Consider the following 57671-nt stretch of genomic DNA (forward strand, 5'->3'; position numbering starts at 1 on the left):
AGCCCGCGCGGCACGACGCGACGCGGGAGCAGTTCTACTTCGTCCTGCCGGACCGGTTCGCCAACGGCGACCCCGCCAACGACCGTGGCGGGCTTACGGGTTCACGTCTCGCCACCGGCTACGACCCCACCGACAAGGGCTTCTACCAGGGCGGCGACCTCAAGGGCCTCACCCAACGCCTCGACTACATCAAGGGGTTGGGGACCACGGCGATCTGGCTGGCGCCGATCTTCAAGAACCAGCCCGTGCAGGGCACCGGCGCCAACGCATCAGCCGGCTACCACGGTTACTGGATCACCGACTTCACCCAGGTCGACCCGCACTTCGGGACCAACAAGGACCTCGAAACCCTCATCGCCAAGGCGCACGCCAAGGGCATGAAGGTCTTCTTCGACGTCATCACCAACCACACCGCCGACGTCGTCGACTACGACCCCCAGTCCTACGACTACCTCTCCAAGGGCGCCTTCCCGTACCTGACGAAGGACGGCCGCCCCTTCGACGACGCCCAATACGCCGACGGCAGACGGAAGTTCCCGCCGGTCGACGCGGACTCCTTCCCGCGCACCCCCAAGGCCGCCTCGAAGGCCGGGAGCACCGCCAAGGTCCCCTCCTGGCTCAACGACCCGACGATGTACCACAATCGCGGCGACTCCACCTACGCCGGAGAGTCCACCACCTACGGCGACTTCTCCGGCCTCGACGACCTGTGGACCGAGCGCCCCGAGGTCGTCACCGGCATGGAGAAGATCTACGAGCGCTGGGTCAGGGACTTCGACATCGACGGCTTCCGGATCGACACCGTGAAGCACGTGAACATGGAGTTCTGGACCCAGTGGGCGACCGCCCTCGACGCCTACGCGGCCAGGCACGGCCGGGACGACTTCTTCATGTTCGGCGAGGTCTACTCGGCGGACACCGACGTCACGTCCCCGTACGTCACCCAGGGCCGCCTGGACGCGACGCTCGACTTCCCCTTCCAGGACGCGGCCCGCCGCTACGCCTCCCAGGGCGGCAGCGCGCAAGCCCTTGCACAGGTTTTCGGCGCCGACTACAAGTACACGACCGACAGGGCGAACGCCTACGAGCAGGTCACCTTCCTCGGCAACCACGACATGGGCCGCATCGGCACCTTCATCGAGCAGGACAACCCGAAGGCCACCGACGCCGAACTCCTCGCCAAGGACAGGTTCGCCAACGAGCTGATGTTCCTCAGCCGGGGCAACCCGGTGGTCTACTACGGCGACGAGCAGGGCTTCACCGGCGCGGGCGGCGACAAGGACGCCCGCCAGCCGATGTTCGCCTCCCGCACCCCGGACTACCTCGACGACGACCAGATCGGCACGACCCGCACCCACGCGAGCGACGCCTACGACGCACAGGCCCCCCTCTACCGCCAGATCGCCGACCTCTCCCGCCTCCGCAGGGCGAACCCGGCCCTCACGGACGGCGTCCAGACGGAGCGGTACGCGGCGCGGGGCAGCGGCGTCTACGCCTTCACGCGCGGCGACAAGAACACCGAGTACGTCGTCGCCTTCAACAACGCGACGCAACCGCAGGCGGCGACTTTCGCGACGTCGTCCTCAGGTATGAGCTACCGGGGCATCTACGGGACCACGAGTACGGTCCGCTCCGACACCGCAGCCCGCGTCACCCTCACGGTCCCCCCGGGTAAAGCGGTAGTACTCAAGGGTGACCTGGCCAAGCCGACGACCACCCCGAAGATCACCCTGACCGCACCCCCGGCGGGAGCCACCGGCACCGTCGAGCTCACGGCCGACGTCACCGGCGGCCGGCTCAACCGCGTGATCTTCGCCGCCCAGACCGGCAACGCCCCCTGGCAGACCCTGGGTTCGGCCGACCACGCCCCCTACAAGGTGACCCAGACGATCACGGCGAAGCCCGGAACCCCCGTCCGCTACAAGGCGGTCGTGGTCGACTCGGCAGGCCGCAGAGCCTCGGCGACCGCGTCCACGACCACCGGCACCCCGCCCGTCGTGCAGCCCCCCACCGCGTCCTCCCGCGACTACGCGATCGTCCACTACAACCGCCCCGACGGCGACTACGCGAACTGGGGCCTGTACGCCTGGGGCGACCTGGCCGACGGCGAGGCCACGACCTGGCCCGCGAGCCACCCCTTCACCGGCCGCGACGCCTACGGGGCCTTCGCCTACGTCAAGGTGAAGCCCGGCGCCTCCACGGTCTCCTTCCTGGTCATCGACAAGGACGGCACCAAGGACGTCGCCACCGACCGCACGATCGACGTCACGAAGACCGGCGAGGTCTGGATCGCCCAGGGCAAGCCCGAGATCCGCACGGACCGCCCCGACTACCCCGCCCAGGACAAGTCGAAGGCGATCCTCCACTACCACCGCACCGACAACGCCTACGACGGCTGGGGCCTGCACGTCTGGACGGGCGCCGCGACCCCCACCGACTGGTCGGCCCCGCTGAAGCCGACGAGGATCGACACGTACGGCGCGGTCTACGAGGTACCCCTCAACGCGGGCGCCACCAGCCTGAGTTACATCCTCCACAAGGGAGACGACAAGGACCTCCCCACCGACCAGTCCCTCGACCTCACCGCCAACGGACACGAGGTGTGGCTCTTGAACGGACAGGAGAAGTACCTCCTCCCGCAGCCGGCGGGCAGCGCCGCCGCCCTCGACCTGACCACCTCCAAGGCGATCTGGATCGACCGGAACACCCTCGCCTGGAACGGCAGCGAGGCCGCCGCCTCCACCCAGCTCCTGTACTCCCACGACGGCTCGATCAAGGCCGACAACGGAACCCTGACCAGCGACGACGAACGCTGGCTCCGCCTCACGAAGACCACCCTCACCGACGCCCAGAAGGCCAAGTACCCCCACCTCAAGGACTACACGGCGTGGACGATCGACCCCCGCGACCGTGACCGCGTCCGCGACGCGCTCAAAGGCCAGCTGGTCGCCTCCCAGCGCGCCGCCAACGGTGCCGTCCTGGCCGCGACCGGCGTCCAGATCGCGGGCGCCCTCGACGACCTGTACGACGCCACCAAGGCCAAGCTCGGCCCGACGTTCACCAACAACCGCCCCACGCTTGCCGTTTGGGCCCCCACAGCCCAGTCCGTCGCCCTCGACCTCGACGGCAGGACGGTCCCGATGAAGCGCGACGACACCACCGGCGTCTGGTCCGTCACCGGCACGAAAGCCTGGAAGAACAAGCCCTACCGCTACATCGTCAAGGTCTGGGCCCCCACCGTCCGCCAGATCGTCACCAACCACGTCACCGACCCCTACTCCCTCGCCCTCACCGCCAACTCGGAACGCAGCCTGATCGCCGACCTCGACGACAAGTCCCTGACCCCGCCCGGCTGGACCACGTACACCAAGCCCGAGGCCGCCCCCATCAACGACGCCGAGATCCAGGAACTCCACATCCGGGACTTCTCGATCGCCGACCGCACTTCACAACACCCCGGCCAGTACCTGGCGTTCACCGACAGGAACAGCGACGGCTCGAAGCACCTGCGCGAGCTGGCGAGGTCCGGCGCCAACTACGTCCACCTGCTCCCCGCGTTCGACATCGCCACCATCCCCGAGAAGCGCGCCGACCAGGCCACCACGGACTGCGACCTCGCCGCCCTGCCCGCCGACTCCGCGAAGCAGCAGGAGTGCGTGGCGAAGATCGCCGCGAAGGACGGCTACAACTGGGGCTACGACCCGTACCACTACACGGTCCCCGAGGGCTCGTACGCCTCGAACCCGGACGGCACAACCCGTACGACGGAGTTCCGCCGGATGGTGAAGGCGCTCAACGACGACGGGCTGCGCGTCGTGATGGACGTCGTCTACAACCACACGGCGGCGGCCGGCCAGGCCGACACCAGCGTGCTCGACCAGGTCGTACCCGGGTACTACCAGAGGCTGATGGCCGACGGCAGCGTCGCGAACTCCACCTGCTGCGCGGGCACGGCGACCGAGAACGCCATGATGGGCAAGCTGGTCGTCGACTCGGTCGTCACCTGGGCCAGGGAGTACAAGGTCGACGGCTTCCGCTTCGACCTGATGGGCCACCACCCCAAGGCCAACATCCTCGCCGTACGCAAGGCGCTCGACGCCCTCACCCTCCACAAGGACGGGGTGGACGGCAGGAAGATCATCCTCTACGGCGAGGGCTGGAACTTCGGCGAGGTCGCCGACGACGCCCGTTTCGTGCAGGCCACGCAGAAGAACATGGCCGGCACCGGCATCGCCACCTTCTCCGACCGCGCCCGTGACGCCGTACGCGGCGGCGGCCCCTTCGACGCCGACCCCGGCGTCCAGGGCTTCGCCTCCGGCCTCTACACCGACCCCAACTCCTCGACCGCCAACGGCACACGGGCCGAGCAGAAGGCCCGCCTCCTGCACTACCAGGACCTCATCAAGGTCGGCCTGACCGGCAACCTCGCCGGCTACCGCTTCACCGACACAGGCGGCCACCAGGTCACCGGCGCCCAGGTCGACTACAACGGACAGCCCGCCGGGTACGCGGCGAACCCCGGCGACGCCCTCGCCTACGCCGACGCCCACGACAACGAGTCCCTCTTCGACGCCCTCGCCTTCAAACTCCCCCACGACACCACCCCCGACGACCGCGCCCGCATGCAGGTCCTCGCGATGGCCACGGCCCTCCTCTCCCAGGGCCCCGCCCTCTCCCAGGCCGGCAGCGACCTCCTGCGCTCCAAGTCCCTCGACCGCAACTCCTACGACAGCGGCGACTGGTTCAACGCGATCCACTGGAACTGCGCCGACGGCAACGGCTTCGGCCGGGGCCTGCCACCCGCCGCCGACAACACCGACAAGTGGCCCTACGCCAGGCCCCTGTTGACCGGCATCAAGGTCAACTGCCCCCAGATCCGCGCCGCCTCGGCCGCGTACCGCGATCTGCTGAGGATCCGTACGACCGACCCGGCGTTCTCGCTCCGTACGACGGCCCAGGTGCAGTCCGCCCTGTCGTTCCCCCTGTCGGGCACCACCGAGACCCCCGGCGTGATCACCATGCGCCTCGGTGACCTGGTCGTCGTCCTCAACGCGACGCCCACAGCGCAGGACCAGCAGGTCCGTGAACTGGCCGGTACCGGCTACCGGTTGCACCCTGTTCAGCGCGCGGGGGCGGACCCTACCGTGAAGAGGGCGCGCTACGAGCGGAATTCGGGCACGTTCGCCGTTCCGGGGCGCACGGTGGCGATTTTCTCCCGAACGGCTTGACGGCACACTACGTTGTCGAGGGCAAGCGATCGGTAAATGCGGCTTCGCCTCGCGCATGCGCAAGGAGAGGAGACGGCCGTCGACACTCAGCAGAGCACCGAGAACGGCGCCGGCGCGACCGTGCTGGTCGTCGACGACGTGGCGGCCAGCCGCTACGCCATGGGCGCCGTCCTGCGCCGTGCCGGCCACCGGGTCGTCGACGCGGCCAGCGGCCACGACGCCTTGCGCGAGGTCTCCGTACGGCTGCGCGCCGGGACGCCGTTCGACGTCGCGCTCGTGGACGTCGGGCTGCCGGACATGAGCGGCTTCGAGCTGTGCCGGCGGCTCAAGGCCACGCCGGGGAGCGCCGGGCTGCCGGTCGTGCACTTCTCGGCGGCGGCCGTCGCGCCGAGCGACCGCTGCCGGGGGCTCGACGTGGGCGGCGAGGCGTATCTCACCGTCCCCGCCGACCCGAGGGAGATCCAGGCCGTCGTCCGCGCGGCCCTGCGCGGGGCGCGCACGCGCGGCGAGGCCGAGGAGACCGCGCGGCGGCTCACGATCCTCGCCGAGTCCATCGTCACCATCCAAGGCGCCCGCGACGCACAGGAGTTGGCGGACGCGGCGGCCGACAGCGCGGCCCGGCTGACCGGCGCACCGGCCGTCGTCTTTGTTGTCGGCGGTGTCGGCACTCGCGGCGAGGTGTACCGGGGGCTGCCGCGTGGCCGGGCCCCGGCCACGCGGCCCGACGCGGACGCCGACGAGACCGTCGTCCGGCTCGTCACCCGGCTCGCCGAGGGGCGCGGCGGCACCCGGAGCGTGGTCGTGCCCGGCGCGCTGTGGCCGGTCGGCTACTTCCGGCCGGGGGTGCGCGACGACGCCCGGCTGATCCTCTCGCCCGCGCCCGAGGGCCGTACGCCGGTGTGCGTGGCGACCCCCGCGCCCCCGGTGCACGCCTCCGACGCGGACCCCTCCGACACGGACGCCGACGGACTGCTCACCCGGCTCGCCCAGGCCACCGCGCTGGCCGCCGAGCCGCTGCTGATGTACCAGGTCGAGCGGCATGTCGCGCTCACCCTCCAGCACAGCTTCCTGCCCCGCCCCGCCTCCCTGCCCAAGCTCCCCGGTGTCGACGTCGAGGTCCGCTACGTCCCCGCCTCCCTGGAGGCCGAGATCGGCGGCGACTTCTACGCCGCGCTGCCCACCGGCTCCGGCGTGCTCACCGCCGTCGGCGACGTCGTCGGCCACTCCCTGCACGCGGCGACCGTGATGGTCGAGATCCGGCACGCCCTGCGCGCGTACTGCGTCGAGGACGACGACCCCGGAACCCTCGCCACGCGCCTGGACCGTATGCTCCAGCACTACCACCCCGACTTCACGGCGACCGTCTGCCTGGCCCTGGTCGACCCCGACACCGGCCGGGTCCGCGTCGCGAACGCCGGACACCTCCCGCCGCTGGTGGTCACCGGGGACACCGCCGAGTACATCGACGCGGCGGGCCCCCTGCTCGGCCTCGGCCTCCCGAGGTCCGCCCCGACCGAGTTCCAACTCATGCGCGGACAGCGCCTGTTGATGGTCACCGACGGACTCATCGAGACCCGCGGCACCGACCTCGCGACGTCCCTCACCCACCTGCGGACGGCCGCCGCCGGTGCCCCCGACGGCCTCGGCACCCTCTGCGACCTGCTCCTCGGCTGCCTCGCCGACGGCCGCGAGGACGACATCGCGATGCTGGCCCTGCGCCTGAGGTGAACGCCGCGCGGCCGAGGTGAGCGCTCGATCCCGAGGTTAAGGTGACCGCGAAGCCCATAAGCCCGAGCCCGCAAGCCCGAGCCCATGAGCCCGAGCCCGCAAGCCCGAGCCGCCCACCGAGGAGCCCCCGCGTGCCCCAGATCACCGTCGACCACTCCGCCGAGCTCACCCAGGCTTTCGACCACGCCGCCTTCGCCCGCGCCCTGCACACCGCGGTCGTCGAGATCGCCGCCGCCAAGCCCGAGGCGTGCAAGACCCAGTTCCGCGCCGCCGGGCACACGGCGTTCGGCTACGAGGAGGAGGGCCACGCCGTCGTGCACGTCACCCTCGGCCTCCTGGCCGGCCGCACCACCGAGGTCAAGGCCGAACTGACCGCCGCCGTCCTGGAGTTGCTCAAGGAACACCTCCCCGCCGACGGCTGGCACACGGTGCACGCCTCCGCCGAGGTCCGCGAACTGGACCCCTCGTACACGAAGGCCCAGTGGTAAGAGCCCCGACTCCCTTACGACGCCAGCTCGATGAGCCGCATCGCCAGCAGCCCGAACGGCCCGTCCGCCGGTTCGCCGGTCAGCAGTGGGCGCAGCAGCGCCTTCAGCTCGTCGTCGAACGCGGCGGTCACCGCCGTCAACGCGGCGAAGTCCTGGACGAGTTGGAGCTGGAGCTCCTCGCGCGGGATGCGCCGGCCGTCCAGCCAGATCAGGGCCGTGGACTCGGCGAGGGAGATCCAGGAGCGGACGAGGAGTTCCAGCCGGGGCGGCGGGTCGGTGATCTCCAGGTGGGAGAGGATCTGCTCGTACGCCTCCTGGCGCACGGAGTTGATGAGCGCGTTGGTCGTCGAGGAGCCCACCGCCGGGCCGCCGCGCAGGAGGGCCGCGAACCCGGGGCCGTGGTCGTCGACGAAGTCGAAGTACCGCCGCATGACCCTCAGCAGCCGGGTGCCGAGCGGCCCTTCGCGCGGCTCCACGAACCGGCTCGCCAGATCCTCCGACGCCCGCTTCAACGCGGCCTCGTACAGGCTGATCTTGCCGGGGAAGTAGTGGTAGACGAGCGGCCGGGAGATCCCGGCGGCTGCCGCTATCTCGTCGATCGACACCTCGTCGGGGGAGCGCTGGGCGAACAGTTCGAGCGCGACCCCGATGAGCTGCTGCCGCCGCTCCTCCACACCCATTCTCCGACGCACCCCGGTTGTCATGCCGACAACTTTACCGAGCGGTACCCGACTTCAACCGCCTGCCCGGGCAAGGGCGTTCACAGGTCGAGCACGAGCCGTCCGCCGCGCGTGCGGGAGACGCAGATCAGCATGGAGCCGTCGCGCTCCCGATCGGTGAGGAGTTCGTCCCGGTGGTCCACCTCGCCCTCCAGCACCCGCTGCCGGCACGTTCCGCAGAAACCCTGCTCGCAGGAGTAGAGCGTGTCCGGCAGCTCCGCGCGTACGGCGGCCAGCACCGAGGAGTCGGCGGCGACCGTCAACACCCGCTCACTGCGCCGGAGTTCGACCTCGAAAGGCACGTCGGACGCCAGGGCCCCGGCCGCCCCGAACCGCTCCAGCCGCACCCCGGGCACCCGTTCCCCGACCGCCGCCGCCAACCCCTCGGGCCCGCAGCAGTACACGGCCGTCCCCTCGGCCAACTCCCCCAACTCCCCGAGGAACGCGTCGAGTCCACCCCGCCCCTCGACCACCCTCACCCGGTCCCCGAACTCCTCGACCTCCTCCAGGAACGGCATCGACGCCCGCGACCGCCCGCAGTACAGCAGCAGCCACGGCGTACCCTCCGGCAGCGCCCGCAGCATCGGCAGGATCGGCGTGATCCCGATCCCGCCCGCGACGAACACGTACGCGGGCGCCCCGGCGACGAGGGGGAACCGGTTGCGCGGCCCGCGCACCTCGACCTCCGCCCCGGCCCGCAGCTCCTCGTGCACCTCCCGCGACCCGCCCCGCCCGCCCTCGACGAGCCGCACGGCGACGGTGTACGACGAGGTGTCCCCGGGGTCCCCGCACAGCGAGTACTGCCGCACGAGCCCCGAGGGCAGCACGAGGTCGAGATGCGCGCCGGGCTCCCACCGGGGCAACTCCTCGCCCTCCAGCCTGAGTCGCACCACCCCCTCGGCAACCGCCTCGCGCGCCGCGACCCGCAGCCGCATCCCCCGCGTCCGGGGCCGCCCCGACACCGGCTCCTCCAGCGCCGGCATCGGCCACAGCGGCGACGCCTGGATCCGCCGCCGCATCGACCGCTTCACCAGCAGGGCGACCCCCGCGACCGCGACGACCGCGAGCGGCCGGGGCGCCATCAGGACGCCCTCTTCTCGGCGGCGAGCGCGGCCGGAGAGGTCGCGAGATACGCGACGGCCTGCTCGGTCGACGCCTCCCGCGAGGGGTGGTACGTCCGGCTGAGGTAACCCGGGATCGACTTCAGGATGTCCCCGGTCGCCGGCAGCGTGCCCTGCTTGCCGCTCAGGTAGAACGCCTTCAGCGACGCCTTCCCGTCCAGCAGGGTCGGGTCGTTCGCCATGAAGAACCGGATACCGCGCTGCCACAGGAACACCAGCATCCCGAACGCCGTACCCCAAGTCCGCACCCGCCGCCGGTAGTTGCCGTCGACGTGCAGGAACAGGTCGAAGGCGACCGACCGGTGCTCGACCTCCTCCGCGCCGTGCCACCGCAGCAGGTCCAGCATCGTCGGGTCGGCGCCCCGCCGGTCCAGCTCCTCGGCGTTCAGCACCCAGTCCCCGAGGAACGCCGTGTAGTGCTCGATCGCCGCGATCAGCGCGACCCGCTCCAGCAGCCACCAGCGCCGCGCCCGCCCCGGCGGCAGGGTCCGGTCGCCGAGGAGCTTCTCGAACATCCAGTCCACCTGCGCGGTGTACGGCGTCGGGTCGAGCCCCTGCTCCCGCAGGTGGGGGAGGACCTCGTCGTGGGCCTGCGAGTGCATCGCCTCCTGCCCGATGAACCCGACGACGTCCGCGCGCAGCCGCTCGTCCCGGATGTACGGCAGGACCTGCCGGTACACGTGCACGAACCACCGCTCGCCCGCCGGCAGCAGGAGGTGCAGCACGTTGATGGTGTGCGTGGTGAAGGGGTCCCCCGGCACCCAGTGCAGCGGGGTCCCCTCCCAGGAGAACGACACCTTCCGCGCCTTGAGGTCGACCCGCTCGCCCTCGACTGGCCGGGGTGCGTGCTTGTTAGACATGATGTCAATGTACTGACGGGTAGAGCGGGGGTGAACCCCTGTGCGCGACCGAATTTCAGCAACCGTTTTCTGCCGCTTTCCGCCCGCCCTACCGCAGCGCCTTGACCGCTTTCCCGCCCTTCAGCGTCCCCTCAAGCCCCGCCCGCACCCCTTGCCCGGTCCGTACGGCGAGCAGGTTGCCGTCGGCCCGCGCCTCGACCCCGCCGGTCGTCCGCAGCGACGCCGTGTCCTTGTCCCCGGCGGCCAGCAGGAACCAGTTCCCGGCCTTCGACTTCCACAGCGCCCCCGCCAGCACATGCGGGTCGCGCGGACCGCACGCCGGTACGTCCGCCGCCTTCGCGACGACCGCCCCGAACAGCCCGCCCGGCGTGTGGAACTGGGCCAGCGCCCGCGTCCCGTCACCCCGCCAGGTCTCCGCGCGCGTGCACACCCACTGAGCCGCCCCGCTCCCGTCCGGCAGCCCCTGCCGCGCGAACTCCCAGGCGTTCACGGCCCGTACGCCCAGCGCCCGCACGTCCCCGAGCGAACACGCGTACGGCGCCCACGTCTTGAGCGCCTCAGCGCCGGTCGCGTCCTTCTCCTTGCCGGGCCGCCCCGAGGTGACCCGCGCCGGGACCAACTCGCCCAGGTCGCTGAGGAGTTGACGGCCCTGCCCGCCGGTCAGCTCCAGGACGTTCCAGCCCGTGCAGCTCCCCGTCCTCGTCGCCGGGCTGACCATCGGGGACGTCACGCCCTCGGCCAGCGTCAGGTCCATCACCCCGGCGCCGGGCTTCGACAGATCCCGCTCACCCGCCTTGGTCACCCAAGGGGCGGTCAGATAGCGGACGTTGCCGTCGGCGCGGCTCAGCACCACCGCACCCGCCTCCGCGCCGGACGCGCCGTCCACCCGCGCGAAGTCCAGGGCGGCGCCGGCCGTGCCGTCCTTCGGCTCGGCGTAACGGGCGATCCGCAGGCCGTCGTACAGGATCACCACCCGTACGTTGTCGATCGCGCCCGCGTACAGGAGCTGGGGCGGGCCCGAGGGGCCGCCGGTCGGGGTGTCCGGGGTCGCGGAGACGTGGACCTTCTCGCCGGGGCGCGCCCAGACCGCCAGCGCGCGGCGCAACAGGGCCTCGTCGCCGGTGAGTTCACCGCGCGCGGGCCACGCCGAGAAGTCCGTGCGCGCCGACGTCCGCCACGCGACGGGGGAGACCTTCAGGAGGCGCCCCGGGTCCAACGCGGCCTCCGCCGCCGGGTTCTTGGCGTACGCGGGCGCCGCCGCGCCGTCCGGGCCCCAGCCGCCCCCGGGCAGCACGACCAGCACCCCGCACACCACCAGCGCGGCCCCCGCCGCGAGCGCCGCCCGGCCGTGCTGGCGGCGGCGCATCAGGTCCGTCGGCCGCGCCTGGAGCGAGCACGGGTCGAAGCCGGGGGAGTCGAGGAGCGTGAACTCCCCTTCCACCGCGCCCGATTCACGCAGCGCCGCGTCGATCGCGGTGACCCCGCACGCCCCGAGGACCTTACGGACGTCGGCCTCCGGCAGCTGCTCCAGACCGGCCAGCGCGTACGCCGCGCGCGCCGGGCCGTCCAGCGCCGACAGCCGCTGCTCCAGGGCGAGTTCGTCGGCACCGCCCGAGCGCGGGAACAGCCGCAGCCCCCACACCTGGGGCAGCAGCGGCGGCAGTTGGGCCCGCTTCGGCCACGCGCGGCGCCTCAGCGGCAACCCGGCCTCAAGGGCCGTACGCACCACCTGGAGGCGGACGTACGCGTACCCGGGATCGCCGTCCCGGCCCGTCGACTGGGCCGGGATCACCGGGGCCGAGGCCCTGCGGCGGGGCAGGGCACGCTGGACGAGGGCGTGCGCGGTCAGGACGCGCCGGCCCCGCGCGAGCGTCGGCGGCAGCACGAGATACGCGAGCCGGACGAGGCGCGGATAGTGCTCGACGAGCGCGGCCTCGGCCTGCTCGACGTCGAGGGCGGGGCCGGAGTGGGGCGAGCGGGACGCTGGGCGCTGGGCGACATCCTGTGACTGCACGTCCGGGAGAACGAGCGGCACGACAGGAGGTCACCGCCGCCCGGGTGAATCCCCCCTACGGGGCCGGGCGTTCGAGGAACGTTTCAGCGCGACGGGAGACCCGATGCCGGCCGAACCGGCCTGCCCGGCGCGCCGGTTCACGCCGCACGCCCCCCCGGCCCCGCCTCAGCCCTCCGGCTCCACCAGCGCCCGCGCATAGTTCGCCATCGACCGCTGATAGCGCGGGAGATGACCCGCCAACGCCCCCAGCACCAGCGACAGCCCCTCCCGGTCCCGGCCCAGGCTCGACAGGCACAGCGCGAGACACGCCCGTACCGCGTCGTCCAACTCGTCGGAGGGCGCGTCCAGTTCGGGCGTCAGCAGCTTGACGCCCTCCTCCGCCCGGCCGACATTGCGCAGCGAACTCGCGAGCTGGATCTTCGTACGCCGTTTCCGGTAGCCGTCGAGACCGAGGGCGAGGGCCTCCTCGTACAGCGGAACGGCCTTGTCGGAGCGGCCCGTCGAGTCCCAGGCGCAGGCCTGCTCGAAGGGGGCTATGGGGTCGCCCGGCTCCAACTCGGCGGTGAGGGCGGTGATCACGGCGCGGAAGTCGGCTCCCTGCTCCTCCGTGTACTCGTCGTAGCTCGCCCACGCGGCGTCCATACGGTCTTCCCAGTCCTGGTTCATGGAGATCACGATGGCACGCGGGGGTTACGAGCCGTACCGAAATAAGTGACCGGTTGAGTGGAACGCGTACCGGTGTCCGTATCGAGGGGGAGGTCTCTCAGGGAGGAACTGGACAGATGAAGCTGACCCGACCGACGCTCGCGGCGCTCGCCGCCGTGGCGGCGCTGACGCTGGCGGGCTGCGGATCCGGCGGGGACGACAAGGCGGACGCCGTACCCGTCGCGGCGACCGGCAGCCTGGAGCAGCTCGCGGCGAAGGTGGACTGCAAGCCGAACATGCAGACCGACGCGGACGAACTGCGCCAGGCCATCTGCAAGACCGGCGACGGCAAGTTCATCCTCCTCACCTTCGCGACCGACCGCGGGCAGCGCGAGTGGATCAACGGGGCGAAGGACTACGGCGGTCACTACCTCGTCGGCCGCAAGTGGATCGCCGTGGGGGACGAGACGAAGACGGTCGACACCCTGCGCGAGACGCTCGGCGGCGACATCGAGGAGGGCATCGACCACTCGGCCGGACACACAGGTCACTGACGGAGAACGTACGAGAGAGCCGGCGGTGGGAATCCCACCGCCGGCTCTCTCATGTGCTGAGCTCAGGCGACTACTGGCACTTGCGCCCGGTGTTGATGCAGTTGACCATCTGGTTCATCGTGTTCTGCGAGAAGAAGTTGATGAAGTCGTTGTGGTCGGTGATCGGCTTGTGCAGGTTCTCCGGGAAGGAGTCCACCGCGTAGGCGTTCTTCACCTGGCCGTTCTGGATCTGCGGACGCGGAACGTTGTAGACCAGCCGGACCTGGAGCTGGGGGATCGCCTTGAAGCCGTTGGCGCACTGGCCGTTGGCCTGGACGAACGACACGTGCGTGCGGTGGTTGGCCGAGTCGATGTTCTGGCCGTCCCAGCAGCTCTGGAAGAACGTCGTACGGACCACCTGGCTGCCCTGCGGGCAGATCGGGTACTTGTCCTTCAGCTGCACCTTGTTCTCGAAGCCGGTGCAGGACCAGTTGACGTTGGCGTTGGCGTTGCCGTTGACGAACGCCTTCGCGTCACCGGTGATGATGCGCAGGGCGGTCGGCATCGCGACGACGTTGCCGCGCTTGTTGCCGACGAACTTCAGCTGGGCCTGGGCGGGCTGGAGGATCTTGCCGACGTTGCCCTCCTTGCCGCCGCCGTCGTTGTTCTGGTCGAAGTCCTGCGTACCGTCCTGGACGCGGAGGACCGGCCAGAAGTACGAGGACTTGTCGCCCTGGTTCTGGCAGCTCGTCTGCGCGTTCGCCAGCTCCTGGTCGGACGCGAAGGCGTCGTTCGACTGGTTGCCGACGTAGTCGTGCAGGTGGTGGGCGCCGTTGGCGACACCGGGGGCCACGATCACGTTGTCCGTGTTGTGGTTGTCGTTGCCGTTGGTGCCGCACTTGGTGGTGAAGGAACCGCGCGAACCGCCGCCGCCGTTCGCGGCGAGGCCGTTGTTGCCGACGCCGAAGTTGGCGCCGCCGCCGACCTTCGTGATGTCCACGAAGTCCGCGGCCACCGGGCCGTTGCCGCCCTGACCGCCACCGGCCTGCTGGCCGCCGTTGTTCTGACCGCCGTTGTTCTGGCCGCCGTTGTTGTTCTGGCCGTTGCCGTTCTGGCCGTTCTGACCGTTGCCGTTCTGGCCGTTGTTGTTGCCGTTGTTGTTCTGGCCCCCGTTGTTCTGGTTGCCGTTGTTGTTGCCGCCGTTGTTCTGGCCGTTGTTGCCACCGGCGTTGGTGTTGGCGACCTGCGGCGTGCAGGCGGCGAGCTGGCTGATCGAGTTGTCGAACTGCCCGCCCACGCGCTGGATGTTGATGCGGATACGGTCGATCGTCGCGGCCCGCTTCTCCTTCAGCGGCCCCGTGATCGCGTTCTGCACGAACCCGGGGTCACCCGCCTGCGCCTGCCGGGTGGAGGCGAGCCGGGCGTAGGCCTCGGTGATCTGCTTGTCCAGCAGCGCCAACTCCCTGTCGACGCCCTGGCGCGCGTTCTGCGGCACGTTCGTCAGCCGCTGGCCGACGTCCGGGCAGGCGATCGTCGCGACCTGGGCGCCGGCGGCCTTGACTTCGTTCCGGCCCGAGCCGCCCGACGACTCATGCGCCGAAGCGTAGAAGTTTGCCCAGATCAGCCCGCCCCCACCGAGCGCTAGGGCCGCCGACGCGGCTATGGCCTTGTTGGCCATCGACGAACGGCGTTTACGTGTGTTGCGTCCCATGGAACTCCTCTGACTTCCTTGCGGGGCAGCATCGAGGCGCCCGACAGGAGTGAAGCGGCGTCGTTCATTACGCACGCCGGCTCAGAGGTGTTCAGCCGTCTCAGAAAAACCTGTGAGACAACCCGAGTTGGCGGGATCAACGATCTCGGTCCAGGAACGCCAGCACCGCCAGTACCCTGCGGTTGTCGTCGTCCGAGACCTCCAGACCGAGCTTTGTGAAGATGTTCGCTGTGTGCTTCGCCACAGCCCGCTCGGTCACCACGAGCTTCCCCGCGATCGCCGCGTTCGACCGGCCCTGCGCCATCAGCTCCAGCACCTCCAGCTCCCTCGGCGTCAGCCGCGCCGGGAGCCTGTCCTCCCCACGCCGCGCCAGGAGTTGCCGGATCACCTGAGGGTCCATCGCCGTGCCGCCCGCCGCGACCCGCCGTACCGCGTCCACGAACTGCTCCGCGTCGAACACGCGGTCCTTCAGCAGATAGCCCACCCCGCCCGTGCCGTCCGCCAGCAACTCCCGCGCGTAGAGCTGCTCCACGTGCTGCGACAGCACCAGCACCGGGAACCCCGGCCTCTCCCGCCTGGCCCGCAGCGCGCACTGCAACCCCTCGTCGGTCAGCGTCGGCGGGAGCCGGACGTCCACCACCGCGACGTCCGGCTTCAACTCCCTGAGCGCCTGCTCCAGTTCGGGGCCCGTCTCCACCGCCGCCGCGATCTCGAAGCCGAACGCCTCCAGCAGGCGCACGAGGCCGTCCCTCAGCAGGAACAGGTCCTCGGCTAGGACAACACGCACGGGATCTCCATCGTCGCCATCGTGGGGCCGCCGGCGGGGGAGCTGACGGCCAGGACGCCGTCGAATGTACCCAGCCGCCGTTCCACCCCGGCGAGCCCCGAACCCGCGCCGACGGCCGCGCCGCCCCGGCCGTTGTCCGTGACGGAGATCCGCAACAGGCCGTCGGCGTGGTGGACATCGACCCAGACACGGTCCGCCGACGCGTGCTTGACCGCGTTCGTCAGCAGCTCGCTCACCGCGAAGTACGCCGCCGACTCGACGGGAGCCTCCGCACGGCCTTCGAGGTCGACGGTCACCTCCACCGGCAGCGGCAGCCGCAGCGCCAACGCCCGCACGGCGTCACCGAGTCCACGCTCCGCCAGCACCGGAGGGTGAATGCCCCGCACCAGGTCCCGCAACTCCTCCAGCGTCTCCGCCGAGTTGCGCCGCGCCTGCGCCAGCAACCGCTTCGCCGTCGCCGGGTCCCGCTCGATCAGCGCCTCGATCGTGCCCAGGTCCATGCCCATCGCGACGATCCGCGCCTGCGCGCCGTCGTGCAAGTCCCGCTCGATACGGCGGAGTTCTGCGGCAGAGGTGTCGACGGCGTCACGCCGGGTGTCGGTCAGGACCCGTACCCGCTCGGCGAGTCCGTCGTGGTCCGCCCCCAACACGGCCCTGGTGAGCCGGAAATGGGCGGCCAGGAGGGCGCGGTTGTAGCGGAGGGCGAGGGCGAGGAACCCGACGCCGAGCACGGCCGCGGCGAGCGCCGTCGGGAAGCCCGACACCGGTACGAACGCGTACCAGTACGGGTCGTCGCCGTACACCTGCCACAGGCCGAACGGCATCGCGAGCCCCTCGACGGCGTAGACGGCGAGGACGGCCGGGAGCAGGGCGGTGACGAAACCCGGCAGGAGGTCGGCCGCCAGCCAGCGCAGGTCGCGGCACGTCTGCGGGTCCCTCAGCATGGTCAGCGTCCGGTCCCAGGGCCCGGCGCCCTCCGGCACCTCCCGGTAGACCACCGGGATGCGCACCCCGCCCCACTCCAGCGCGATCTCCCGCCGCTTGGCCGCGTACTCCCGTACGGCGCCCAGCACTTTCGGCGTCGTCACGAACCCGATCCCGAGCGGCAGCAGGGCCACGGAGAGCAGCGCGAACACGAGGCAGACCACGCTCACCGGCAGCATCGCCGCGGCGATCGTCAACCCCTGCACGGCGGCGAGCAGCGCGCCCTGTGCCCGTCCCCTGGATGTCATGGTGTCCATGGGCTTCAGTCTTCCGGCCGACGCGGAGCAGGTCACGGGGGCAGGGGCCCGAGTGGCGGGGTGGTGGTAGATACACCCCCCACCCCTCTCACCCGCCCGCCAGCACCCTCGCCTCCACCTCCTCCGGCACGCCGATCGTCAGATCCGGACGCCGGGGCACCTCACCGCCGAGGGACCGCAGCCACGTCCACGTGTCCGCGACCGTCTCCTCCACCGGCCTGCACACCAACCCCGTCCCCACCGCCGCCGACACATCCGCCGCGTGCAGCGCGTCGTGCATGTCCGACCCCGGCGGCACCCACACCGGCAACTCCGTCCACGGCTTGATGCCGGCCGCGAGGATCGTCTCCGGGTCGGTCCAGCGGAGGTCGGCGGAGGACGCCGTCACCGTGACGCAGGCGTCGAGGAGCCGGCCCATCGTCGAGTGGCCCTGGGGGGTGACCAGGTTGACGGGTCCGGCCACCCCGCCCTCCACCGCACCCAGCACCCACCCGGCCAGATCACGCGCGTCGATGTACTGCAACGCCAACTCCCGTGGCCCGGGCGCGAGTACGGGCCCACCCCGCGCGATCCTGGCCAGCCACCAGGGAAGGCGCCCCACATTCTCGTACGGCCCGAGAATCAACCCGGCCCGCGCGAACAGGCACGCCTCGGCCCCGAAAGCCTCCAGCACGGCCAGCTCGCCGCCCCGCTTGTCCCGCGCGTACTCGGTGAGCCCCGCCCCGGGATCCCCCTCGACGACCCGCGCGCTCTCGTCGTACCCGGCGGGCGGCGCCCACTCGTACACGGACAGACTGGACACGTACGCGTACCGCCCGACACGCCCCCGCAACAACCGGGCCACGCTCCGCACGGCTCTCGGCTCCCGGGCCCACGTATCGACGACGGCGTCCCAGGTCCCGCCGCCCAACGCCGCCAACCCACCGTCGACGGTCCGATCCCCGACGAGCTGCTCAACTCCGGCGACGGCTCCGGCAGATCCCCGATTGAAGACGGTGACCTCCCACCCCCGAGCAACGGCGGCCTCGACAACGGCCCGTCCGACGAACTGAGTCCCACCCAGCACAAGAAGTCTCATGGGAGGGACTCTGCCCGCGATCACCTCCGGACGGAACGGAACTCTGCCGACAGCAGAGACACCGGGGGAGAAAAGCACCGTCAAGGCTGAACGCAGGGTGCGCAACTACCTCCCAGCCGACGGCGCGTACTTGTACCCCACCCGCCGAACCGTCTGAATGGCCTGCCGGTGCGCCCCCAACTTCCGCCGGAGCCGCGCCACATGCACATCGACGGTCCGCCCGTCCCCGACATGCCCGTACCCCCACACCGTGGTGACGAGCTGATCCCGCGTATGCACCCGATGCGGATGAGCCACGAGATGCGCGAGCAACTCGAACTCCAGGTACGTCAGATCGAGTTCGGCCCCGTCGACGAAGGCGGTCCGCTGGACGGAGTCGATCCGGACGAGCGCGCCGGCAGCGCTCCGCTCGGGCTCGGGCTCCGGCACGGCCACCGGCAGGAACGGCGGCTGCTGATCCGCGGGGACGAGAACCAGGTACCCGACCATCGGCGGCTGACCGGGCAGCGAGGGCAGCGTGTGCTGCGGCGCGGGCAGCCAAGTGGCCCCCGGCGGAAGGAAGTCGGAGACCTCCACGACCTCGTCCCGGTCGACGGCCCGCAGCCGATGCCGGGAAGGGGACGGAGAGGAGGGAGAGGACAGGGAACTCAGAGAACGGGTGTTGGCCATGAGACGTCAGCTCTTTCGCGCGAGGAGTTCGTCAGGAGGACGTACCTGTTCGCGTCGGCCGAAGACCGGGATGTACGGCTTTAGAGGGCCGGCGCGTTCACCGCGCGACAACACACCCGATCGAAGTCGTGATGCTGACGGGAGGGCCAGAACGGCTCAAGGTCATGGCGACCCGTCGCATCGCACTTCTGGAAGCTGGCCATACCCCCATTGAAGCAGACCCCGCCCACTTGAAGGACCCTCCTCTCACAGGTTGGACGCTTCCTCGACCAGAACCCGTAGACCAGAACCCGTAGACCAGAACCCGTACGCGAGAAGGGCGCCCCCTCCACAGGGGCGCCCTTCAAGAGTCGTCGCGGCGAGGTCAGACCTGGCCGGCCTTCTCCAGCGCGGAGCAGCACGTGTCCACCAGCAGACGCGTCACCACGTACGGGTCGACGTTCGCGTTGGGGCGGCGGTCCTCGATGTAGCCCTTGCCGTCCTTCTCGACCTGCCACGGGATGCGGACGGAGGCGCCGCGGTCGGAGACGCCGTAGGAGTACTCGTTCCACGGGGCCGTCTCGTGCAGGCCCGTGAGGCGGTCGTCGATGCCCGCGCCGTAGTTCTTGACGTGGTCCAGCGGCTTGGAGCCCTCGCCGAGGGACTCGGCGGCGGTGATGATCGCGTCGTACGACTCGCGCATCGCCTTCGTGGAGAAGTTCGTGTGCGCGCCCGCGCCGTTCCAGTCGCCCTTCACCGGCTTCGGGTCCAGCGTCGCGGAGACGCCGAAGTCCTCGGCCGTACGGTAGAGCAGCCACCGCGCGATCCACAGCTGGTCGGCGACGACGCTCGGGGAGAGCGGGCCGACCTGGAACTCCCACTGGCCCGGCATGACTTCGGCGTTGATGCCGGAGATCCCGAGACCGGCGGCGAGGCAGTTCGCGAGGTGCGCCTCGACGACGTCACGGCCGAAGATCTCGTCCGCGCCGACACCGCAGTAGTAGCCGCCCTGGGGGGCCGGGAAGCCGCCCTTGGGGAAGCCGAGGGGGTAGCCGTCCTTGAAGAACGTGTACTCCTGCTCGATCCCGAAGATCGGCTCCTGCGCGGCGAACCGCGTCTCGACCTCGACGAGCGCGGCACGCGTGTTGGACGAGTGCGGCGTCATGTCGATGTCGAGGACCTCGCACAGGACGAGGATGTCGTCGCCGCCGCGGATCGGGTCCGGACAGGTGAAGACCGGCTTCAGTACACGGTCGGACGCGTGACCCTCGGCCTGGTTCGTGGAGGACCCGTCGAAGCCCCAGATCGGCAGCGACTCGAGCCCGCCGAACGCGTCCGTGACGATCTTCGTCTTGGAACGCAGCTTGGCCGTCGGCTCGGTGCCGTCGATCCAGATGTACTCAGCCTTGAAGGTCACGGGGCCACATCCTTCGGGGGTATGTCTTGGCGCACTTGCGGGTGCAGCGGCGCTACGGCACTGGGGCGCCACGTCGAATACCGGCACCCTGTCAACAGGCGGTTTCCCGCCCATTGCCCGAGTGTGAACCCCGTGTTACCTGGGTGTTCTGTGACAGGATTCACGGAGGTGAGGCCCCTTGTCCGGGGCAGCGCTCAGATCCACCGCCACCTCCGCTCCCGCCGGTACCTCCGCTCCCACCTCGCCTGCCGGTCCCGCCGCGCGCGGTACCCCTGGTAGGTCGTCGGCCGGGCGGTACCCGCCTCCTTCTTCTCCGAGTCCGACCGCTTGCTCAGGAACAGGTAGAGGCCCCCCGCGACCAGCCACCACAGATGGTTCCCGAAACCGAGCACGGCCAGCACACCGACCGCGCCCACACCGATGATTCCCATGACGGATCTCCTCCCTCACCCCTCCGGGTTCCCCCGCACGGCGTATGTATCAATGGGCCCATGCCAGAACTGACTTCTTTCGCGTACGACCACGGCGACGACGTCCTCAGCGGAGTGCGCGGCGGCCCGCCAGCCGCCCCCGCCGCGGCCGTCCTCCTGCACGGCGCCGGACGCGGCAGCAAGGCCCGACTCCTCCCGCTGGCCGAGGAGTTCACCGCGCACGGCGTCCAGGCCCTCGCCCTCGACTTCACCGGCCACGGCGAAAGCACCGGACAGCTACGGGAGTTGAGCCTCAGGCGCCGCTTCGAGCAGGCGGTCGCGGTCATCGACGCGTACGTACCCGCCCAAACCCCCCTGATCCTCGCCGGGTTCAGCATGAGCGGCCAGACGGTCGCCGACCTCACCGCCCACTACGGCGAACGCGTCACCTCGATCGCCCTCGGCGCCCCAGCCGTATACGCCCCCGAAGCCTGGGACGAGCCTTTCGGCGAGGGCGACGGCCGCTTCACCGAGATCATCCGGACGCCGGACTCCTGGCGGCGTTCCCCCGCACTGGAGACGCTGCGCGGCTTCACCGGCCGCGCCCTGCTCCTCGTACCGGAGACCGACGCGGTGATCCCGCCGGAGGTGACGGAGGCGATCGAGGACGCGCTGACCGCCCGCGCCCAGTACAGCAGGGTCGAACTGGACGGCGCCGACCACCAGTTGGGCCTCTGGTACCGGGATCACGCCGAGGCGAGACGGGAGTTGGTGACCGGCCTCCTCACCGGCCTCGCGGACAGGGGCTGGACGGCGACGTGGGAGTGGCTCGCCAAGCAGACCGGCCGGGCCCGCACCGCCGACAACCCCCTGAAGGGCGGCTGGAGTTCACAGATGCGCCGGGTGACACTCCCGGACGACGACATCGTCCTGCGCAGCTTCGTGAAGCCCTTCTTCCGCAAGCACGCCCCCGGCCTCCTCCAACGGGAGGCGGACATCCTCACACTGCTCGCGGAAGAGGACGGCATCCCGGTGGCGGCCCTCATCGGCGTGGACCCCGACGCCACCCACTGCGACCACCCCTCCCTCGCGATGACCGCCCTCCCGGGCCGAGTCCGCTTCGACGAGGAAGACGAGGAGGACCTGGAGCACCGCCTCGACCAACTCGCGGCACTCCTCGCCCGCATCCACGCGGTGGACCCCGCCGAACGCCCCCGCGACTACCAGGCATGGACGTCGGCGGACCGCGTCCGGACCCCCCGAGGCGACCTGTGGACCCGCGCGGTGGACCTCATCCGCCGCGAACCCCCCGCGTACGAACCCTGCTTCCTCCACCGCGACTTCCACCCCGGCAACGTCCTCTTCCACGACGGCCGGGTCACCGGCGTCGTCGACTGGGTGGAGACGTCCTGGGGCCCGGCCGACCTGGACGTGGCCCACTGCTCGACGGCCCTCGCCCTCCTGCACGGTCCGGAGACGGGACTCGGCTTCCGGGAACGCTACGAGGCCCACGGCGGACGCCCGTTGGCCCCCGGCCCCGACCACCTCTACTGGCGTCTCCTGGACTGCCTCCACTACGCCGGCGACGCGACCAAACTCGCGGGCCCCTGGCGGGAGTCGGGCCGCACCGACCTGACCCCCGAACTGCTGGGGGAGCGGCTGGAGACGTACGTACGCGGCCTGCTGGCGACGTACGCGTGAAAGAGCCGGACGCCAACGCCTGGCGTCCGGCGCTCAGTTCACCGCGAGTACCGCATCAGCGCCCGCACCATGTGACACGTCGTGTCCGACGGCGGGTGGATGCCGATCCGCTCGGCCGTGGAGCGGATCTTCTCGTTGCGGGCCTGGTTCGGGACGAACACCCCCGCGTCGAGGAGGGCGATGGCGAGGCGCATGGCCTTGAGGCGGCGGTTGTGCGAGATGTACCACTCACGCGGACGCCCCGCGGGCAGCGGGTGCTTCTCGACAGGGGCGTACGGCAGATCGAACAGGACAGCGGACACAGGCGAACCTCCCGTTGTCAGGACGCCGCCGGGGAAGTGTCGAAACCCCCCGGCGACACCCTCGAACACTGCTTCTATTCTACTCCCCGCCACTGACAAAAGCCCCTGATCAAAGGCCGTTCGAGGGCCCTCCCGGCACCTCACTCACGTACCGTGGGACCCATGGAGATCTGGATCAACCCCGCCTGTTCCAAGTGCCGCAGCGCCCTCACGATCCTCGACGCGGAGGGCGCGGACTACACCGTCCGCCGCTACCTGGAAGACGTCCCGAGCGAGGCCGAGATCGAGGAGGTCCTCGGGCGCCTCGGCCTCGAACCGTGGGACATCGTCCGCACGCAGGAGGCCGCCGCGAAGGAACTGGGCCTGAAGGAATGGCCGCGCGACGAGTCGTCCCGCGCCCGCTGGATCACCGCCCTCGCCGCGCACCCGAAGCTGATCCAGCGGCCCATCATCACCGCCGAGGACGGCACGGCGGTGGTGGCGCGGACGGAGGAGGCGGTACGGGGGACGCTCCTCACAGACCCGGCGCGCCCCACACCGGGAACCACCGGCTGAGGTCCTGCTCGATCCGCAGGTCGTCCACGAGAGCCGCCTTGGCCCGCAACTCCAGCGCGTTGTCCCGGCGTTGGGCATCCCCCAGCGGGGCGAACGGATAGAACGTGCCCCGCTTGTAGAGGTACACCAGCGCGAGCCTTCGCCCGTCCGCGTCCGTGAACCCCGCCAGGGAGCACAGAAGTTGCGGCCCGAACCCGTTGACCTCCATCGAACTGTTCACCGCGTGCAGGTCGTTGACGAGCGCGGCGAGGTCGTCGGGGGAGCGGCGCGAGACGAGCCAGGAGTAGCCGTACGTGTCGCGCGTCAGCTCGACCGGCGGCCCCGTACGGTCCGTGTCCGCGTCCAGCAGCGCCTGCACCTCCCGGTGGGTCTGGTCGAACGCCGAACCCTCGACCGTCGCGAAGCACACCGCGCCGACGCCGGTCGGGGTGAGCCCGGCCGCCGCCTCCAGGGTGATGGCCGCCGAGGGCAGCGCGAAGAGCTGGTCCAGGTCGGGTGCGACCGGCTTGGTCCGGCCCAGCAGGATGTCCAGCAGCCCCATCAGTCCGTCTTTCCCCGTGGTTCGCCCAACTCGGCGGAGATCCGGCCCAGTTGCTCCAGCCGCTGGTCCAGGCTCGGGTGCGTCGAGAAGTACCGGGCGATCCCCGGCTCCGAGCCCAGCGCCGGGGTGAAGTAGAACGCGCTGAACGCCTGCGCCGTCCGCAGGTCCTTCGAGGGGATGCGCGCGATGTCGCCGTCCACCTTCGTGAGCGCCGCCGCGAGCGCCGAGGGACGGCCGGTCAGCAGGGCGGCGGCCCGGTCGGCGGCGAGTTCCCGGTACCGGGACAGCGCGCGGATCAGCAGGAAGCTCAGCGCGTACACGGCCATCGAGACACCCAGCACGGCGGCGAACACGGCGAGGGTGTTCTGGTCCTTGCGGTCCCGCCCGCCGAACATCTGCGAGTACAGCGCGAACCGCACGATCAGCCCCGCCAGCACCCCCAGGAACGAGGCGACCGTGATCACCGCGACGTCCTTGTGCGCCACATGCGACAGCTCGTGCGCCAGCACGCCCTCCAGCTCCGCCGGCTCCAGCCGCCGCAGCAGCCCCGTCGTCACACACACCACCGCGTTGTCGGGGTCGCGCCCCGTCGCGAACGCGTTCGGCATGTCCATCTCGGACACGGCGACCACGGGCTTCGGCATGTCGGCGAGCGCGCACAGCCGGTCCACGACGGCGTGCAGCTCGGGATACTCCTCCCGCTCCACCACCCGCCCCCGCATCGCGAACAGCGCGATCCGGTCCGAGAACCAGAACTGGGCACCGAGCATCGCGGCGACAACCACGACGACCAGCACCCACGACCTCAGCAGCACGATCAGGGCAGCGACGAACCCCACGTACAGCAGCCCCAGCAGGAACATCGTGACCGTCATCCGCACGGTCAGCTGCCGGTCGCTCCGAAAACGGCTCCGCATCCGCATCACCCCGCAGTCAGGCACTCGCCCCACTGCCCAGTGTGCTCGCGACCACCCCATGAACAGTCCCTGAACAGCCCCCGTCCAGGCAAAAGCTCCGAAGCCGCCCCCTCAGAACCTCAGAACCCCTGATACCCGCTGTACCCCAGCGCCAGGATCGCGACGGCAATGCTCCCGAACACCAGAGCGACCGACATCCAGGGCCCCCGCCGCACCACCGGCACCCGCAACCGCCTACGACGCCCCACCGGCTCCCCCCGGAACGGCACCGCCTCCGGCGGCTCCTCCCTCCACTTCGCCGCCAGCATCCGCGCCCGAGCCGACGGCTCCTTGTGCACGGCCCCCTCAGCCCACCGAAGATCGAACTCCCGCTCCTCGTCGCCCGGTTCGCCCTTGTCAGCCATACCCCTCACGATACGACGGCGCCCCCGCCCCGGAGAACGGGACGAGGGCGCCGGACGGCTCACGGTTCGATCACACGTCGTAGTACAGCTCGAACTCGTGCGGGTGCGGGCGCAGCTGGAGCGGGGCGATCTCGTTCGTGCGCTTGAAGTCGATCCACGTCTCGATCAGGTCGGACGTGAAGACGTCGCCGGCGAGGAGGAACTCGTGGTCCGACTCCAGCGCGTCGAGGACGGCGTTCAGGGAGGTCGGGACCTGGGCGACGCCCGCGTGCTCCTCGGGGGCCAGCTCGTAGAGGTCCTTGTCGATCGGCTCGGCCGGCTCGATCTTGTTCTTGATGCCGTCGAGGCCCGCGAGCAGCAGGGCGGAGAAGGCGAGGTACGGGTTGCCGGAGGAGTCGGGCGCGCGGAACTCGACGCGCTTGGCCTTCGGGTTGGAGCCCGTGATCGGGATACGCATCGCGGCGGAGCGGTTGCGCTGCGAGTACACCAGGTTGATCGGCGCCTCGAAGCCCGGGACCAGGCGGTGGTAGGAGTTCACCGTCGGGTTGGTGAACGCCAGCAGCGACGGCGCGTGCTTGAGGATGCCGCCGATGTAGTAGCGGGCGGTGTCCGAGAGGCCCGCGTACCCGGCCTCGTCGTAGAACAGCGGGTCGCCGCCCGACCACAGCGACTGGTGGACGTGCATGCCCGAGCCGTTGTCGCCGAAGATCGGCTTCGGCATGAAGGTCGCGGTCTTGCCGTTGCGCCAGGCGACGTTCTTCACGATGTACTTGAAGAGCTGGAGGTCGTCGGCCGCGGCGAGCAGCGTGTTGAACTTGTAGTTGATCTCCGCCTGGCCGGCGGTGCCCACCTCGTGGTGCTGGCGCTCGACCTTGAGGCCGGACTTCTCCAGCTCCAGGGAGATCTCGGCGCGCAGGTCGGCGAAGTGGTCGACCGGCGCGACCGGGAAGTAGCCGCCCTTGTAGCGGACCTTGTAACCCCGGTTGTTCTCGACCGCACCGGTGTTCCAGGCGCCCGCCTCGGAGTCGATGTGGTAGAAGCTCTCGTTCGCGGAGGTCTGGAACCGCACCGAGTCGAAGACGTAGAACTCGGCCTCGGGACCGAAGTACGCGGTGTCCGCGATACCGGTCGACGCGAGGTACGCCTCGGCCTTCTTCGCCACGTTGCGCGGGTCGCGGGAGTACTGCTCGCCCGTGATCGGGTCGTGGATGAAGAAGTTGAGGTTCAGCGTCTTGTCGCGGCGGAACGGGTCGATCTTCGCCGTGTCGAGGTCCGCGCGCAGCGCCATGTCCGACTCGTGGATCGCCTGGAAGCCACGGATCGACGAGCCGTCGAACGCGAGCTCCTCGTCCGGGTCGAACGCATCGACGGGCACCGTGAAGTGCTGCATGACGCCCGGCAGGTCGCAGAAGCGGACATCGACGAACTTGACCTGCTCGTCCGTGATCAGCTTCTTGATGTCGTCGGCGTTCTGGGACATCCAGCTCCTCCTACTCCCGGCTGTTTCCCGAGCCGGGGTGGTAGTTCGTTCGTGCGGCCAGTGCGGTGGCACACGCTCGTCCCGACCCTAGGGACGGGTGATTTCTCGGGCGTGACCCATTTGTTTCGCCGAAGTTAACCGGACTCGGCCCGCCTCTGCCCACCCGGCCCGGCCGGCCGTACCGCCCCACCCCGCCCGGCCGGCCCCGGCCCACCCCGCCCTTCGGCTTCCCCCGGCCCGCCCAGTACCGTGGACGGGTGGACAAAAGGCAAGCACTCGGATCCTGGCTCTCCGGACCCCGCGCGGCCCTGGAGGAAGCCGGTGCGGACTTCGGCTACCGGGGCCGGGACCTCGGCCTCCCGGAGGACGGCCCGAACTCCCTCGCCCGCCCCGGCCGCCGCCTCGGCGCACTCGCCGTCGACTGGGGCCTGAGCGTCTTGATCGCATACGGCCTCATCACGGACGGCTACTCGCCCGCCACGAGCAACTGGGCCCTGCTGGTCTTCTTCGTCCTGGGCGCCCTCACGGTCACGACGATCGGCTTCACCCCCGGCAAACGCCTCTTCGGCATCAGGGTCCTCCACCTGCCCACGGGCACGGTCAACCCCCTGCGCGCCCTGCTCCGCACGGTCCTGCTGTGCCTGGCCGTCCCGGCCCTGGTCTGGGACAAGGACGGCCGGGGCCTGCACGACAGGCTGGCGCAAACAGTCGAGGTGCGTATTTAGAGACGGGTACGACGATGGGGGCGCCCAAGATCTTGGGCGCCCCCATCGTCGTACAAGTGTGATCAGCGGCCCTTGGGCCCACCCTTCGGCAGCTTCATCCCCTTCGGCATCGGCCCCTTCGGCAGCGGCATGTTGGACATCAGGTCCCCCATCGCCTTCAGCCGGTCGTTCGTCGCCGTCACCTGGGGACCAGTAAGCACCCGCGGATACTTCAGCAGCGTCGTCCGCAGCTTCTTCAGCGCGATCTGCCCCTCACCGACGCCCACGATCACATCGTGCACCGGCACATCCGCGACGATCCGGTTCATCTTCTTCTTCTCGGCGGCCAGCAGAGTCTTCACCCGGTTCGGGTTCCCCTCCGCGATGAGGACGATCCCGGCCTTGCCGACGGCCCGGTGGACGACGTCCTGGCTGCGGTTCATCGCGACGGCCGGCGTCGTGGTCCAGCCCCGCCCGATGTTGTCGAGGACGGCGGCGGCGGCACCCGGCTGCCCCTCCATCTGCCCGAACGCGGCCCGCTCGGCCCGCCGCCCGAAGACGATCGCCGTACCCAGGAAGGCCAGCAGGAAACCGAGGATCCCGAGGTAGATCGGGTGGTCGATCCAGAAGCCGATCGCGAGAAAGACACCGAAGATGAGGAGGAAGACGCCCGCGAGCACCAGGCCGATCGTCTTGTCGGCCTTACGGGTCATCTTGTACGTCAGGGCGATCTGCTTCAGTCGCCCGGGGTTCGCGGATGCTGCCGCGCTGTCACTTCTCGCCATGCCAGAAGTCTACGTGCCCGGTGCGGGGCCCTCGCGCTCAGGGACGGGCGGAGCTGACCGCTTCGAGGACGCGCTCGGCCTCCACCCGGTCCTTGGCCCGGCGGCGGTCTTCGAGCACGGAGGTCCACGCGTTGCGGCGGGCCGTGCGCTGGCCGCTGCTCAGCAGCAGCGACTCGACGGCGCGCAGGGCGTCGGTGAAGGTCGGGATGGCGGTGGCACGGACGGGCGCGGCCTGCATGATGAGGTCCCCCCTCGGAGCGGCTTTGGGTATGGGCCTACGTGATGTGACATCAGCGTCACTGATTGGTGTTACCAGGGCGTGACCGACCGGTCAAACACCGATGAAACGTTGATACGACCCCGAAAACTTTCAACGCGGCCCCGGCAACGCCCTCAACTGCGAGGACGTCCGGGACCGCGCCGTCTCGGCCATTACCGGCGAGTAGGTTCTTGTGCGGGAATTCACACGGCCGGAGTGAGGCAAGGGGTCGGGAAATCCGATGGTCGGAGCGTCAGACCGCCTGCGAGGCGACGTAAGCCCCTCGCTTCTCCACCGCCATCTGGTACAGCCGCCCCGCGCGGTACGACGACCGCACCAGCGGCCCCGACATGACCCCGGAGAACCCGATCTGCTCGGCCTCCTCCTTCAGCTCCACGAACTCGTGCGGCTTCACCCACCGCTCGACGGGGTGGTGCCGCACGGACGGCCGCAGGTACTGCGTGATGGTGACCAGCTCGCACCCGGCGTCGTGCATCTGCCGCAACGCGTCGGTGATCTCCTCGCGGGTCTCGCCCATCCCGAGGATCAGGTTCGACTTCGTCACGAGCCCGTAGTCACGGGCGGCCGTGATGACCTTCAGTGAACGCTCGTACCGGAAACCGGGCCGGATGCGCTTGAAGATCCGCGGCACGGTCTCGACGTTGTGCGCGAAGACCTCCGGCCGCGACGCGAAGACCTCGTCGAGCAGCTCCGGCACGGCGTTGAAGTCCGGCGCCAGCAGCTCGACCTTCGTACGCCCCTCGGCGCGCCCCGCCGTCTGCTCGTGGATCTGCCGCACGGTCTCGGCGTACAGCCACGCCCCGCCGTCCTCCAGGTCGTCGCGCGCGACGCCGGTGATGGTCGCGTAGTTCAGGTCCATCGTGACGACGGACTCGCCCACCCGGCGCGGCTCGTCCCGGTCCAGGGCCTCGGGCTTGCCGGTGTCGATCTGGCAGAAGTCGCACCGCCGCGTGCACTGGTCGCCACCGATGAGGAACGTCGCCTCCCGGTCCTCCCAGCACTCGTAGATATTGGGGCAGCCGGCCTCCTGGCACACCGTGTGCAGCCCCTCGCTCTTCACGAGCCCCTGCATCTTCGTGTACTCGGGACCCATTTTCGCCCGGGTCTTGATCCACTCGGGCTTGCGCTCGATGGGGGTCTGAGCGTTACGGACCTCCAGGCGCAGCATCTTGCGTCCGTCGGGTGCGACTGCGGACACGACCGGCTCCCTGTGCTTCGATTCTTCGGCGTACACCAGGGTACGCCCGTGCTAATTGAGCCCCGCGACGAGGCCAACCCGCTGGGTGCGAGGCGCATTCCCGGTGCGAGGGGCATCACATCAGCCGACGGGGGAGCGGCTGCGGGCCACCGCCACGCAGGTCACACACGACCGCCCGGCACGGCACCCCGCGGTCCGCCCGCCCAGGCGCCGGCCCGCTGTACACCGACGGCGTGTGGCAGACGGCGCCCGCGCCGCAGGGGGCGGCACGTCGTGGGGTAAGGCGCGGCGCGAACGGGCCGACGCCTCCCGGCCCGCGCCGCCCCGGCGTCGACCGGTCCATGTGCCCGGGCATCGCCCGCCCAGGCTCGCCCCCCAACCGGACCTCCCTCAGCCCGATCCGGCGACGCCCCCGCACCCGCCGATCACACCGCCGCTTTCTCCACCACGCGCGGCTTCAGCTCCGCGTTCTCCAGCACGTCCTTCAGATGCCGCTCCACCACCGGCAGCACCTCCGCGATCGTCACGTCCCGCCCCAGCTCCTCCGCGAGCGACGCCACCCCCGCGTCCCGGATGCCGCACGGGATGATCCGGTCGTACCACTTGTTGTCGGGGTTCACGTTGAACGAGAAGCCGTGCATCGTGACGCCCTTCGCGACCCGGATGCCGATCGCCGCGATCTTCCGGTCCTCCCGCCGCTGCCCCGCGTTGGACGGCGCGTACTCGGGCCCGTTCATCCGAGGGTCGAACTCCTCGTCGGTCAGCCGGGGATCGAAGTCCAGGGAGAGCCCGCCGAGCGAGGGGCGGTCCTCGACGGGATCGCCCAGGATCCACACGCCGCTGCGCCCCTCGACCCGCGACGTCTCGACGCCGAACTCCGCGCAGACCCGGATCAGCGCGTCCTCGATCCGCCGCACATGCGCCACGACATCCACCGGCCGAGGCAGCTTCTGAATGGGATACCCCACCAGCTGACCCGGCCCGTGCCAGGTGATCTTCCCCCCACGGTCGACGTCGATCACCGGCGTCCCGTCGAGAGGCCGCTCACTGTCGGCCGTACGCCGCCCGGCCGTGTAGACCGGCGGATGCTCCAGCAGCAGCACCGTATCCGGCACCTCATCGGCGAAGCGCGCCGCATGAACCCGCCGCTGCTCGTCCCAGGCGACCTGGTAGTCGACCGCCTCGTCCCCGAACCCCATGCGAACGAACCGCAGCTCACTCACGACAAAACGCCTCCTCGACGTGGTAAGGCACGAAACGCCTCCACGCCACTGTACGACTGCCCCGCCCGCGTCAGCCCGACGGCCAATCCTCACACGATCGGATGAATGCCCCCCGGATAGTGCGACCGCTTGCTCACGCTCCGCTACATTCGCGCCGTTCACGAGGCCAACTGGGCTGCTCACAGGCAATCCGGGCACTTCATCCGGGCACGTCACATGCCCGGAAGGCAGGAGACCGCACCGCAGATGACGGACCGACCCGCGCCGCGCACCCCCAACCGCCAGCTCGCCGCGCTCATCGCAGAAGCGGGGTTCTCCAACGCAGGACTGGCCCGCCGGGTCGATCAGCTCGGGCTCGAACACGGCCTGGACCTCAGATACGACAAGACGTCGGTGACCCGCTGGCTACGCGGCCAGCAGCCGAGGGGTACGACGCCGGCCCTGATCGCGGAGGTCTTCACCAGGCGCCTCGGCCGCCGCCTGACCGCCCAGGACCTCGGCCTCGACGCCTGCGCCCCCGTGTACGCGGGCCTGGAGTTCGCCGGCACCCCCGAGGAGGCCGTCGACATCGTCAGCGGCCTGTGGCGCAAGGACTCCGGCAGCCACGCCGAGCTCCGCAAGATCGCCTTCACCCCGGCCGGCCTGGTCGTACCGAGCCGCGACTGGCTGATCGGCCGCGCCGACGAGAAGGTCGCCCGCGCCGAACCGCACCCCCGCATCCCCCCGCAGGCCCGCCCGGCCGTACCCCGCCAGCGCGAGCGCGGCGAACGCGGCGTCCGGGTCACCGGCGGCGACATCTCCGCCCTGCGCTCGGTCGGCGAACTCTTCCGCGCCCTCGACAGCCGCTACGGCGGCGGCCACGCCCGCCAGGCCCTGGTCCGCTACCTGGAGCACGAGTGCGAGCCCATGCTCCGGGGCGTGTACGGCGAACAGACGGGCCGCCGCCTGTTCGCCGCCGCCGCCGACCTCACCCGGCTGGCCGGCTGGACCTCGTACGACATCGCCGCGCACGGACTCGCCCAGCGCTACTTCGTCCAGGCGCTGCGCCTCTCCCAGGCGGCGGGGGACCGCGCGTACGGCGCGTACGTCCTCGTCACGATGAGCCGCCAGGCCGTCTACCTCGGACACGGCCGCGAGGCGGTCCAGTTGGCCCGCGTGGCCCAGCAGGGCGTGGGTACGGCGGCGGCGCCGACCGTCCAGGCCCTGCTGCACGCGGTGGAGGCGCGGGGGCATGGCGTCCTGGGCGAAGTCCGGGCCTGCACCACGTCGTTGGTCCGCGCGGAACGGGCCCTGGAAGCGTCGAAGCACACCGGCGCGGAGGAAGTCCCGTACTGGGCCCGCTTCTTCGACGAAGCCCAACTCGCCGACGAGTTCGCCCACTGCCACCGCGACCTCCACCAGTTCCGCGCGGCGGCCCAACACGCCGAACGCTCCCTCCACTTGAGGCCCGCGACCCAGGCCCGCAGCCGCCTGTTCTGCCGGGTGGTCCTGGCCACGGCCCGCCTCTCGCTCGGCGAACTGGACCAGGCGTGCCGCCATGCGGCGGAAGCGGCGTCCCAGGCGTCCGAGATGCGCTCGGCGCGGGCCGTGGAGTATGTCCGGGACTTCGAGCGGCGGTTGGAGCCGTACAAGGACGCGGCGGCGGTGCGGGGGTACCGGGAGAAGGTGGCGACGCTGGGGTAGAAGCAGCCGTGCCGGGCGGCTTGCGAGGGCCGCCCGGCCGGGCCGGTCACTCCGTCAGCTCCACCGCCTCCCGGAAGTCCGCGTACGCCTCCCGGTACCGCTTCACCGCGACCAGGAACATCGCCCGGTCGGTCAGCGTCCGCGCCAGCCACGCGGGGTCGCCCAACTGCCGTGCCAGCGCGACGGACCGGCCGAACAGCGGGGTGAGGGGCTGCTCGACCCGGGGCCCGCGGCTGTGGTGGTACAGCGCCGAACGGACCGTCAACCGATGTTGTACGACAGCCAGTTCGGCGAGCGGCGTGTCCGGGTCGGCGGCCTCGCGCTCCAACTCGTCGAGCCCGGCGAGGTATTGGGCGCGGACGTCGGGGGACCAGTGGGAGAAGGCGGAGCCGAACGCCGGCGCGGGGGAGCCGACGGGCTCCAGGGAACGGGAGGACAGTGCCAGCAGCGTCGTCCAGAACGCGAGGAGGTCGCTCCACGCCCGCCGCTCACCCGAGTCGCCCAACTCCCGCAGCAGGCCCAGCGCTTCGGCCCGCACCGCGTCCGCGCCGACCGTCCCGGCCAGCCGGGAGTGCTGCACCAGCGCCCACACGGTGAGCGTCGTCGACCCCTCGCCCTTGACGAGCCGCCCGCGCTGCACGTCGACGAGCCGCCCGAACGCCTCCGACGCCGCGCCATGGCTGCCCGCCGCGTCGAGTTCGGCCGCCCATCGCGTCAACGCCCAGAAGGAGTCGTCCACTTCACGCCCGGCCACCTCGGCCGCCTCGACGTGCCGCCCCTCCTCGGCGAGGACCACGGCAAGCCGCCCGCTCCCGTACGCGCGGCTCTCCACCTGCCCCCGCTCGAACCCCTCGCGCCCGACGGAGGCCGCCTCCTCGCACACGGCGAGCCCTTCCGCCCGCCGCCCCTGCCGGAACAACTCCCCTTCGTACGCCCCGAGCGCCCGCACCAGCGTCTCGGTGCGCCCGGGCTCGCCGCCCGGGATCTCCCGCGCGGCCCGGGCCGCCTCCCCGCACAGCGCGAACACGATGTCCGGCCGCTCCCGGAATTCCGGCGCGTACGAATACGAGACCAATTCCGTCGCCAGTTTTCCCAGATAAGCCAGCGGGCTCACCTGGGCCAATATCCGATACGCCGTGACTTTCTCCCGCAGACTCAGTCCCCCTGATCCCAGCAATGCCGTCCGAGCCCTCAACACCGCGTCCTGATCGACCGACTTGGAGTGATCCATGCGGAAGATTCTGTGCGCCGGTGAAGTCGCGGACAAGGCAAACGAGTTGTGCCGTCCGTCCTACGGAATCACCGGCGAACCTGTCATGATGGGGACGGTTCACTTCTCGCGCGGAATTCCCGTGCCGGCAACTTTCAGGCCGCCTCGGTGACCGTCGCCGGCGGATCCGCCAACTGCGAGGCCCCCGCCGCCCCCAGCTCCGCGATCAGCGCCGTCGCCGCCCGGTGCGCCGAATGCAGCGCCCCCTGCACGGTGCTGGTGTCCCGGTGGTCCCCGCACACGTACAGCCCGGCCAGGAGCCGGACGGCGCGGCGCAGGTCGTGCGGCGGGCGCATCGCGGGGACCGCCTCGGCGGTGTGGTGGACGGCGAGGGTCTCCCAGCGGGACGTGGACGTGCCGTACAGCCGCGCGAGGTGCGCGCGGATGGTGGCGTCGAGGTCGTCCGGGGGAGTGCCGAGAACGGTCGAGGAGATCAACACCCGCCCGGCGGGCGCCCTGTTGGGGTCGACCTCGCTCATGACGGCCGTATGGGCGACCGGCCCGCCCCGCTCCGCGTCGAGCAGCAACGCGCCCCCGCTGTCGGGGAGTTCGTCGGTCGTGTGATGGACGACGGTCACCGGATGGAACTCCGGCACCCGCAGCCCCGGCAGCAGCTCGGCGGCCGTACGCGCGTCGGTCGCCACCAGCACGGCCCGGCACCGGAACTCCCCGTGCTCGGCGGTGGTGACGCAGGTCGTGGCGACGGACGTGACGCGAACTCCCGTACGCACGACGCCGGTCGGCAGCGTCGAGGCGAGCAGCTCGGGCAGCGCGTCGGCCCCGCCCTCGGGCACGCACAGCCGTCCCCCGACGAACGCCCGCAGCGCGAGATCCGCGCACCGGCTCGACGTCGTCAGCTCGGGGTCGCACAGCAGCGCGGCGAGCAGGGGCCGCAGGAACGCGTCCACCGTACGGCTCGGCAGCCCGCGCGCCGCGAGCGCCTCCCCGGCGGGGGACTCGGCGCGGGCGAGGAGCCGCTCGACGGGGACGGACGCGAGCCGGGAGAGCGCGCCGCGCAGCCGCGCCTGGTCCATGGCCGACCCGAGGGGACCGCCGTACCGCAGCGCCTCGCCGCCGCCGGTCCCGGCCCGAGGGGCGCTCGCCAGGGCGCGTACGACATCGAATGCGCCCCTCGCGCCCCCCACGACGGAGCCCCCGGCACCGGCCAGCGCGCCCCCCACGGCGGCGGCCCGGGAGCCGCTCCCGGTCTCGGAGCCCCACGATTCCCTTGCCGCGTCGGACCCGCGAGCCCCGCGGCCGAACCCCCGGACGCCGCGCCCACCGCCGAGGTCGAGCCCCAGCCCGCCCCTTCCGGGACCGAGCCCCAGCCCGCCCCTTCCGGGACCGATCCCCAGGCCGCTCCTTTCGAGGTCGGGCCCCAGCCCGCCCCTTCGGGGTTCGAGCCCTCGCCCGCCCACGACTCCCCGCGCGTCTCCGGGACCGAGCCCTGCCCCGCCCGCAACTCCCCGCATATCCCGGGGGCCGAGACCCATCGCGCCCCGGACTCCCCGTGCGCCACCCGGAGTTGCCCTCCCCGCTCGGGCGGCCCCCCTCCTGCCGCCGACTCCCCTCGTACCGACGGGAGTTCCCACCCGCACCCGCCGCCCCTCGCCGTGCACCAGCACCCCCGGCGCGAAGGGCCGCAGCATCAGCCCCTCCAGGCCCGGGGTCATCGTCAGTTCCGGGTACGCCGTGGACAGCAGCTGCCCGATCCGGTCCAGCCGGAACCCGTCGACCTTCTCGGTCGCCATGCGCCCCCCGACCCCGGGGGCGGCTTCCAGTACGCACACCGACAGTCCTGCGCCGATCAGCCGCTGTGCCGCGGACAGTCCGGACACCCCGGCTCCCACGATGACGACGTCGACCTTGTACGCGGGCTCAAGCACGTGCCCCTCCTCGCGGATTGCGCCGAGCCGAAGGCGTCGTACCCTCAACTCGTCGTAGGGATACCCGAGTTCCGCTTGAGGGTAGGTCCACACCCGGGCCCGGTCAGCTCGCGCACAGACCGAGCACGGGCGCACGCAGGTCGCATACCCGGCCGGGGTGGGTCGGGTGGGACCGGAGTTCAGCGCAGAGCCGCCCGCACCGCGTCGTCGATGCCCGGGAAGGCGAACCGGAACCCCGACTCCAGGAGCCTGCCGGGTACGACGCGGGCGCTGCCCAGCACGTCCCCGGCCATCTCGCCGAGCACCAGCTTCAACACGGGTGCGGGGACCGTGAACACCTTCGGGCGGTGCAGCACGCGGGCCATGGCGTCGGTGATCTGACGGTTCGTCAGGGGCTCGGGTGCGGTGAGGTTGAACGGCCCCTCCAGGCCGTCGTGTTCGAGCAGATGCCGGATCGCCGCAACCTCGTCGTGCAGCGCGATGTACGACCAGTACTGCCGCCCGTCGCCCATCCGCCCGCCAAGTCCCGCCTTGAACAAGGGGAACAGCTTCCCCCACGCACCCCCACCCCGCGCTACGACCAGCCCCGTCCGCGCGAACACCGTCCGCACGCCCGCCCGTTGAGCCGCCCCGGCCGCCGCCTCCCACTCCACGCACAGCTCCGGCAGGAACCCCGACGCGGCCGGCGCGCTCTCGTCGACGGCCCGGTCCCCGGTCTCGCCGTAGATCCCGATCGCGCTCCCGTTGACGAACACGCGCGGCGGCGCGTCCATCGCGGCGACGGCCTCGGCGAGCGCCCGCGTGCCCTTGACCCGCCCGTCGCGAATGGTCTTCTTGTACGACTCCGTCCACCGCCGGTCCCCGACCCCCGCCCCGGCGAGGTTCACGACGGCGTCGACACCGGCGAGCCCGGCGGCGTCCACCCGCCCCGCCTCCGGCTCCCACGCCACCTCGCCGGGCCCGGCGGCGGCCCGCCGCACCAGCCGCACGACCTCGACCCCGTCGGCCTCAAGAGACCGCACCAGCGCACTTCCGATCAGACCGGACGCCCCGGCCACAGCAACTCGTCGCATACGCCCATCCTGCCCCCGACCCCCATAAAATCTCCGTTTGAACCTTCAAGCGAACAGATCCCGCCCACCCCCTCCTTCGACGAACGCCACGCCCCGGGGGGTCACCTGATCGCGCTGGACGGGGAGCACGTGGACGACGCACTGACGGTCCGGGCGCTCTGAGGCGGGGTCAGCTCCGGTTCTGATCCGGCGAGTCGAGGGTGGCGTCCGGCAGGCTGAGCACCGCCCACACCACCTTCCCCACCCCCTCCCTCGGCCCCACTCCCCACTCCTTCGCCAACGCCTCCACCAGCACCAGCCCCCGCCCGCCCTCGTCCCACTCCCCGGCGCACCGCAGCACCGGCAACTCCCCACTGGCATCCGCGACTTCGATCCGCAGCTCTCCCTGAGCCAACGTCACCTCGACCCGGATCTCCCTCCCCGGCAACGCCTTCGCGTTCACCGCGTTCGTCGCGAGCTCCGATACCAGCACCTCGGCGTCGTAGGCGACTTCACCGCCGACCCGCCACTGGGCGAGCTGCCTGCGCAGGTCGTCGCGGGCCCGGGTGACGCTGTGGCGTCGGCGGGGGTACTGGTAGGCGGCGGTCCGCGTGGACACGGCGTTCGCGGGCATGGCTCATCCCCTTTGTTCCGGGTGGCTTGCGCTACGCAACGAAGCTAGCCGTGTTCGAAACGTGCCCACAACCTACTTGGCTCACAAATTTGCACTAGATCTGATGTTCTATCTGTACCCGAGTGCATCAACGCGGCAGACTCTCCAGCACAGTTGAGAGGAGCAGGCACATGCCCGTTGGGGGAAAACCGACCGTGCGCAGCCGCAGGCTGGGCATCGCACTCCGCCGCCACCGCGAAGCAGCCGGCCTCGACCAGTCGGCCGCCGCCGAGGCCATCATGAAGTCGGTGAGCAAGGTGAGCCGGGCGGAGAGCGGCCAGGTGTCGGTATCGGCCCTGGAGGTCCGGACGCTGCTGGACTGCTACGGGGTGACGGACGAGAACGAGCGCGAGCGGCTGCTGAATTGGGCGAAGACCAGTAATGAGCGGGGCTGGTGGGTCGACTACCAGGACACGCTGCGTCCGGACTACGCGGACCACATCACGCTGGAGAGCGACGCGACGTACATCCTCTCCTGGGACCCGGTCCTGATCCCCGGCCTGTTGCAGACCCCGGAGTACGCGGAGAAGGTCATTACCGTCGGGCCCTTTGTCCACTCGGACGAAAAGGTCGCCGAACTGGTCGAGGTCCGGATGCAGCGGCAACGCAGGCTCGATGAGGAGGCGGTGCAGTACACGGCGATCCTCTGGGAGCCCGCGATCACTGCGCTCGCCGATGGCTCTGAAGTGTGCGCGGACCAACTGCACCATCTGCTGAAGGTGGGCCGTCGGCAGAACGTGCAGCTTCAGATCCTGCCGACGTCGGCCTTCCTGGCCGCGACGATGTCCGACGCGTTCACGGCTTTCTCGTACGGTGTGGAGCCCTATGCGGAGGTCGTAACCGTCCGAACCCCCGTGAACACCACCGTAGTTGAGTCTCCGGACGACCTGGCCACCTACGCGAACGTCTTCAATCGGCTACGCTCGGCAGCACTGTCGCCGACGCAGTCCGCCCGCCGGATTCGCCAGGCGCTGGACAACAAGGACCAGCAGACGTAAGAGGCACCTGTGACCCCCGACATCGAGATCGTCAGCGCGTTCCGCAAGTCGTCGTACTCGGCCCAGAACAACGACTGCGTCGAACTCGCTCACACCTCCCTCGGGGGCCACGCCGTCCGCGACAGCAAGCACCCCTCCGGCCCCGTCCAGTTCTTCAGCGCCGAAGCATGGACCCGGTTCATCCAGTCCATGACCGCAACCTCCTGAGCAGGCCGCGCCAGCGGACGGGACCCTGCCAGGATGCCCGCAGAGCACACCCCGACGTGCCCCCGGTGCGGCAGCGCGATGAGAGCCGGTGCCATGGTGCTCAGCCGCCGTGAGGAGGACGGCCGACGCGTCTGCCGTGTCGTCTGGGGCTGCCCCCACCGCCACGTCTGGTGGGCATGGTCCGATCGCCCGGCAGCCGAGCTGGAGATCTGCCCGCACCCGGATCTGATGCACGGCTGATCCCGACGCTCCCCGCCCCGGCAGCCGGAAGGGGGTGACCAACTCCCCGGCGCCCCCGCGCGGCATGCGGAACAGCGCCGCACACCGGTCAACACCACCCTCACCGCAGTCGGCCCCCGACTCGCCCGACCCACGCCCGAAGCCACGCCGGGCACCCCGAACACCCCCGCGCGCCCGCGCGAAATGCTCAAAGCCCCCGACCGACGTCCACTCCGAACCCACCGAAGGGCAACCACCCCGCCAACCCCCGTCCCACGGTGAGCGGAAGCCCCGCAGCCGCTCACCACGCGAACGTCTCCCACTCCTCCTCGGAATCCGCCCCTCCCACGCGTCTCAACACAACTCGGCCCACTCCACCGGACGGCTCAGCACACGGTCGCCCGCCCGCCGGACCCGGAGCACCTGGCCCACGAGGCGCATTCCGTCCAGGGTGACCCGGGGACCGCGCAGGGCGTTGACCGCGACGGCCGCGAGGCCGGTCGAGTCGTCGTGGTACGCGGTCGGCGCCGGGCCGAGGAGCCGGGCCCTCGTCGGCCGGTGCGTGCCACGGATTCACGCTCGGTCTCCTGTCCGGCCCCGTTGTCAGTGGTCCCCTGCATCATGGCCGTATGCGTGCGGCTCGGTTGATCAAGATGGTTCTGTTGCTTCAGGGGCGGCCCTTCATGAGTGGGGCGGAGCTGGCCCGGGAGCTGGAGGTGTCCGAGCGGACGGTGAGCCGGGATGTGGAGGCGTTGTCGGAGGCGGGGATTCCGGTGTATGCGGAGCGGGGGCGGGGTGGGGGGTATCGGTTGATCGGGGGGTATCGGACGCGGCTGACGGGGTTGGGGAGGGACGAGGCGGAGGCGTTGTTCCTGAGCGGGGTGCCGGAGGCGCTGAGGGGGATGGGGCTGGAGGATGCCGCTTCGGCGGCCCGGATGAAGGTCGCCGCCGCGCTGGTGCCGTCGCTGCGGGACGCTCCGGACGTCGCCGCCCAGCGGTTCCATCTGGACGCGCCCGGGTGGTTCCGCGAGGCGGCGGTCCCGGAGGGGCTCGCGGCGGTGGCGCAGGGGGTGTGGGGGGACTGGCGGATCAAGGGGGCGTACCGGCGCAAGGACCGCACCGTCGAGCGGGAGCTGGAGCCGTACGGGCTCGTCCTGAAGGCCGGGGTCTGGTACCTGTGCGCGCGGGCCGACGGCACGTTCCGGATCTACCGGGTCGACCGCTTCGACTCCGTGGACGTCCTGGAGGAGCGGTTCGACCGGGACGGCGGGTTCGAGCTGGCCGCGTTCTGGGAGGCGCAGGGGGAGTCGTTCGCGCGGTCGCTGAATCGGGAGGAGGTCGTCGTACGGCTGACTCCCGAGGGCGTGCGCAGGCTGCCGTACGTGGTCGACCCGTTCGCCGCGCGGGAGGCGCTCGCGGGGGTGGAGGCGGGCGAGGGGTGGGTGAGCGTCACGCTGGGCGTGGAGTCGCAGGACGTGGCGTTCACACAGTTGCTGGGCCTCGGCGCGGACGTGGAGGTCGTGGCGCCGGGGGAGCTGCGGGAGCGGTTCGTGGGGGTGGCGGGGAGGTTGGGGGCGCTGTACGGGGAGGGGTGAGGGTGGGACCGGGGCCCGCGCCGCCGCACCGCGTCCGCCCCGCCGCCGCACCGCGTCCGCCCCGACACCGCACCGCCACACCACGCCCGCCCCCGCGGTACCGCGCCCGCCCCCGCGCCGCCGCACCCCTTCCGTGCCGTCCTCCGTCGTATCCCGTGAAGATCCCGCCGATCCCGTCACTCCAGGTGCGTCCCGCCCCCCGAAGCACGATGCTGGTGGCGTGATGGACGAGACGGAGTTCTGGGAGCTGGTGGACGGTACTCGGGAGCGCGCCGACGGGGACCCCGAGGAGCAGGCGGATCTGCTGGTCGCGCGGCTGCTGGAGCGGGATCCGGAGTCGGTGCTGGACTTCGCCCGTCACTTCGAGGCGCGGTACAACCGGGCGTACCGGTGGGATCTGTGGGGCGCCGCGTGGGTGCTGCTGGACGGCGTGAGCGACGACGCGTTCGACTTCTTCCGGTGCTGGCTGATCGGCCAGGGCCGGGACGTCTTCGAGGGCGCCCTCCACGACCCCGACTCCCTCGCGGAGCTGCTCGGCGACTTCGACGAGGAGATCGACGGCGACGGCGAGGAGCTGGGGTACGCGGCGGACGAGGCGTACGAGCAGCTCACGGGGGTGGTGGCACCGGACCTCGGCATCCCGCCGGCCCCGCCGGAGCCGGAGGGCACGCCGATCGACTTCGAGAACGAGGCGGCGCTGGCGGAGAGGTACCCGAAGCTGTGGGACCGGTTCAAGGAGTGACGTACGCGGTGCCGGTCAGCTGATCATCGTACGAAGCCCTCTTCATTGCGCCCGTCTTCACGTCGTCCGCCGCCGGGAACCGTCGCTCGGGATGTACCCCTGCTGCCCCTCCGCCTTCAGCACGGCGTGATGCAGCGGCGCCCGGTTCGCCTGGTCCAGCGCTGACGCGGTCGTCGCCGCCGGGCCGAGGACGACCGCGACGACGGCGCCCAGGACCGCCCAGGGGCTGCGGACCCAGCGCTTCGGCTGCTGTATGCGGTGCTCGTTCATGTTCCCCGGCCTCCCTGTCGGCTTGTGTCGTGCACGACGTTAGGCACGGGGAATGGGAGGACGCTGAAGGCCGCCTGAGACGTTCCTGTGACCGCCCGGCCCTGCAACTCGGCGGCGCGGGCGCGGATGTGGGGCAGCAGGTGCATCAGCGCGAGGCCGGGGCAGGTGGTCATGTACCCGTCCTTGTGACCGGCGATCACGGGGAGGGACGCGGTGGTGCCGGCGGCGTACCGGCTGTACCCGCTCGTGGACGTGAGGTGCGCGAGCCCGCGGGGGTCGACGTCGGACAGGCCCAGTTTCCACGCGGCGAGCGCGGCGATGGACTCGGTCATGGCGGGCGGGACCGGCGTCCCGGAGGTGAACGTGCCGAGCGCGGCGATACCCGTCGTACGGTGGTTGAAACCCTGCGTGTGCGCGCCGGTGACCGCGCGGTCCGTACCGCCCGCGCGGCCCTCGTAGATGGTTCCGCAGCGGTCGACGAGGAAGTTGTAGCCGATGTCGTCCCAGTCGCGGACACCCGTCTGACCTGCGCGGAGGTAGCGGATGATGCGGGGCGCGTCGGCGCAGTCGTACCGGTTCGGGGAGTCGGTGTGGTGGACGAAGACGGCGACGACCTTGTCGTCGTAGCGGGGGGCGGGCTGCGCGCGGGGGCCGTCGAGCCAGGCGGTGCGGGGGACGATGCGGGGGCGCGGGGCGGTGTGCGGCGCGGGCCGGACCGTCGCGGTGGTCACGGGGGCCCGGTCGACGCCGGATGCGCACAGGGCGAGGGCGGCGACCGCGGCGAGGCCGGGGAGGCAGGCGAAAAGCGTCCGGCGGTGGGCCGGGGTTTTCGGGCGGCGTCCGTTGCGCATGGTCCTACTGTCGGTTCGTCGCACTGAGGGCGCGATGTGCGGTGTGCCACTCGGTGGAACCAACGTCCCGGTCCGACCGTTTTCCGAGGTACACGCACGCGTGGCCGGTTTCGATCACTCGTGCGGGTGCGGCTGATCAAAAGGGCCCTTCCCCCACGTATTCATGGGTTCGAGAGAAAGGCGGCTCCGTGGACCTGCTCGACATCCTGCTGGTGCTGGTCGTACTCGCGTACGCCGGCTCCGGCTACCGCCGCGGCCTCGTGGCCGGCTGCGTCTCGCTCGCCGGTTTCGTCGGCGGCGCGGTCATCGGCGTCTGGGTCCTGCCGTGGGTGATGAAGCTGGTCACACCGGGTACGACGGCGGCGACGATCACCGCGGTGTGTACGGTCCTGCTGCCGGCCGTCATCGCGCACAGCCTCGCCGGGCGGCTCGCCCTGCGGCTGCGCCGCGAACTCGACCGGGGGCCCCTGCGCGTCGCCGACGGCATAGGGGGCGCCGCGGCCAACGCCGTCGCCGTCCTCATCGTCGCCTGGGTCGCGGCGAGCGTCCTCGGCGCGTCCTCCTCGACGCTGGTCACCTCCGCGATACGCGACTCCAAGCTCCTCGGCACGGTCCAGGACGCCATGCCCGAGACGACCCCCGCGTGGTTCTCCGACGCGACCTCCGCCCTCACCCAGGCCGGGTTCCCGCAGGTCTTCAACCCCTTCGAGAACGAGTCCACGGCCGAGGTCGCGAAGCCCACGGGCGACAGCGTCACCGCCAGCGCCACCAACGCCGCCAAGCTCAGCACCGTCAAGATCGAGGGCGCGTCCGGCGACCAGGGCCGCGAGGGGAGCGGGTTCGTCTACGCCCGCGAGCGCGTCATGACCAACGCCCACGTCGTCGCCGGCATCGACCGTCCCACCGTCCGCATCGGCGGCGTGGGCCGCTCCTACGACGCCCGCGTGGTCCTGTTCGACCCCGACAAGGACGTGGCCGTCCTGTACGTCCCCGGCCTGCGCGCCCCCATCCTGCGCTTCGACGACGAGGCGTCCCGAGGCGACCAGGCCGTCGTCGCGGGCTACCCCCAGGACGGCGACCTCAACCTCCAGGCGGCGACCGTCGCCAACCGCGTCAAGGCGACGGGGCGCAACATCTACAACGACGCGACGGTCACCCGCGAGATCTACTCCATCCGCTCCACCGTCCGCCCCGGCAACTCCGGAGGGCCGCTCCTCACCACCGAGGGGCGGGTGTTCGGGGTGGTGTTCGCGCGGTCGACGTCCGACGACGAGACGGGGTACGTGCTGACGGCTGCTGAGGTGGCGCCGGATGCGGAGAAGGGGGTGGGGGCGACGGAGCGGGTGCCGACCGGGGAGCTGATCACGTCCTGACGGTGACTGCTTCGTGGACGGAGGCGATGAACCTCGCTCTGCGCTTCCGAAGCCAAGGGTCAGAAATCCGGACTCGCCCCGCGCCTCCGCCCTCGGGCGTGACGCGCCTGGGAGCGAGGTGCGCTTACCGCAGTTGTGGGGTCACCGGCCTGGAGCAGAGCGAGGATCTCTTCCATTGCGGGCCGCTCGGCGGGGTTTTTGCGGAACGCCTGACGAATGATCTCGTGGACAGGGGGAGGGAGCCGATCTGAACGAAAGAACGGTGGCTTGGGAATATTTCCCGCGAGAATGTGCATCATCCTCAGTTGGGTGTTCTCTACGGTGCTGTTCTCGTTGCGCTGGTCACCGGACACGGCAACGGCTGCGGTGACCGCGAAGGAGTACACGTCGTTCTTGGTCCTGACCTGGCCGTTGAACCGCTCGGGTGCCATGTAGCCGACAGTTCCCTCGGGTTCGCTCGCGCCGGTTCTCTGCGTGAGTCCGAAGTCACCGATCACCCATCGCGACCCCAGCTTGAGTATGTTGGCGGGTTTCACATCGCCGTGGACGAGCCGCAGGGTGTGCAGGTGGCACAGGCCGGCGGCGACGTCCCGCAGCATTTCCAGAAGATCGCTACCCCAGAGCGGCTGTTCGCTGATGGCATCCCGCAGCGATAATTCCGCGAGAGCCGTACAGATATAGCTCCAGCCGTTGAGCGCACCGCCTTCCTGTGTTCCGGCGCTGCGGTAGGGCAGGAGATTCGGTGCGTCGAGCCCCGCCATCACCATCGCTTCGCGTGAGAAGTACACGTAGCGTTTGTCTCCTTGCGGAGGTTGAAGTTTCAGAGCGACTCGGCCGAGCGGATTGCCGAAAGCGAACTCCTCCGCTTCCCAGACCACGTTGAGCGCACCGCGTCCGATCTCCCTGACGAGCCGGTAGCGTCCGTCGATGATTTCCCCGACCAGGGCGAGCGAAGGGATCTCGTCGCGCCTGATGAACGTGCCACCGCTCTCCGAGGGGAGCGGGATGAAGGTCGGGGGATTGGGGAAACGCCTTCGGACCGATGTGCGAGGAGCATCCGGGAGTTGCAGATATCCGTCCAGCAACTCCGCCAGAAAGGCCATGGCGTTACGGCACGCGGCCGGCTGAAGCATGGCGTCCTGGCCGGGCTCTTTGTCGATGAGCCGGTCTGAAATACCCCGTACCAGAACCGCATGCGTCTCCGTGGGCCAGAACCGGGCGCCGGTGAGGAAACCAAGTCCCTCCATCTCCACGGCATGCGCGTCATCGAACGACGCTTTCAGGTAGGCGTGCAGCGCGGAGCGGTTCCCTGCATGGAGCTTGTCACCCGCCGCGATGGGGGCTACATGAGCCGCTGGTGGCGGTCGGTGTTCAGCACGGGTGATCTTCTCGTGCCAGACTCCTTCGGCAGCCACCCGAAAGGCGAGCTGGACCAGGGTCCGGTCGGCCACCTCGATGGAGGGACGTCCCATCAGGCCCTCGTCGGTCTGTCTCGCGGATTCGTAGCCGTATACCTTCGTGGCGAACACGACGTCACCGAGATCGACGTCTGTCTTGAGGCTTCCCGCCGTGCCGACGAACGCGATGAGCGCGGGCCTCAATTCCTGCACGGCCTGACTCGCCTGGAGGGCCGCCGCGATGTTTCCCTGTCCGATACAGGTGACCCAGGCTTCCCAGACAGTGCTGGTTGTGGCGAGATTCCCGACTGAATAGGGAGCCCCGGAGGACGAGCGCGTCGCATGCACAGGTGTCAGAAATTCCCTGACCGCCGTGTATTCGGAAGTCGCTGCCGTCAGAATGACAAGCCGCGGTGCGGGGTTCGGCCACGGTCCAGTGCCGAGGAATCTTCCGGGTCCGCCGGCCTCGTACCTGTCCGGATCATTGTGGGCGCGTGCGTCGTGGGTCAAGGAGAAAATACCTCCCAGCAGATCCCCGGCGCGTGATACTCACTACGCTCGGTCGGTCACCGAAAAGCCTACCGAACCACGGCCTGTCTCCACGCGTGACGGAGCAATCCGCCTTCACTCTGCGCAGAGGGCTGGCCAGTGGGGTTCTCCCCACCGCAGGACGGGGGTTGGCACGATGGCCCGGCAACTGCCGTGAACGCCAAGGTGGTTGGTATGAGGCAACGGTCTGTCAAGGTCATCGGTGTTCTGCTCGCGGCAGCGCTCTGCGGAGGTGCCGCCGCCATCACCCCCGCTCAAGCCGCCCAGCAGAAAGGCAAGTTGAGCCAGCGGGAGTTGGCGGCGCAGGTCGAGCGGGCGTTTGTGGACGCCGGGTTCGTGGGGGTGTCCGTCGAGGTGCGGGACGGGAGCAGACGGATTCGGGCGCGCGCCGGTACGGCGGAGCTCGGTACCGGCAAGTCTGTTCCGTACGGCGCCGCTTTCCGCGCCGACAGCGCCACCAAACCCTTCGTCGCCACCGTGGTGCTTCAACTCGCCGCGGAGGGGCGGCTGTCGCTGGACGACACGGTGGAGAAGTGGCTGCCGGGAGTCGTCGCGGGGAACGGGAACGACGGCCGCCGGGTCACCCTGCGGCATCTGCTCCAGCACACCAGCGGTATCCACAACTACGACTACACGGACGACATCGGCTACACCGCGAAGGCGTTCGAGGAGCACAGGTACGACCACCTCGCGCCGGAGCGGACCGTCGCCGGCGCGATGCGCAGCGCGCCGGACTTCCCGCCGGCCGATCCGCAGGACCCCGCACCGAAGTGGAACTACTCCAACCCGAACTACGTGCTCGCCGGGATGGTCATCGAGCGGGTCACCGGCCGGAGTTGGCGGGCGGAGGTGCACGACAGGATCATCCGCCCGCTGGGGCTCACCCGGACGTACGCCCCCGGCGACGACCCCACGCTCCCCGGATCCCACGCCCGCAACTACCACCGCTTCCCCGGAGCCACAGGCTGGACCGACACGACCGTACGGAACATGTCCTGGGCGGACGCGGCGGGCGAACTGGTCACCACCAAACGGGACTTGGACCGTTTCTTCACGGCGCTGCTCAAGGGCCGCCTGCTCCCGCCCGCGCAGCTCGCGGAGATGAAGCACGCCGTGCCGGTCGGCGCGGACTTCCAAGTCCCGTTCCCCGGACTGCACTACGGCCTCGGGCTGATGCGCCAGCCGCTGACGTGCGGCGGATACCGCTGGGGACACGGAGGAGACGGCGACGGGGACTTCGTCCGGAACGGGTTCACACCGGACGGGCGGCGGAGCGTCGTCATCACCGCCTCCGGCAAAGTCGCGCGGGACGAACCGCTGTTGAGGGCGGAGGCGCTGCTCCAGAAGCTGACGGACACGGCGCTGTGCGAGGGCGTCGAGTAGACAGAACGGCCCCCGGCGGGAACAACTCCCGCCGGGGGCCGGTCGGTTCAGGACCTACAGGCCGTAGCGCTCGCGCGCCTCCTTGACGGCCGTCGCCTTGATGTCTCCCCGGCGGGCGAGCTGGGCGAGCGCCGCGACGACGATCGACTGCGCGTCGACCCCGAAGTGCCGGCGAGCGGCCTCACGCGTGTCGGACAGCCCGAACCCGTCCGCGCCCAGCGACGAGTAGTCCTGCTCGACCCACTGCGCGATCTGGTCCGGCACCTGCCGCATGTAGTCGGAGACGGCGAGGACCGGCCCCTCCGCACCCTGGAGCGCCTGACGGACGTAAGGCACCCGGTCCTCACCGCGCAGCAGCGCGGCATCCGCCTCCAGCGCGTCGCGCCGCAGCTCGGTCCAGGACGTCGCGGACCAGACGTCGGCCGCGACCCCCCACTCCTCGGCGAGCAGCTTCTGCGCCTCCAGCGTCCAGTGGATCGCCGTACCGGAGCCGATGAGCTGGATGCGCGCGGCGTTGGCGGCCGGCGAAAGGCCCGCCGACTCCGCCGTGTTGAACCGGTACAGCCCCTTGACGATCGCCTCGTCGATGCCGAGCCCGGCCGGCTTCGCGGGCTGGGGGAGGGGCTCGTTGTAGACGGTGAGGTAGTAGAAGACGTTCGGGTCCTCACCGGGCGCGGCCTCGCCGTACATCCGCCGCAGACCGTCCTTGACGATCACGGCGATCTCGTACGCGAACGCGGGGTCGTACGAGAGCGCGGCCGGGTTCGTCGCGGCGATCACCGGAGAGTGGCCGTCCGCGTGCTGGAGGCCCTCACCCGTCAGGGTCGTCCGGCCCGCGGTCGCGCCGATGAGGAAGCCGCGGCCGAGCTGGTCGCCGAGCTGCCACATCTGGTCGGCCGTGCGCTGCCAGCCGAACATCGAGTAGAAGATGTAGAACGGGATCATGGCCTCGCCGTGCGTCGCGTACGACGTCGCCGCGGCGATGAAGTCGGCCATGGAACCGGCCTCGGTGATCCCCTCGTTGAGGATCTGCCCGTTGGTCGCTTCCTTGTAGTACATGAGCTGGTCGCGGTCGACGGGCTCGTACGTCTGGCCCTTGGGGGAGTAGATCCCCAGCGACGGGAACAGCGACTCCATGCCGAAGGTCCGCGCCTCGTCGGGCACGATCGGCACCCAGCGCTTGCCGGTCTCCTTGTCACGGACGAGGTCCTTGACGAGCCGGACGAACGCCATGGTCGTCGCCACGTTCTGCGTGCCGGAGCCCTTGTCGAAGGACGCGAACGCCTTCTCCGAGGCGGACGGCAGCGGAGCCAGAGTGTGCGTACGACGCGCCGGCGCCGGACCGCCGAGGGCCGCGCGGCGCTCCTGGAGGTAACGGACCTCGGGGGAGTCGGCGCCGGGGTGGCCGTAGGGCACCTTCCCGTCGACGAACGCGCTGTCCGGGATGGGGAGTTCGAGCAGGTCACGCATCGTCTTGAACTCGTCCACCGTCAGCTTCTTCATCTGGTGGTTGGCGTTCTTCGACGCGAAACCGCTGCCGAGGGTGTGGCCCTTGACGGTCTGCGCGAGGATCACCGTCGGCGCGCCCTTGTGGGACAGCGCCGCCCTGTACGCCGCGTACACCTTGCGCGCCTCGTGCCCGCCGCGCGACAGGTGGAAGCAGTCGAGGATCTTGTCGTCGCTCAGCAGCTTCGCCATCTCGACGAGCGCCGGGTCCTTGCCGAAGAAGTCCTGGCGGATGTAGGCCGCGTCACGCGTCTGGTACGTCTGCACCTGCGCGTCCGGCACCTCGCGCAGCCGCCGGACCAGCGCGCCCGTCGTGTCCAGCGCGAACAGCTCGTCCCACGCGGTGCCCCACAGGGACTTCACGACGTTCCAGCCGGCGCCCCGGAACTGGGCCTCCAGCTCCTGCACGATCTTGAAGTTCGCGCGGACCGGGCCGTCGAGCCGCTGGAGGTTGCAGTTGATGACGAACGTGAGGTTGTCCAGACCCTCACGGGACGCCAGCGCGAGAGCCGCCGTCGACTCCGGCTCGTCCATCTCGCCGTCACCGAGGAACGCCCAGACGTGCGAGTCCGAGACGTCCTTGATGCCGCGCGCGGTCAGGTAGCGGTTGAAGCGGGCCTGGTAGATCGCCGAGAGGGGGCCGAGGCCCATGCTCACGGTCGGGAACTCCCACAGCCACGGCAGCCGGCGCGGGTGCGGGTACGACGGCAGACCGTTGCCGCCCGCCTCCTGGCGGAAGTTGTCCAGGTGCGCCTCGGTGAGACGGCCGTCCAGGAACGCGCGGGCGTAGATGCCGGGGGAGGCGTGGCCCTGGATGTAGAGCTGGTCGCCCGAGCCGTCGGCTTCCTTGCCCTTGAAGAAGTGGTTGAAGCCGGTCTCGTACAGCCACGCGGCCGACGCGAACGTCGCGATGTGGCCGCCGACGCCGTACTTCGAACCCCGCGTCACCATCGCGGCGGCGTTCCAGCGGTTCCACGCGGTGATACGGCGCTCCAGCGCCTCGTCACCGGGTACGGACGGTTCGGCCGCCGTCGGGATCGTGTTGACGTAGTCCGTCTCGAGCAGCTGGGGCAGCGCGATGCCGGTGCCCTCGGCCCTCTCCAGCGTGCGCCGCATCAAGTAAGCGGCCCGGTGTGGACCGGCGGCCTTCGCGACGGCGTCCAAGGACGCCTGCCACTCCGCAGTCTCCTCCGGGTCACGGTCGGGGAGCTGGTCGAGTGCGCTCGGCTGGATGGCGTTGGGGTCGGTCATGTCGCCGCCTTCCTCAGTCGAAGGGGGGTGCCCTTGGTCTTTGGCAGGACAGGGCTTCGGACCTCGGTGGAGGTCCAACGGGGACTCTAACCCCCTGATCGATGATCGATCAAAGGGTTGAAGGGCAAAACTTCTCGAACACGAGAAAGTAGGCACGGGGTGTCTTTCGGGCAGGCACCGGGTGCCGCACATTTTGGCGGTTTACGCAGGTGGGGGGACGTTCTGTAGTCGGGCGGCTGCGGGTGCGTGGGGACTGGTCGCGCAGTTCCCCGCGCCCCTGAAAAACAGACAGTGACCGTCGCTTTTAGGGGCGCGGGGAACTGCGCGAGCAACCACGAAGCACCCGCAGGCTCACGCGCTCGGCGCGCACCCCAGCACATGTGCCTTCACCAAGTCCGCGATCCTCGGGTCGCGCCTCTTGAACGCCGCCACCAGCTCCTCGTGCTCCTCCGCGTACGACTGCTGCACCGTCCCCAGCCAGCGGATCGACAGCGCGGTGAACACCTCGATGCCCAGGCCCTCCCAGGTGTGGAGCAACACCGAGTTGCCGGCCGCCCGCACCAGCTCCCGGTGGAAGGCGACCGTGTGACGGACCTGGCCGGTGCCGTCCGACAAACGGTCCGCCTCGTACAGAGCCATCACGTGCGGCTCAAGCGCCGAGCAGTCCACCGCCAGCGTCTCCGCCGCCAGCTCCGCCGCGATCGCCTCCAGGCCCGCGCGAACCGGGTAGCTCTCCTCCAGGTCCGCCGCGGTCAGGTTCCGTACGCGTACGCCCTTGTTGGGAGCCGACTCGATCAGGCGCAGGGACTCCAGCTCGCGCAGCGCTTCACGGACCGGGGTCTGGGACACCTCCAGCTCCGTCGCGATCCGGCGTTCCACGATCCGCTCGCCCGGCTTCCAGCGCCCGCTGACGATCCCTTCCACGATGTGCTCGCGGATCTGTTCGCGCAGCGAGTGGACGACGGGCGCGGTCATGTGGGCTCCTCAAGACGTTTGACGTTTAGACAATACGGCCGGGAGCCGCTGCGGGCAGGGCACGTGGGGGCCCTTTTACGCAGGTGAGACGAGACTTACACGGCAGGCCCGGGACGATACGACGAAGCCCCCGCCGGAGGATTTCCGGCGGGGGCGACGACGTACGGCAAGGGTTACAGCCCGAGCTCTACTTCGTTGAGACCCTCAGCCTCGCGGCTGCCAAGTCAGAGACCGAGCTCGACCTCGAACTCGCCCGCCTCCAGGATCGCCTTCACGGCGGTCAGGTAGCGCGCCGCGTCCGCGCCGTCGACCAGGCGGTGGTCGTAGGAGAGGGTCAGGTAGGTCATGTCGCGGACCGCGATGACCGTACCCTCCTCCGTCTCCAGGACGGCCGGCCGCTTGACCGTGGCACCGATGCCGAGGATCGCGACCTGCCCCGGCGGCACGATGATCGTGTCGAAGAGCGCGCCACGCGAACCCGTGTTGGAGATCGTGAAGGTCGCCCCGGACAGCTCGTCCGGCGTGATCTTGCTCGCGCGGACCTTGCCGGCGAGGTCGGCGGTGGCCTTGGCGATACCGGCGAGGTTGAGGCCGCCGGCGCCCTTGATGACCGGGGTCATCAGGCCCTTCTCGGAGTCCACCGCGATCCCGATGTTCTCGGAGTCGAAGTAGGTGATGGTCCCCTCGGCCTCGTTGATCTTCGCGTTGATGACCGGGTGGGCCTTGAGGGCCTGGGCCGCGGCCTTGACGAAGAACGGCATCGGCGAGAGCTTGACGCCCTCGCGCGCGGCGAAGGAGTCCTTGGCCTGGGCGCGGAGCTTCATCAGCTTCGTGATGTCGACCTCGACGACCGAGGACAGCTGCGCCTGCTCGTGCAGCGCCTTGACCATGTTGTCGCCGATGACCTTGCGGATGCGCGGCATCTTGACGGTCTGGCCACGCAGCGGCGACGCCTCCAGGACGGGGGTCGTCTTCTTCGGAGCAGCGGCGGCAGCGGCCGGCGCGGCGGCGGGCGCCGGAGCGGCGGCGGCCTTCGCGGCCTCGGCGGCGGCGACGACGTCCTGCTTGCGGATACGGCCGCCCACGCCCGTGCCCTTGACGGACCCGAGGTCGACACCGTTCTCGGCGGCGAGCTTGCGCACGAGCGGCGTGACGTACGCACCGTCGTCACCGGCGGTGGCGGCGGGCGCCGGAGCCGGGGTGACCGGAGCGGCGGCCGGGGCCGGGGCGGCGGCGACCGGCGCGGGAGCCGGAGCGGCGGCGGGGGCCGGAGCGGGCGCCGGGGCAGCGGCGGGGGCCGGGGCGGCGGCCGGGGCCGGAGCCGGAGCGGCAGCGGCGGGCGCGGCGGCCGGAGCGGCACCGGGCGCGCCGATGACGGCGAGCTTCGCGCCGACCTCGGCGGTCTCGTCCTCGCCGACGACGATCTCCAGCAGGACACCGGCGACGGGCGCCGGGATCTCCGTGTCGACCTTGTCGGTGGAGACCTCCAGCAGCGGCTCGTCCTCGGCGACCTCCTCGCCGACCGACTTCAGCCAGCGGGTGACGGTGCCCTCGGTGACGGACTCGCCGAGCGCGGGCAGGACGACGTCCGTACCGGACGCGCCACCGGCGGCCGGAGCGGGAGCGGCGGGCGCCTCGGCCACGGGAGCCGGGGCAGCGGGGGCCTCGGCCACAGGGGCCGGGGCAGGCTCAGCGGCAGCGGCCGGCGCCGCCGCGGGCGCGCCAGAACCGTCGTCGATGATGGCCAGCTCGGCGCCGACCTCGACCGTCTCGTCCTCGGCGACCTTGATGGACGCGAGGATGCCGGACGCGGGCGCGGGGATCTCGGTGTCGACCTTGTCGGTCGAGACCTCGAGCAAGGGCTCGTCGGCCTCGACGCGCTCACCCTCGGCCTTGAGCCAGCGGGTGACGGTGCCCTCGGTGACGCTCTCGCCGAGCGCCGGAAGGGTTACGGAAACCGCCATGGTTTCGGTTGCTCCTTACGAGTTGCGGAAAGTCTGTGTCGTCGCTTCGGTGACCGAGGGTCAGTCGTGCGCGTGAAGCGGCTTGCCGGCCAGGGCGAGGTGGGCCTCGCCGAGCGCCTCGTTCTGCGTCGGGTGGGCGTGGATGAGCTGCGCGACCTCGGCGGGCAGCGCCTCCCAGTTGTAGATCAGCTGGGCCTCGCCGACCTGCTCACCCATACGGTCGCCGACCATGTGGACGCCGACCACCGCGCCGTCCTTGACCTGGACGAGCTTGATCTCGCCCGCGGTCTTCAGGATCTTGCTCTTTCCGTTGCCCGCGAGGCTGTACTTCAGGGCGACGACCTTGTCCGCGCCGTAGATCTCCTTGGCCTTGGCCTCGGTGATGCCCACGGAGGCGACCTCGGGGTGGCAGTACGTCACCCGGGGCACGCCGTCGTAGTCGATCGGCACGGCCTTGAGGCCGGCCAGCCGCTCCGCCACCAGGATGCCCTCGGCGAAGCCGACGTGCGCGAGCTGGAGCGTGGGGACGAGGTCGCCGACCGCGGAGATCGTCGGGACGTTCGTGCGCATGTACTCGTCGACCAGGACGTAGCCGCGGTCCATCGCGACGCCCTGCTCCTCGTAGCCGAGACCGGCGGAGACCGGGCCGCGGCCGACCGCCACGAGCAGGACCTCGGCCTCGAACTCCTTGCCGTCGGCCAGCGTGACCTTGACGCCGTCGGCCGTGTACTCGGCCTTCGAGAAGAACGTGCCCAGGTTGAACTTGATGCCGCGCTTGCGGAACGCGCGCTCAAGAAGCTTGGAGGAGTTCTCGTCCTCGACCGGGACGAGGTGCTTCAGGCCCTCGATGACCGTGACGTCCGCACCGAAGGACTTCCACGCGGAGGCGAACTCGACGCCGATGACGCCGCCGCCCAGGATGATCGCGGACTGCGGGACGCGGTCCAGGACGAGGGCGTGGTCCGAGGAGATGATCCGGTTGCCGTCGATCTCCAGGCCCGGCAGCGACTTCGGCACGGAGCCGGTCGCGAGCAGGACGTGACGGCCCTGGATCCGCTGGCCGTTGACATCCACCGAGGTGGGGGAGGACAGGCGCCCCTCGCCCTCGATGTACGTCACCTTGCGGGAGGCGACGAGACCCTGGAGGCCCTTGTACAGGCCCGAGATCACGTCGTCCTTGTACTTGTGGACGCCCGCGATGTCGATGCCCTCGAAAGTGGCCTTGACACCGAACTGCTCGCTCTCCCGAGCCTGGTCCGCGACTTCGCCCGCGTGCAGCAGGGCCTTGGTGGGGATGCAGCCCCGGTGCAGGCAGGTGCCGCCGACCTTGTCCTTCTCGATCAGGGCGACGTCCAGACCCAGCTGCGCCCCGCGCAGGGCCGCGGCGTAACCACCGCTGCCACCGCCGAGGATCACTAGGTCGAAAACGGTGCTGGCGTCGTTCGCCACGTCACGTCCTCCATGCATGTGCGCCGTACGCCGGTCGTCACTGACCGGCAGGCGGCTGGTGTCCGGCCGCTCATTGCTTCGGCCCTTCGGTGGGGGCCCTGTCCTGCCGGACCCCATCCTCGCACTTGTGGAACGCGGACGAGACACGGGGCTGGGGTGTGAGACACCACACGGGACGCTGGATAACCGGGGTCGGAGGGTCTTGATCACGGGGTGAGGCAGCCGACTTTCACGGCGGGAGGGAGTGGGCTGCTTTCCAGCGGACGCGAGCCGTCGTGCTTCTAGGGGCGCGGGGCTGTGTCGGTGTGCGGCTCTGCCGCGTGGGCGCGAGCAGCCTGTTACGTGGGCGGGGAGCCGACGACGGTGATCGGCCGACTCTTTCAGGGGCGCGGGGAACTGCGCGAGCAACCCCCACGCCCCTGAAGCCGCCCTACGACGGAAGCACCCCTCCCCGTAGGCGAACCGTCAGCCCAGGTCGCCCGAGGCGGTCAACTCCGCGAGCCTCACCAACGTACGGACCGCCGACCCGGTGCCGCCCTTGGGGGTGTACCCGAACGGCCCGCCGTCGTTGAACGCGGGCCCGGCGATGTCGAGGTGCGCCCAGGTGATGCCCTCGCCGACGAACTCCTGGAGGAAGAGCCCGGCGACGAGGCCGCCGCCCATGCGCTCGCCCATGTTCGCGATGTCGGCGGTGGGGGAGTCCATGCCCTTGCGCAGGTGGGCCGGGAGCGGCATGGGCCAGGCCGGCTCGCCGACCTCCTCGGCCGCGTCGTGGATCGCGGTGCGGAACGCGTCGTCGTTGGCCATGATGCCGAACGTCCGGCTCCCGAGCGCCAGCATCATCGCCCCGGTCAGCGTGGCGACGTCCACGATGGCGTCCGGCTTCTCCAGCGAGGCCGCCCACAGCGCGTCCGCGAGGACGAGCCGCCCCTCCGCGTCGGTGTTGAGCACCTCGACGGTCTTGCCGCTGAACATCCGCAGCACGTCCCCGGGCCGCACGGCCGTCCCGGACGGCATGTTCTCGGCGAGCGCCAGCCACCCGGTGACGTTCACCTCCAGCTCAAGGCGCGCGGCGGAGACGACCGCCGCGAACACGGCGGCGGCCCCGCTCATGTCGCACTTCATCGTCTCGTTGTGCCCGGCGGGCTTCAGCGAGATGCCACCGGAGTCGTACGTGATCCCCTTGCCGACGAACGCGAGGGTCTTCGACGCCTTCGGGTGGCTGTACGACAGCTTCACCAGCCGCGGAGCCGACGCGGACCCCCCGCCGACGCCGAGGATCCCCCCGTACCCGCCCTCGGTGAGCGCCTTCTCGTCGAGGACCTCGACCTTGAACCCGTGCGCCTTGCCCGCGTCGACGACGAGCCCGGCGAACGCGGCCGGGTCGAGGTCGTTCGGCGGCATGTTGATGAGATCGCGGGCCCGGTTCAGCTCCTCGGACACGGCGACGGCACGCGCGAGCGCCGCCTTCTGCACGGCGTCCCGGGGCTTGCCCCCCAGCAGCGCGGCCTCCGCGAGCGGCGCCTTGCCGCCCTTCCCCTTGGCGCTCTCCTTGTACGTGTCGAAGGAGTACGCCCCGAGCAGCACGCCCTCGGCGACCGCCCCGACCTCCCCGGCATCGCCCAGCGGCAGCGCGAACGCGGCCTTCTTGGTCCCGGCCAGCGCACGCGCCGCGGACCCGGCGGCCCGCCGCAGCGCCTCCGCCTCGTACGCCGCGTCCTTCGCGGGCTCCGCGCCGAGACCCACCGCGACGATCAGCGGTGCCTTGAAGCCGGCCGGCGCGGGCAGCTTCGTGATCTCCCCCTCGGCGCCGGACGCGCCGAGGGTCTCCAGGACGGCGGCGAGCCTGCCGTCGTAGGACTTGTCCACGGCTTCCGAGCCCGGCGCGACGACCGGGCCCTTCGCGCCCTTGGCGACACCGATCACGATCGCGTCGGCCCGCAGGCCGGGCGCCGCGGCGGTGCTGAGAGTGAGAGCAGTCACGGTGGTGATTTCTCCGCTTCCGAATATGAGAGTGCTGTGGCCGAACGGTGTGGGTCGACCGGGCCCGGCGGACGACCTTAGGTCGGCCGAGGGCGCACGGCTTCGCCGGGGTCCCTCCCGTCGGCGCGGCGAACCGGCGGGACAGATCCCGTCAAGAGCGTACGCGGGTGTACGCGTCCGCTCGCGCCCTACGCGTTCACCTCTGGGTGAAGTCATGGCCATGAATATGTCCGGGGCGGGGGATCATCACGGGGAACGCCGCCGCACAGTCTGGAGCCGGTCCCTTGAGACGCCCCATCCTCGCCCTCCTCCCGCTGCTCCTTCTGGTGGGCTGCACGAGTGCGCCGGGTACGGAGGAGGAGGCCCCCACCCCGACGCCGGCCCCCGCGTCGCCGGCCGGCCGCTGGCAGCCCCGGCCCGGTGTCGCCTGGCAGTGGCAGCTGAGCGGCAGGCTCGACACGTCCGTCGACGTCCCCGTCTACGACATCGACGGCTTCGACCAGTCCAAGGCGACCGTCGCCGCGCTCCACGCGAAGAACCGCAAGGTCATCTGCTACCTCTCGACCGGCGCGTACGAGGACTGGCGCCCCGACGCCGCCGACTTCCCCGAGTCCGTCATCGGCAAGGGCAACGGCTGGGAAGGCGAACGCTGGCTGGACATCCGGCAGTTGGACACCCTCGAACCCCTGATGGCCAAGCGCCTCGACATGTGCGAGGAGAAGGGCTTCGACGCGGTGGAGCCGGACAACATGGACGGCTACCGCAACGACACCGGCTTCCCCCTGAAGCCCGACGACCAGCTCCGCTACAACCGCCTCATCGCCCGGCTGTCCCACGACCGGGGCATGTCGGTGGGCCTGAAGAACGACATGGACCAGATCCCGTCCCTGCTCGACGACTTCGACTTCGCGGTCAACGAACAGTGCGCCCAGTACGACGAATGCGACACCCTGACCCCCTTCATCGACGCGGGCAAGGCGGTGTTCCACGTGGAGTACGAGCTGCCGACGAGCAAGTTCTGCGCGGAGTCGAGGGAGCTGAGGCTGAGCTCGCTGGAGAAGAAGTACGAGCTGGGGGCGTGGCGCAGGTCATGTTGAAACGAACGTGGGGCTGATGCCGTTTAGGGGCGCGGGGAACTGCGCGACCAGCCACAACGCTGCCGCACCCGCCACACAACCATTCGCCCCCTCCGATACAGCGCTCACCCCACCGTCAGCACGACCAAACTCACCACCCCCGCCACCTCCGCAACCCCCCCGAACACATCCCCGGTCACCCCGCCGAACCGCTGCACGCACCGCCGCAGCAACAACTCCGCCGCCCCCACCCCCAGCACGACAGCCGGCACCGCCCCAGCCGCCCCGACCCACCACCCGGCCACCCCCGCGCACACACCCACCGCACCCCCGACCCCCCACACCCACCCCACCGGTACGACCCCCGCGACCGCCGCCCCCAGCCCCTCCGGCCGAGCGGCCGGTACCCCCGCCCGCGCCGCGAACGTCAGCGCCAGGCGTGCCGTCACGGCGGCCACCGCCACCCCGAACGCCCCCCGCGCCCACGACTCCTCGTACAGCCGGGTCACCGCCGCGACCTGGGCCAGCAGCACCAGCACGAGCGTCAGTACCCCGAACGGCCCGATGTCGGACTGCTTCATGATGCGCAGGGCGTCTTCGG

The 57671-nt window shown here is 70.7% G+C and carries 50 protein-coding genes and 1 pseudogene (2 of these 51 running past the window's edge); 16 read left to right on the plus strand and 35 right to left on the minus strand.

Annotated elements, in window-relative coordinates:
* The 3 genes from pulA to PV682_RS06580 all read left to right on the plus strand — a co-directional run.
* Window positions 1-5228: the 3' portion of a pullulanase-type alpha-1,6-glucosidase gene (gene pulA / locus PV682_RS06570; RefSeq protein ID WP_319724979.1), read on the plus strand. 130 nt of this gene lie to the left of the window's left edge; only the last 5228 of its 5358 coding nucleotides appear in the window; the start codon falls outside the window, past its left edge; the stop codon is at window positions 5226-5228.
* 36 nt (window positions 5229-5264) lie between these two features.
* Window positions 5265-6956, plus strand: a complete 1692-nt coding sequence (locus PV682_RS06575; RefSeq protein WP_319724981.1) for a fused response regulator/phosphatase — start codon at window positions 5265-5267, stop codon at window positions 6954-6956.
* Between the two features lie 131 nt (window positions 6957-7087).
* Window positions 7088-7444 (plus strand): 5-carboxymethyl-2-hydroxymuconate Delta-isomerase, encoded by a 357-nt coding sequence (locus PV682_RS06580; RefSeq protein WP_319724983.1) that lies wholly within the window; start codon window positions 7088-7090, stop codon window positions 7442-7444.
* Between the two features lie 14 nt (window positions 7445-7458).
* Here PV682_RS06580 and PV682_RS06585 read toward each other — a convergent pair whose 3' ends face one another.
* The 5 genes from PV682_RS06585 to PV682_RS06605 form a co-directional block, all read right to left on the minus strand.
* Complete coding sequence (locus tag PV682_RS06585) at window positions 7459-8124, minus strand: TetR/AcrR family transcriptional regulator (RefSeq protein ID WP_319724984.1); 666 nt, start codon at window positions 8122-8124, stop codon at window positions 7459-7461.
* 80 nt (window positions 8125-8204) lie between these two features.
* Entirely contained in the window at window positions 8205-9245 is a 1041-nt protein-coding gene (locus PV682_RS06590; protein ID WP_319724986.1) for a PDR/VanB family oxidoreductase, read from the minus strand.
* The gene (locus PV682_RS06595; protein WP_319724988.1) at window positions 9245-10144 is read right to left on the minus strand and encodes a metal-dependent hydrolase; all 900 of its coding nucleotides are present in this window, start codon (window positions 10142-10144) and stop codon (window positions 9245-9247) included. Before PV682_RS06595 ends, PV682_RS06590 begins: the two co-directional genes overlap by 1 nt.
* 88 nt (window positions 10145-10232) lie before the next feature.
* Window positions 10233-12158, minus strand: a complete 1926-nt coding sequence (locus tag PV682_RS06600; RefSeq protein WP_319725599.1) for a hypothetical protein — start codon at window positions 12156-12158, stop codon at window positions 10233-10235.
* 165 nt (window positions 12159-12323) lie between these two features.
* Window positions 12324-12824, minus strand: a complete 501-nt coding sequence (locus PV682_RS06605; RefSeq protein ID WP_319724990.1) for a tetratricopeptide repeat protein — start codon at window positions 12822-12824, stop codon at window positions 12324-12326.
* Window positions 12825-12940: 116 nt separating this feature from the next.
* Here PV682_RS06605 and PV682_RS06610 point away from each other — a divergent pair, with 116 nt between their 5' ends.
* Window positions 12941-13357 carry a hypothetical protein gene (locus PV682_RS06610; protein ID WP_319724992.1) on the plus strand — a complete coding sequence of 139 codons (417 nt, stop codon included), beginning with the start codon at window positions 12941-12943 and terminating at the stop codon, window positions 13355-13357.
* A gap of 70 nt (window positions 13358-13427) precedes the next feature.
* Here PV682_RS06610 and PV682_RS06615 read toward each other — a convergent pair whose 3' ends face one another.
* The 7 genes from PV682_RS06615 to PV682_RS06645 all read right to left on the minus strand — a co-directional run bounded on the left by PV682_RS06615 (window position 13428) and on the right by PV682_RS06645 (window position 20649).
* On the minus strand, window positions 13428-15047 hold the full coding sequence (locus PV682_RS06615) for a DUF1996 domain-containing protein (protein WP_319724994.1): 1620 nt from the start codon (window positions 15045-15047) through the stop codon (window positions 13428-13430).
* A 136-nt stretch (window positions 15048-15183) separates the two neighbouring features.
* A complete protein-coding gene (locus PV682_RS06620; RefSeq protein ID WP_319724996.1) occupies window positions 15184-15834 on the minus strand; it encodes a response regulator transcription factor in 651 nt (216 codons plus the stop codon).
* Window positions 15819-17075, minus strand: a complete 1257-nt coding sequence (locus PV682_RS06625) for a sensor histidine kinase (protein WP_319724998.1) — start codon at window positions 17073-17075, stop codon at window positions 15819-15821. Before PV682_RS06625 ends, PV682_RS06620 begins: the two co-directional genes overlap by 16 nt.
* 88 nt (window positions 17076-17163) lie before the next feature.
* Window positions 17164-18153, minus strand: coding sequence for an NAD-dependent epimerase/dehydratase family protein (locus tag PV682_RS06630; RefSeq protein WP_319725000.1), 990 nt, complete (start codon window positions 18151-18153; stop codon window positions 17164-17166).
* Window positions 18154-18258: 105 nt separating this feature from the next.
* Window positions 18259-18822: a winged helix-turn-helix domain-containing protein gene (locus PV682_RS06635; RefSeq protein WP_319725002.1), complete on the minus strand. Its 564-nt coding sequence runs from the start codon at window positions 18820-18822 to the stop codon at window positions 18259-18261.
* A 364-nt stretch (window positions 18823-19186) separates the two neighbouring features.
* Complete coding sequence (gene glnII / locus PV682_RS06640) at window positions 19187-20218, minus strand: glutamine synthetase (RefSeq protein ID WP_319725004.1); 1032 nt, start codon at window positions 20216-20218, stop codon at window positions 19187-19189.
* A 194-nt stretch (window positions 20219-20412) separates the two neighbouring features.
* Window positions 20413-20649, minus strand: a complete 237-nt coding sequence (locus PV682_RS06645) for a hypothetical protein (protein WP_319725006.1) — start codon at window positions 20647-20649, stop codon at window positions 20413-20415.
* A 60-nt stretch (window positions 20650-20709) separates the two neighbouring features.
* Between PV682_RS06645 and PV682_RS06650 the strand changes: the two genes are divergently transcribed.
* Window positions 20710-22329 (plus strand): phosphotransferase, encoded by a 1620-nt coding sequence (locus tag PV682_RS06650; RefSeq protein WP_319725008.1) that lies wholly within the window; start codon window positions 20710-20712, stop codon window positions 22327-22329.
* A 38-nt stretch (window positions 22330-22367) separates the two neighbouring features.
* Here PV682_RS06650 and PV682_RS06655 read toward each other — a convergent pair whose 3' ends face one another.
* On the minus strand, window positions 22368-22631 hold the full coding sequence (locus PV682_RS06655; RefSeq protein WP_193555032.1) for a hypothetical protein: 264 nt from the start codon (window positions 22629-22631) through the stop codon (window positions 22368-22370).
* Between the two features lie 162 nt (window positions 22632-22793).
* On the opposite strand from PV682_RS06655, the gene PV682_RS06660 reads away from it, so the two are divergent.
* A complete protein-coding gene (locus tag PV682_RS06660; RefSeq protein WP_319725011.1) occupies window positions 22794-23186 on the plus strand; it encodes an arsenate reductase family protein in 393 nt (130 codons plus the stop codon).
* On the opposite strand, the gene pspAB is transcribed toward PV682_RS06660, so the two are convergent.
* From pspAB to glnA, 4 genes are all read right to left on the minus strand, one after another.
* On the minus strand, window positions 23146-23727 hold the full coding sequence (gene pspAB, locus PV682_RS06665; RefSeq protein WP_319725013.1) for a PspA-associated protein PspAB: 582 nt from the start codon (window positions 23725-23727) through the stop codon (window positions 23146-23148). The genes PV682_RS06660 and pspAB overlap by 41 nt on opposite strands.
* Window positions 23727-24644 carry a zinc metalloprotease HtpX gene (htpX, locus tag PV682_RS06670; protein WP_319725015.1) on the minus strand — a complete coding sequence of 306 codons (918 nt, stop codon included), beginning with the start codon at window positions 24642-24644 and terminating at the stop codon, window positions 23727-23729. Before htpX ends, pspAB begins: the two co-directional genes overlap by 1 nt.
* A 119-nt stretch (window positions 24645-24763) precedes the next feature.
* Complete coding sequence (locus PV682_RS06675) at window positions 24764-25048, minus strand: SCO2583/SCO2584 N-terminal domain-containing protein (protein ID WP_319725017.1); 285 nt, start codon at window positions 25046-25048, stop codon at window positions 24764-24766.
* Between the two features lie 70 nt (window positions 25049-25118).
* The gene (glnA, locus tag PV682_RS06680; protein WP_055719563.1) at window positions 25119-26528 is read right to left on the minus strand and encodes a type I glutamate--ammonia ligase; all 1410 of its coding nucleotides are present in this window, start codon (window positions 26526-26528) and stop codon (window positions 25119-25121) included.
* A 257-nt stretch (window positions 26529-26785) separates the two neighbouring features.
* On the opposite strand from glnA, the gene PV682_RS06685 reads away from it, so the two are divergent.
* Window positions 26786-27253, plus strand: coding sequence for an RDD family protein (locus PV682_RS06685; RefSeq protein WP_109362653.1), 468 nt, complete (start codon window positions 26786-26788; stop codon window positions 27251-27253).
* A 62-nt stretch (window positions 27254-27315) separates the two neighbouring features.
* Here the strand turns inward: PV682_RS06685 and PV682_RS06690 are convergent, their stop codons facing one another.
* From PV682_RS06690 to lipB, 4 genes are all read right to left on the minus strand, one after another.
* Window positions 27316-28017, minus strand: a complete 702-nt coding sequence (locus tag PV682_RS06690; protein WP_055724570.1) for a DUF4191 domain-containing protein — start codon at window positions 28015-28017, stop codon at window positions 27316-27318.
* Window positions 28018-28054: 37 nt separating this feature from the next.
* Window positions 28055-28255, minus strand: a complete 201-nt coding sequence (locus PV682_RS06695; RefSeq protein WP_010352015.1) for an SCO2195 family GlnR-regulated protein — start codon at window positions 28253-28255, stop codon at window positions 28055-28057.
* Between the two features lie 274 nt (window positions 28256-28529).
* A complete protein-coding gene (lipA, locus tag PV682_RS06700) occupies window positions 28530-29495 on the minus strand; it encodes a lipoyl synthase (protein ID WP_319725024.1) in 966 nt (321 codons plus the stop codon).
* Window positions 29496-29920: 425 nt separating this feature from the next.
* Window positions 29921-30718 carry a lipoyl(octanoyl) transferase LipB gene (gene lipB, locus PV682_RS06705; protein ID WP_319725026.1) on the minus strand — a complete coding sequence of 266 codons (798 nt, stop codon included), beginning with the start codon at window positions 30716-30718 and terminating at the stop codon, window positions 29921-29923.
* Window positions 30719-30964: 246 nt separating this feature from the next.
* Between lipB and PV682_RS06710 the strand changes: the two genes are divergently transcribed.
* Window positions 30965-32401 carry a regulator gene (locus tag PV682_RS06710; RefSeq protein ID WP_319725028.1) on the plus strand — a complete coding sequence of 479 codons (1437 nt, stop codon included), beginning with the start codon at window positions 30965-30967 and terminating at the stop codon, window positions 32399-32401.
* 46 nt (window positions 32402-32447) lie between these two features.
* Here the strand turns inward: PV682_RS06710 and PV682_RS06715 are convergent, their stop codons facing one another.
* The 5 genes and pseudogenes from PV682_RS06715 to PV682_RS06730 all read right to left on the minus strand — a co-directional run bounded on the left by PV682_RS06715 (window position 32448) and on the right by PV682_RS06730 (window position 37243).
* A complete protein-coding gene (locus PV682_RS06715; RefSeq protein WP_319725030.1) occupies window positions 32448-33515 on the minus strand; it encodes a hypothetical protein in 1068 nt (355 codons plus the stop codon).
* A 251-nt stretch (window positions 33516-33766) separates the two neighbouring features.
* Window positions 33767-35164 (minus strand): NAD(P)/FAD-dependent oxidoreductase, encoded by a 1398-nt coding sequence (locus PV682_RS06720; protein ID WP_407705618.1) that lies wholly within the window; start codon window positions 35162-35164, stop codon window positions 33767-33769.
* 240 nt (window positions 35165-35404) lie between these two features.
* Window positions 35405-35692: pseudogene (locus tag PV682_RS44270) on the minus strand (FAD-dependent oxidoreductase); the annotation flags it as partial.
* A gap of 44 nt (window positions 35693-35736) precedes the next feature.
* A complete protein-coding gene (locus tag PV682_RS06725) occupies window positions 35737-36630 on the minus strand; it encodes a TIGR01777 family oxidoreductase (RefSeq protein WP_319725034.1) in 894 nt (297 codons plus the stop codon).
* A gap of 169 nt (window positions 36631-36799) precedes the next feature.
* Complete coding sequence (locus PV682_RS06730; protein WP_319725036.1) at window positions 36800-37243, minus strand: ATP-binding protein; 444 nt, start codon at window positions 37241-37243, stop codon at window positions 36800-36802.
* A 170-nt stretch (window positions 37244-37413) separates the two neighbouring features.
* On the opposite strand from PV682_RS06730, the gene PV682_RS06735 reads away from it, so the two are divergent.
* From PV682_RS06735 to PV682_RS06755, 5 genes are all read left to right on the plus strand, one after another.
* Window positions 37414-38280 carry a helix-turn-helix domain-containing protein gene (locus tag PV682_RS06735; RefSeq protein ID WP_109362659.1) on the plus strand — a complete coding sequence of 289 codons (867 nt, stop codon included), beginning with the start codon at window positions 37414-37416 and terminating at the stop codon, window positions 38278-38280.
* 9 nt (window positions 38281-38289) lie between these two features.
* Entirely contained in the window at window positions 38290-38487 is a 198-nt protein-coding gene (locus PV682_RS06740) for a DUF397 domain-containing protein (protein WP_319725038.1), read from the plus strand.
* A 33-nt stretch (window positions 38488-38520) separates the two neighbouring features.
* Window positions 38521-38727, plus strand: a complete 207-nt coding sequence (locus PV682_RS06745) for a dehydrogenase (RefSeq protein WP_319725040.1) — start codon at window positions 38521-38523, stop codon at window positions 38725-38727.
* A 608-nt stretch (window positions 38728-39335) separates the two neighbouring features.
* A complete protein-coding gene (locus PV682_RS06750; RefSeq protein ID WP_319725042.1) occupies window positions 39336-40301 on the plus strand; it encodes a helix-turn-helix transcriptional regulator in 966 nt (321 codons plus the stop codon).
* Between the two features lie 223 nt (window positions 40302-40524).
* Window positions 40525-41043, plus strand: a complete 519-nt coding sequence (locus PV682_RS06755) for a DUF4240 domain-containing protein (RefSeq protein ID WP_319725601.1) — start codon at window positions 40525-40527, stop codon at window positions 41041-41043.
* Window positions 41044-41100: 57 nt separating this feature from the next.
* On the opposite strand, the gene PV682_RS06760 is transcribed toward PV682_RS06755, so the two are convergent.
* Complete coding sequence (locus PV682_RS06760) at window positions 41101-41313, minus strand: hypothetical protein (RefSeq protein ID WP_319725044.1); 213 nt, start codon at window positions 41311-41313, stop codon at window positions 41101-41103.
* Window positions 41310-42164, minus strand: a complete 855-nt coding sequence (locus PV682_RS06765) for a peptidoglycan recognition protein family protein (RefSeq protein WP_319725046.1) — start codon at window positions 42162-42164, stop codon at window positions 41310-41312. Before PV682_RS06765 ends, PV682_RS06760 begins: the two co-directional genes overlap by 4 nt.
* A gap of 188 nt (window positions 42165-42352) precedes the next feature.
* Here PV682_RS06765 and PV682_RS06770 point away from each other — a divergent pair, with 188 nt between their 5' ends.
* Window positions 42353-43537 (plus strand): MarP family serine protease, encoded by a 1185-nt coding sequence (locus PV682_RS06770; RefSeq protein WP_319725048.1) that lies wholly within the window; start codon window positions 42353-42355, stop codon window positions 43535-43537.
* A gap of 59 nt (window positions 43538-43596) precedes the next feature.
* On the opposite strand, the gene PV682_RS06775 is transcribed toward PV682_RS06770, so the two are convergent.
* Window positions 43597-45444 (minus strand): protein kinase domain-containing protein, encoded by a 1848-nt coding sequence (locus PV682_RS06775; protein ID WP_319725050.1) that lies wholly within the window; start codon window positions 45442-45444, stop codon window positions 43597-43599.
* A 213-nt stretch (window positions 45445-45657) separates the two neighbouring features.
* Here PV682_RS06775 and PV682_RS06780 point away from each other — a divergent pair, with 213 nt between their 5' ends.
* Window positions 45658-46866, plus strand: a complete 1209-nt coding sequence (locus PV682_RS06780; RefSeq protein WP_319725052.1) for a serine hydrolase domain-containing protein — start codon at window positions 45658-45660, stop codon at window positions 46864-46866.
* A 54-nt stretch (window positions 46867-46920) separates the two neighbouring features.
* Here the strand turns inward: PV682_RS06780 and aceE are convergent, their stop codons facing one another.
* The 5 genes from aceE to PV682_RS06805 form a co-directional block, all read right to left on the minus strand.
* The gene (gene aceE / locus PV682_RS06785) at window positions 46921-49623 is read right to left on the minus strand and encodes a pyruvate dehydrogenase (acetyl-transferring), homodimeric type (protein WP_319725053.1); all 2703 of its coding nucleotides are present in this window, start codon (window positions 49621-49623) and stop codon (window positions 46921-46923) included.
* 351 nt (window positions 49624-49974) lie between these two features.
* Complete coding sequence (locus tag PV682_RS06790; RefSeq protein ID WP_319725055.1) at window positions 49975-50598, minus strand: GntR family transcriptional regulator; 624 nt, start codon at window positions 50596-50598, stop codon at window positions 49975-49977.
* 224 nt (window positions 50599-50822) lie between these two features.
* Window positions 50823-52562 (minus strand): 2-oxoglutarate dehydrogenase, E2 component, dihydrolipoamide succinyltransferase, encoded by a 1740-nt coding sequence (sucB, locus tag PV682_RS06795; protein WP_319725057.1) that lies wholly within the window; start codon window positions 52560-52562, stop codon window positions 50823-50825.
* 60 nt (window positions 52563-52622) lie between these two features.
* A complete protein-coding gene (lpdA, locus tag PV682_RS06800; protein ID WP_187750067.1) occupies window positions 52623-54011 on the minus strand; it encodes a dihydrolipoyl dehydrogenase in 1389 nt (462 codons plus the stop codon).
* Window positions 54012-54476: 465 nt separating this feature from the next.
* Entirely contained in the window at window positions 54477-55994 is a 1518-nt protein-coding gene (locus PV682_RS06805) for a leucyl aminopeptidase (RefSeq protein ID WP_319725062.1), read from the minus strand.
* A gap of 284 nt (window positions 55995-56278) precedes the next feature.
* Here PV682_RS06805 and PV682_RS06810 point away from each other — a divergent pair, with 284 nt between their 5' ends.
* Window positions 56279-57091, plus strand: a complete 813-nt coding sequence (locus PV682_RS06810; protein WP_319725064.1) for an endo alpha-1,4 polygalactosaminidase — start codon at window positions 56279-56281, stop codon at window positions 57089-57091.
* Window positions 57092-57195: 104 nt separating this feature from the next.
* Here the strand turns inward: PV682_RS06810 and PV682_RS06815 are convergent, their stop codons facing one another.
* Window positions 57196-57671, minus strand: partial view of an adenosylcobinamide-GDP ribazoletransferase gene (locus tag PV682_RS06815; RefSeq protein WP_319725066.1) — the 3' portion only. The gene runs 307 nt beyond the window's last position; 476 of the gene's 783 nt are visible here — the last part of the coding sequence; the start codon falls outside the window, past its right edge — the gene reads right to left on this strand; its stop codon occupies window positions 57196-57198.

Origin of the sequence: Streptomyces niveiscabiei, assembly GCF_033794345.1 — a bacterium.
GTDB classification, from domain to species: domain Bacteria; phylum Actinomycetota; class Actinomycetes; order Streptomycetales; family Streptomycetaceae; genus Streptomyces; species Streptomyces niveiscabiei.

Coding starts and splice junctions, on each gene's coding strand:
- PV682_RS06575 (WP_319724981.1), top strand. CDS start 5,265: ATGCGGCTTCGCCTCGCGCATGCGCAAGGAGAGGAGACGGCCGTCGAC.
- PV682_RS06585 (WP_319724984.1), bottom strand. CDS start 8,124: ATGGGTGTGGAGGAGCGGCGGCAGCAGCTCATCGGGGTCGCGCTCGAA.
- PV682_RS06590 (WP_319724986.1), bottom strand. CDS start 9,245: ATGGCGCCCCGGCCGCTCGCGGTCGTCGCGGTCGCGGGGGTCGCCCTG.
- PV682_RS06595 (WP_319724988.1), bottom strand. CDS start 10,144: ATGTCTAACAAGCACGCACCCCGGCCAGTCGAGGGCGAGCGGGTCGAC.
- PV682_RS06605 (WP_319724990.1), bottom strand. CDS start 12,824: ATGAACCAGGACTGGGAAGACCGTATGGACGCCGCGTGGGCGAGCTAC.
- PV682_RS06610 (WP_319724992.1), top strand. CDS start 12,941: ATGAAGCTGACCCGACCGACGCTCGCGGCGCTCGCCGCCGTGGCGGCG.
- PV682_RS06615 (WP_319724994.1), bottom strand. CDS start 15,047: ATGGGACGCAACACACGTAAACGCCGTTCGTCGATGGCCAACAAGGCC.
- PV682_RS06625 (WP_319724998.1), bottom strand. CDS start 17,075: ATGGACACCATGACATCCAGGGGACGGGCACAGGGCGCGCTGCTCGCC.
- PV682_RS06630 (WP_319725000.1), bottom strand. CDS start 18,153: ATGAGACTTCTTGTGCTGGGTGGGACTCAGTTCGTCGGACGGGCCGTT.
- PV682_RS06635 (WP_319725002.1), bottom strand. CDS start 18,822: ATGGCCAACACCCGTTCTCTGAGTTCCCTGTCCTCTCCCTCCTCTCCG.
- PV682_RS06645 (WP_319725006.1), bottom strand. CDS start 20,649: ATGGGAATCATCGGTGTGGGCGCGGTCGGTGTGCTGGCCGTGCTCGGT.
- PV682_RS06650 (WP_319725008.1), top strand. CDS start 20,710: ATGCCAGAACTGACTTCTTTCGCGTACGACCACGGCGACGACGTCCTC.
- PV682_RS06660 (WP_319725011.1), top strand. CDS start 22,794: ATGGAGATCTGGATCAACCCCGCCTGTTCCAAGTGCCGCAGCGCCCTC.
- pspAB (WP_319725013.1), bottom strand. CDS start 23,727: ATGGGGCTGCTGGACATCCTGCTGGGCCGGACCAAGCCGGTCGCACCC.
- htpX (WP_319725015.1), bottom strand. CDS start 24,644: ATGCGGAGCCGTTTTCGGAGCGACCGGCAGCTGACCGTGCGGATGACG.
- PV682_RS06675 (WP_319725017.1), bottom strand. CDS start 25,048: ATGGCTGACAAGGGCGAACCGGGCGACGAGGAGCGGGAGTTCGATCTT.
- glnA (WP_055719563.1), bottom strand. CDS start 26,528: ATGTCCCAGAACGCCGACGACATCAAGAAGCTGATCACGGACGAGCAG.
- PV682_RS06690 (WP_055724570.1), bottom strand. CDS start 28,017: ATGGCGAGAAGTGACAGCGCGGCAGCATCCGCGAACCCCGGGCGACTG.
- PV682_RS06695 (WP_010352015.1), bottom strand. CDS start 28,255: ATGCAGGCCGCGCCCGTCCGTGCCACCGCCATCCCGACCTTCACCGAC.
- PV682_RS06710 (WP_319725028.1), top strand. CDS start 30,965: ATGACGGACCGACCCGCGCCGCGCACCCCCAACCGCCAGCTCGCCGCG.
- PV682_RS06720 (WP_407705618.1), bottom strand. CDS start 35,164: ATGGGTCTCGGCCCCCGGGATATGCGGGGAGTTGCGGGCGGGGCAGGG.
- PV682_RS06725 (WP_319725034.1), bottom strand. CDS start 36,630: ATGCGACGAGTTGCTGTGGCCGGGGCGTCCGGTCTGATCGGAAGTGCG.
- PV682_RS06730 (WP_319725036.1), bottom strand. CDS start 37,243: ATGCCCGCGAACGCCGTGTCCACGCGGACCGCCGCCTACCAGTACCCC.
- PV682_RS06735 (WP_109362659.1), top strand. CDS start 37,414: ATGCCCGTTGGGGGAAAACCGACCGTGCGCAGCCGCAGGCTGGGCATC.
- PV682_RS06745 (WP_319725040.1), top strand. CDS start 38,521: ATGCCCGCAGAGCACACCCCGACGTGCCCCCGGTGCGGCAGCGCGATG.
- PV682_RS06750 (WP_319725042.1), top strand. CDS start 39,336: ATGCGTGCGGCTCGGTTGATCAAGATGGTTCTGTTGCTTCAGGGGCGG.
- PV682_RS06755 (WP_319725601.1), top strand. CDS start 40,525: ATGGACGAGACGGAGTTCTGGGAGCTGGTGGACGGTACTCGGGAGCGC.
- PV682_RS06760 (WP_319725044.1), bottom strand. CDS start 41,313: ATGAACGAGCACCGCATACAGCAGCCGAAGCGCTGGGTCCGCAGCCCC.
- PV682_RS06765 (WP_319725046.1), bottom strand. CDS start 42,164: ATGCGCAACGGACGCCGCCCGAAAACCCCGGCCCACCGCCGGACGCTT.
- PV682_RS06780 (WP_319725052.1), top strand. CDS start 45,658: ATGAGGCAACGGTCTGTCAAGGTCATCGGTGTTCTGCTCGCGGCAGCG.
- aceE (WP_319725053.1), bottom strand. CDS start 49,623: ATGACCGACCCCAACGCCATCCAGCCGAGCGCACTCGACCAGCTCCCC.
- PV682_RS06790 (WP_319725055.1), bottom strand. CDS start 50,598: ATGACCGCGCCCGTCGTCCACTCGCTGCGCGAACAGATCCGCGAGCAC.
- sucB (WP_319725057.1), bottom strand. CDS start 52,562: ATGGCGGTTTCCGTAACCCTTCCGGCGCTCGGCGAGAGCGTCACCGAG.